This is a genomic window from Peribacillus sp. YIM B13481 (assembly GCF_042787985.1).
Lineage (GTDB): Bacteria > Bacillota > Bacilli > Bacillales > DSM-1321 > Peribacillus > Peribacillus simplex_A.
This window is the reverse complement of sequence record NZ_JBHZPE010000013.1, coordinates 57,672-100,359: the sequence shown is the minus strand read 5'-3', so window position 1 is coordinate 100,359 and position 42,688 is coordinate 57,672. Positions and strand designations below refer to the sequence as shown.

The 42,688-nt window shown below is 37.3% G+C and carries 34 protein-coding genes and 7 pseudogenes (1 of these 41 running past the window's edge); 35 read left to right on the top strand and 6 right to left on the bottom strand.

Annotation, left to right across the window (positions count from 1 at the left end):
- The first annotated feature begins 398 nt into the window (after positions 1-398).
- The 6 genes from ACFX4X_RS10525 to speD all read left to right on the top strand — a co-directional run bounded on the left by ACFX4X_RS10525 (position 399) and on the right by speD (position 6,221).
- On the top strand, positions 399-1,574 hold the full coding sequence (locus ACFX4X_RS10525; RefSeq protein WP_377383287.1) for an acyl-CoA dehydrogenase family protein: 1,176 nt from the start codon (positions 399-401) through the stop codon (positions 1,572-1,574).
- Positions 1,575-1,777: 203 nt separating this feature from the next.
- On the top strand, positions 1,778-2,923 hold the full coding sequence (locus ACFX4X_RS10520) for a betaine/proline/choline family ABC transporter ATP-binding protein (protein ID WP_284470709.1): 1,146 nt from the start codon (positions 1,778-1,780) through the stop codon (positions 2,921-2,923).
- A 12-nt stretch (positions 2,924-2,935) separates the two neighbouring features.
- Positions 2,936-3,589, top strand: a complete 654-nt coding sequence (locus ACFX4X_RS10515) for an ABC transporter permease (protein WP_061463282.1) — start codon at positions 2,936-2,938, stop codon at positions 3,587-3,589.
- 11 nt (positions 3,590-3,600) lie between these two features.
- Complete coding sequence (locus ACFX4X_RS10510) at positions 3,601-4,518, top strand: osmoprotectant ABC transporter substrate-binding protein (RefSeq protein WP_377383284.1); 918 nt, start codon at positions 3,601-3,603, stop codon at positions 4,516-4,518.
- Between the two features lie 17 nt (positions 4,519-4,535).
- Complete coding sequence (locus ACFX4X_RS10505) at positions 4,536-5,198, top strand: ABC transporter permease (RefSeq protein WP_377383282.1); 663 nt, start codon at positions 4,536-4,538, stop codon at positions 5,196-5,198.
- Between the two features lie 186 nt (positions 5,199-5,384).
- Positions 5,385-6,221 (top strand): adenosylmethionine decarboxylase, encoded by an 837-nt coding sequence (gene speD / locus ACFX4X_RS10500; protein WP_061463279.1) that lies wholly within the window; start codon positions 5,385-5,387, stop codon positions 6,219-6,221.
- Positions 6,222-6,244: 23 nt separating this feature from the next.
- Here the strand turns inward: speD and ACFX4X_RS10495 are convergent, their stop codons facing one another.
- A complete protein-coding gene (locus ACFX4X_RS10495; RefSeq protein ID WP_289338327.1) occupies positions 6,245-7,270 on the bottom strand; it encodes a YeiH family protein in 1,026 nt (341 codons plus the stop codon).
- 133 nt (positions 7,271-7,403) lie between these two features.
- Between ACFX4X_RS10495 and ACFX4X_RS10490 the strand changes: the two genes are divergently transcribed.
- The 18 genes and pseudogenes from ACFX4X_RS10490 (at position 7,404) to ACFX4X_RS10405 (ending at position 26,964) form a co-directional block, all read left to right on the top strand.
- Positions 7,404-8,297, top strand: a complete 894-nt coding sequence (locus ACFX4X_RS10490) for a selenium metabolism-associated LysR family transcriptional regulator (RefSeq protein ID WP_089362286.1) — start codon at positions 7,404-7,406, stop codon at positions 8,295-8,297.
- A gap of 244 nt (positions 8,298-8,541) precedes the next feature.
- Positions 8,542-9,456, top strand: coding sequence for a hypothetical protein (locus ACFX4X_RS10485; protein WP_377383279.1), 915 nt, complete (start codon positions 8,542-8,544; stop codon positions 9,454-9,456).
- Positions 9,457-9,957: 501 nt separating this feature from the next.
- Positions 9,958-10,584 (top strand): metal-dependent hydrolase, encoded by a 627-nt coding sequence (locus tag ACFX4X_RS10480; RefSeq protein ID WP_377383277.1) that lies wholly within the window; start codon positions 9,958-9,960, stop codon positions 10,582-10,584.
- Between the two features lie 226 nt (positions 10,585-10,810).
- Entirely contained in the window at positions 10,811-11,254 is a 444-nt protein-coding gene (locus tag ACFX4X_RS10475; RefSeq protein WP_377383275.1) for a C40 family peptidase, read from the top strand.
- Between the two features lie 776 nt (positions 11,255-12,030).
- A complete protein-coding gene (locus ACFX4X_RS10470) occupies positions 12,031-14,160 on the top strand; it encodes an ATP-dependent Clp protease ATP-binding subunit (protein ID WP_377383273.1) in 2,130 nt (709 codons plus the stop codon).
- A 311-nt stretch (positions 14,161-14,471) separates the two neighbouring features.
- Positions 14,472-16,463 (top strand): annotated as a pseudogene (gene pulA / locus ACFX4X_RS10465) (type I pullulanase); the annotation flags it as partial.
- A gap of 299 nt (positions 16,464-16,762) precedes the next feature.
- A pseudogene (locus ACFX4X_RS10460) lies at positions 16,763-16,991 on the top strand (hypothetical protein); the annotation flags it as partial.
- A 125-nt stretch (positions 16,992-17,116) separates the two neighbouring features.
- A pseudogene (locus tag ACFX4X_RS10455) lies at positions 17,117-17,203 on the top strand (DUF1641 domain-containing protein); the annotation flags it as partial.
- A 441-nt stretch (positions 17,204-17,644) separates the two neighbouring features.
- Positions 17,645-18,148 (top strand): PCYCGC motif-containing (lipo)protein, encoded by a 504-nt coding sequence (locus ACFX4X_RS10450; RefSeq protein ID WP_377383271.1) that lies wholly within the window; start codon positions 17,645-17,647, stop codon positions 18,146-18,148.
- Positions 18,149-18,616: 468 nt separating this feature from the next.
- Positions 18,617-19,368 (top strand): annotated as a pseudogene (locus ACFX4X_RS10445) (AAA family ATPase); the annotation flags it as partial.
- Between the two features lie 322 nt (positions 19,369-19,690).
- Positions 19,691-20,035 carry a GntR family transcriptional regulator gene (locus ACFX4X_RS10440; protein ID WP_377383269.1) on the top strand — a complete coding sequence of 115 codons (345 nt, stop codon included), beginning with the start codon at positions 19,691-19,693 and terminating at the stop codon, positions 20,033-20,035.
- Positions 20,032-20,934: an ATP-binding cassette domain-containing protein gene (locus tag ACFX4X_RS10435; protein ID WP_284470718.1), complete on the top strand. Its 903-nt coding sequence runs from the start codon at positions 20,032-20,034 to the stop codon at positions 20,932-20,934. The genes ACFX4X_RS10440 and ACFX4X_RS10435 overlap by 4 nt, the downstream gene beginning before the upstream one ends.
- Entirely contained in the window at positions 20,915-21,655 is a 741-nt protein-coding gene (locus ACFX4X_RS10430; RefSeq protein ID WP_377383266.1) for a hypothetical protein, read from the top strand. The genes ACFX4X_RS10435 and ACFX4X_RS10430 overlap by 20 nt, the downstream gene beginning before the upstream one ends.
- Positions 21,652-22,344, top strand: a complete 693-nt coding sequence (locus ACFX4X_RS10425; RefSeq protein ID WP_377383264.1) for a hypothetical protein — start codon at positions 21,652-21,654, stop codon at positions 22,342-22,344. Before ACFX4X_RS10430 ends, ACFX4X_RS10425 begins: the two co-directional genes overlap by 4 nt.
- Before the next feature lie 944 nt (positions 22,345-23,288).
- Positions 23,289-24,464: pseudogene (locus ACFX4X_RS10420) on the top strand (trans-sulfuration enzyme family protein).
- 199 nt (positions 24,465-24,663) lie between these two features.
- Complete coding sequence (gene uvsE, locus ACFX4X_RS10415) at positions 24,664-25,635, top strand: UV DNA damage repair endonuclease UvsE (RefSeq protein WP_377383262.1); 972 nt, start codon at positions 24,664-24,666, stop codon at positions 25,633-25,635.
- A gap of 489 nt (positions 25,636-26,124) precedes the next feature.
- Positions 26,125-26,697, top strand: a complete 573-nt coding sequence (locus ACFX4X_RS10410; protein WP_250211804.1) for a site-specific integrase — start codon at positions 26,125-26,127, stop codon at positions 26,695-26,697.
- A 75-nt stretch (positions 26,698-26,772) separates the two neighbouring features.
- A complete protein-coding gene (locus ACFX4X_RS10405; protein WP_377383296.1) occupies positions 26,773-26,964 on the top strand; it encodes a DinB family protein in 192 nt (63 codons plus the stop codon).
- A gap of 354 nt (positions 26,965-27,318) precedes the next feature.
- Here the strand turns inward: ACFX4X_RS10405 and ACFX4X_RS10400 are convergent, their stop codons facing one another.
- Both ACFX4X_RS10400 and ACFX4X_RS10395 read right to left on the bottom strand, forming a co-directional pair.
- Positions 27,319-27,903 (bottom strand): TetR/AcrR family transcriptional regulator, encoded by a 585-nt coding sequence (locus ACFX4X_RS10400; protein WP_284470724.1) that lies wholly within the window; start codon positions 27,901-27,903, stop codon positions 27,319-27,321.
- A gap of 7 nt (positions 27,904-27,910) precedes the next feature.
- On the bottom strand, positions 27,911-28,663 hold the full coding sequence (locus ACFX4X_RS10395) for an alpha/beta fold hydrolase (protein ID WP_377383259.1): 753 nt from the start codon (positions 28,661-28,663) through the stop codon (positions 27,911-27,913).
- Positions 28,664-29,732: 1,069 nt separating this feature from the next.
- Between ACFX4X_RS10395 and fmdA the strand changes: the two genes are divergently transcribed.
- The 6 genes from fmdA to glaH all read left to right on the top strand — a co-directional run bounded on the left by fmdA (position 29,733) and on the right by glaH (position 35,304).
- The gene (fmdA, locus tag ACFX4X_RS10390; RefSeq protein ID WP_377383257.1) at positions 29,733-30,911 is read left to right on the top strand and encodes a formamidase; all 1,179 of its coding nucleotides are present in this window, start codon (positions 29,733-29,735) and stop codon (positions 30,909-30,911) included.
- A gap of 28 nt (positions 30,912-30,939) precedes the next feature.
- Entirely contained in the window at positions 30,940-31,212 is a 273-nt protein-coding gene (locus tag ACFX4X_RS10385; protein WP_061463260.1) for a zinc ribbon domain-containing protein, read from the top strand.
- A gap of 548 nt (positions 31,213-31,760) precedes the next feature.
- Positions 31,761-32,435, top strand: a complete 675-nt coding sequence (locus ACFX4X_RS10380; protein WP_061463259.1) for a GntR family transcriptional regulator — start codon at positions 31,761-31,763, stop codon at positions 32,433-32,435.
- A gap of 14 nt (positions 32,436-32,449) precedes the next feature.
- Positions 32,450-33,667 (top strand): L-2-hydroxyglutarate oxidase, encoded by a 1,218-nt coding sequence (gene lhgO, locus ACFX4X_RS10375; protein ID WP_230302683.1) that lies wholly within the window; start codon positions 32,450-32,452, stop codon positions 33,665-33,667.
- Between the two features lie 29 nt (positions 33,668-33,696).
- On the top strand, positions 33,697-34,038 hold the full coding sequence (locus ACFX4X_RS10370; RefSeq protein WP_377383254.1) for a DUF3870 domain-containing protein: 342 nt from the start codon (positions 33,697-33,699) through the stop codon (positions 34,036-34,038).
- A gap of 327 nt (positions 34,039-34,365) precedes the next feature.
- Positions 34,366-35,304 (top strand): glutarate dioxygenase GlaH, encoded by a 939-nt coding sequence (gene glaH, locus ACFX4X_RS10365; protein ID WP_377383252.1) that lies wholly within the window; start codon positions 34,366-34,368, stop codon positions 35,302-35,304.
- Between the two features lie 205 nt (positions 35,305-35,509).
- Here the strand turns inward: glaH and ACFX4X_RS10360 are convergent, their stop codons facing one another.
- Positions 35,510-35,821: a hypothetical protein gene (locus ACFX4X_RS10360; protein WP_377383250.1), complete on the bottom strand. Its 312-nt coding sequence runs from the start codon at positions 35,819-35,821 to the stop codon at positions 35,510-35,512.
- Between the two features lie 815 nt (positions 35,822-36,636).
- On the opposite strand from ACFX4X_RS10360, the gene ACFX4X_RS10355 reads away from it, so the two are divergent.
- Together ACFX4X_RS10355 and ACFX4X_RS10350 are read left to right on the top strand one after the other, a co-directional pair.
- On the top strand, positions 36,637-36,909 hold the full coding sequence (locus tag ACFX4X_RS10355) for a hypothetical protein (protein WP_377383248.1): 273 nt from the start codon (positions 36,637-36,639) through the stop codon (positions 36,907-36,909).
- Between the two features lie 239 nt (positions 36,910-37,148).
- Positions 37,149-37,892, top strand: a complete 744-nt coding sequence (locus ACFX4X_RS10350) for a uracil-DNA glycosylase family protein (protein ID WP_377383246.1) — start codon at positions 37,149-37,151, stop codon at positions 37,890-37,892.
- 276 nt (positions 37,893-38,168) lie between these two features.
- On the opposite strand, the gene ACFX4X_RS10345 is transcribed toward ACFX4X_RS10350, so the two are convergent.
- Positions 38,169-39,287 carry an NAD(P)/FAD-dependent oxidoreductase gene (locus tag ACFX4X_RS10345; RefSeq protein ID WP_377383244.1) on the bottom strand — a complete coding sequence of 373 codons (1,119 nt, stop codon included), beginning with the start codon at positions 39,285-39,287 and terminating at the stop codon, positions 38,169-38,171.
- Positions 39,288-39,458: 171 nt separating this feature from the next.
- Between ACFX4X_RS10345 and ACFX4X_RS10340 the strand changes: the two genes are divergently transcribed.
- The gene (locus ACFX4X_RS10340) at positions 39,459-40,052 is read left to right on the top strand and encodes a branched-chain amino acid aminotransferase (protein ID WP_377383242.1); all 594 of its coding nucleotides are present in this window, start codon (positions 39,459-39,461) and stop codon (positions 40,050-40,052) included.
- Positions 40,053-40,975: 923 nt separating this feature from the next.
- Here the strand turns inward: ACFX4X_RS10340 and ACFX4X_RS10335 are convergent.
- A pseudogene (locus ACFX4X_RS10335) lies at positions 40,976-41,189 on the bottom strand (IS1595 family transposase); the annotation flags it as partial.
- Between the two features lie 118 nt (positions 41,190-41,307).
- Here ACFX4X_RS10335 and ACFX4X_RS10330 point away from each other — a divergent pair.
- Both ACFX4X_RS10330 and ACFX4X_RS10325 read left to right on the top strand, forming a co-directional pair.
- Positions 41,308-42,453: a glycerate kinase gene (locus ACFX4X_RS10330; protein ID WP_377383240.1), complete on the top strand. Its 1,146-nt coding sequence runs from the start codon at positions 41,308-41,310 to the stop codon at positions 42,451-42,453.
- A gap of 6 nt (positions 42,454-42,459) precedes the next feature.
- Positions 42,460-42,688 (top strand): annotated as a pseudogene (locus ACFX4X_RS10325) (GntT/GntP/DsdX family permease) (its annotated part continues 58 nt past the right edge of the window); the annotation flags it as partial.

Here is a 42,688-nt window from a genome sequence, read left to right as displayed (position 1 = left end):
TGATGGTTTTTTTGTCATGCGCATTTTTAGTGTTACCATAGCAAATTAAAGAGAACACACTTTTATATTATCTCTTGCGCGCTTAGCTTGATGGCGATGTGACGCTACCCTTATAAAATCTTAAATTAAGACAAGTGATATTTCAAAAATCACCTCGTTAGAATATAAAATGAATACATAATTTAGCAGTTAAGTATTTATTATCAAAAAATAATTCCACTAGTTAAAAATAGTTTTTAAAAGGGAATTCATTATTTTTGTTGAACATGAATATTGTAGGCAAATTTACCGTTTGATGATTTTTATTGTAACTGATTACATCGAGGTAATTAACATATTTATCTTGTTCATGGTAATGGATTGTATCAAAAAAATAATTAGCGAATGGAGGTTAACACATGGTTAGCTCGATGGCGATCAATATGGATGATTCACGTTCCTTCCTCACTGAAAAACACTTATTATTTAAACAATCAATTCGTGAATTTCTCCACAAGGAGGCTTCCCCCTATTATGATCAGTGGGAAAAAGAGGGGGGGATACCCCGCTTGTTTTGGGAAAAGATTGGGGATAATGGATTTTTATGTCCATGGCTTGATGTAGAGTTCGGTGGGGCGGGAGCAGATTTTGGATATTCAGTTGTACTGGCAGAGGAACTGGAAATGGTTGGATCAGCCTTAGGAGGAATATCAATTCACTCTGATGTTGTGGCCCCTTATATTGCTTCATTCGGCACAATAGATCAAAAACATAGATATTTACCCAAGTTCATTACTGGAGAAATGATTTCTGCCTTTGCAGTGACAGAGCCAGGGCTGGGTTCTGAATTAGCGAATATTCGAACCACAGCCATCAAGAAAGATGGATATTATATTGTCAATGGAGCGAAATCGTTTATTACAAATGGCTTTAACGCTGACTTCTTGATAGTAGCATGCAAAACTGATCTAGATGCTGTTCCTTCTCATGACGGAATCAGTTTGTTGCTCCTTGATAAAGATACACCAGGGTTTTCACGAGGAAGAAAACTTGACAAAGAAGGCCAGGAAAGTTCAGAAACAGCCGAACTATTTTTCGATGATGCCTCTGTTCCTATTGGGAACCTTCTTGGGGAGGAAGGTAAAGGGCTTTCATATATAATGCAAAAACTGCAGCAGGAAAGGCTTTTGTGTGCGATTGGGTCTTTAATGGCAGCTAAGGATATGCTCGACTTAACTGTGAATTTTATTAAAGAACGAAAAGCATTTGGTAAGAAAATTAGTAAATTTAAAAATGCACAGTTTACCATCGTTGAAATAGCGACCGATATTCAGTTGGGAAGAACGTTTGTTGATGGTTTGATCTGTAAACATATGAAAGGGGAGAAGATCATAACGGAAGTATCGATGGCTAAATATTGGATCACGGAGATGTCTAAGCGAATATCTGAAAAGTGCATGCAGTTACATGATGGATACGGAAATATGGGTGACTATAAAATTGCCCGGCGTCATCGGGACATTCCTGTGACAACATTATATACAGGGTCAGATGAAATCCTGAAAATCCTCATTGCTAAAAATATTGGGTTATAATTCATTTTTAATAACTTAAATCTATTAACTACCTTAAAATGAGGTAGTTTTTTTATTCCATTTATTCAATATAATTACAATGAACTAGTTTTTTTTGTTAAAATGGTTTATGTAGTTTTATTCTGGGTATAAGAGACTGTGCATATAAAAAGTAATATATTTGTAAAATTTGTAATTGTATGCGAATGATGGAGGTGCTTGTTATGTTAAAAATTGAAAATGTATCGAAAATCTATAAGGGAGGAAAGAAAGCTGTAAAGAATATATCATTGGATATTAAAAAAGGAGAGTTCATTTGCTTCATTGGTCCGAGTGGATGTGGCAAAACAACGACAATGAAAATGATTAACCGTCTAATCGAACCATCTGAAGGAAAGATACTTATTAATGGGGAAAATATAATGGATAAAGATCCAGTCGAGTTAAGAAGACAGATCGGGTACGTTATCCAGCAAATCGGACTTTTCCCTCACATGACGATTCTTGAAAATATCACCCTCGTTCCAAAACTTCTTAAGTGGAATGACCAGAAGAAAAAAGAACGTGCACTGGAATTGCTTCAGCTTGTCGATATGGGACCCGAGTATTTAGAAAGGTATCCATACGAATTGAGCGGCGGGCAGCAACAAAGGATTGGCGTTCTGAGAGCTCTTGCTTCAAATCCCCCACTTATTTTAATGGATGAACCTTTTGGAGCACTAGATCCAATCACCCGCGATGCCCTTCAGGAGGAATTTAAAAATCTGCAGCGCACACTTGATAAAACAATTGTTTTTGTTACCCATGATATGGATGAAGCCATTAAGCTAGCCGACAGGATCGTCATCTTAAAGGCTGGTGAAGTCGTCCAAGTGGGAACACCGGATGAAATCCTCCGATACCCAGCCAATGAGTTCGTGGAAGAATTCATAGGTAAAGATCGATTGCTACAAACAAGACCTAATGTTGAGTTGGTAGAACAAATCATGAGCCGTAATCCCATATCCATTACTGAGGAAAAATCCCTTACGGATGCTATTACGATAATGCGGGAGAAAAGGGTCGATTCTTTACTTGTGGTCGATGAGCAAAATGTTTTGAAAGGGTTCGTAGATGTTGAAACGATCAGTGAATACCGAAAAAAAGCAAAATTAATCAGCGAAGTCATCAATACTGAAGTCTATTCAGTAAAGCAGGATTCATTAATTCGTGATTCCGTTCAGAAGATATTAAAACGGGGATTCAAATATGTGCCTGTTGTTGACCAGAATAAACATTTGGTCGGAATTGTCACTAGGGCAACATTGGTAGACATCGTATACGACAGTATATGGGGAGAGGTTGAAAATCAAGTGGCAGAAATGTTCTAGGAGGTGTATGAGATGGAAACATTGCTCGATTTTTTACAAACGAACTGGCAAGAATTTATTTATAAGGCATGGGAGCACTTATATATATCCATGATCGCTGTTTTACTTGGAATAATAGTCGCCGTACCATTAGGCATTATGTTGACCCGAATGAAAAGGAGCGCATCCATAATAATCGGAATTGCAAACATTATGCAGACATTGCCGAGCCTGGCAGTCCTAGCCTTTTTCATTCCTTTCCTCGGAGTAGGGAAAACACCCGCAATTATTGCGTTATTTTTCTATTCTGTTTTACCTATACTCAGGAATACTTACACAGGTATTAAAGGCGTAAATGAAAATCTGCTGGAATCCGGTCGCGGTATCGGGATGACAAGCTGGGAGAGGATTCGTCTGGTTGAATTCCCGCTTGCACTTTCCGTCATTATGGCTGGTATCCGTACGGCTTCCGTCTATTTAATTGGTTGGGCAACCTTGGCTTCCTTTATTGGAGGAGGAGGTCTTGGAGATTACATTTTTATCGGATTGAATTTATACCAAACAGAATATATCGTCGCAGGTGCAGTTCCTGTAATTATCATGGCTATCCTGGTGGATTATGTATTCTCGATCATTGAACGAAAAGTCGTACCAAAAGGATTAAAAGGTATGAAGGAAGTTGCATGAGGAGGAATAGCATGTATAAAAAAATGAGAAGTTCAATTTTCATAGCCCTTTTAGTTTGTTCATTATTCATCAGTGGCTGTTCTTTACCTGGTTTGGGGTCATCTTCTGAAACTACAGTAAAGATCGGTGCCCAAAGTATGACCGAATCCGAAATTCTGGCGAACATGATCGCTCAACTCCTAGAGCGGAATACTGATCTTGATACGAAAATCATCAAAAACTTAGGTTCGAATTTCGTTCAGCAAAAAGCGATGGAGAGCGGTGATATAGATATAGCCGCAACTCGATATACAGGGACGGATTTAACGAGTGTCCTGGGACAGGAAATTGAAAAGGACCCAGTAAAGGCAATGGAAGTTGTTCAAAGGGAATTCAAAGAACAATATGGTTTCAAATTTTTTGATTCATACGGTTTCGATAACACCTATGCCTTTACGATTTCAAATGAATTGGCAGAGGAAAAAGGTTATAAGAAAATATCGGATTTGGAAAAGGATGCAGATAATTTAAGGTTAGGTGTCGATAGTGCTTGGCTGAAAAGAAAAGGGGATGGCTATAAAGGGTTCGTAAATACATATGGATTGGAATTCGGGGAAACTTATCCGATGCAGATTGGCCTGGTATACGATGCAGTCAAAAATGGTCAGATGGATATTGTACTTGCATACTCTTCCGATGGACGGATTAAGGTTAATGATTTGATGCTTTTAGAAGATGATAAACAATATTTCCCTCCATATGATTGTTCAACGGTCGTTACCGAAGAATTATTGGAGCGATACCCTGAAATTGAAGATGAACTTAACAAGTTAATTGGCGAAATCAATACTGAAACCATGCAGGAACTGAACTATGAAGTTGATGGGAACTTGAAAGAGCCATCGGTCGTAGCTTCGGAATTCCTTAAAACACATAAATATTTTGAATAAATGGGAGGTGCAAACTAATGGAAGCCTTACAACAGCTGGGAACGTATTATTCTCAAAATTGGATGTATGTACTTACTGAGTTTTATCGCCACTTTTTAATGTCCGCTTATGGAGTTTTATTTGCTGCAATCGCAGCCATCCCGATGGGGGTTTTCATCGCGAAACATAAGAAATTGAGTAATTGGGTATTTTCCATAACTAATGTTATTCAAACCACACCAGCCTTGGCCATGCTTGCTCTTCTTATGCTAGTGATGGGGTTAGGAACAAATACAGTTATCTTATCATTGTTTTTATACTCCTTACTGCCAATCCTTAGGAACACTTATGTCGGAATTACAAGTATAGATCATGCTTATTTAGAATCTGGCAAGGCAATGGGGATGACGAAGCTCCAGTTACTAAGAATGGTCGAACTGCCATTATCCCTCTCTGTCATCATGGCTGGATTACGCACAGCTCTTGTGGTTGCAATTGGAGTCACTGCTGTAGGGACATTCGTAGGGGCAGGAGGGCTGGGGGATATCATTGTCAGGGGAACGAATGCATCTAATGGAACGGCCATTATACTTGCAGGAGCAATCCCGACGGCATTGATGGCCATTCTGTCAGACCTCTTACTAGGATGGTTGGAACGGTTGCTTTCTCCGATAAAAAAGAAAAAATTTCATTCTGCCTAAAACAAACCAGGACATTGAAAGAGCCATTGCATGTTATTGCAATGGCTCATATTCTTAGGTTTTTGGCCAGAAAAATAACCATTGCCGATTAAAAGGTTACAAGCAGGGACTGACCGGCTTAGTTTTTTATTTCAGAAAAAGGGTAACTATAAGGATAGTTGTAAAAAAATATAAGGGGAATCAATCATGAAACTTACACCAGAGCAGCGTATTGAACTTCACGGCTTTAATAATCTTACGAAATCTCTAAGTTTTAATATGTATGATATTTGCTACACAAAAACCAGGGAAGAGAGAGAGGCCTACCTGGATTATATCGATGAACAATATAATGCAGAAAGGCTTTCGAAGATCTTGCACAACGTTTCTGATTTAATAGGTGCACACGTTTTAAATACGGCCAAGCAGGATTATGTCCCTCAAGGCGCCAGTGTAACCATTCTTGTTTCAGAAGGTCCTGTCGTCGAAGTACCTACTGGAACTTATGAGGAATCACCAGGGCCCTTACCTGATAATGTGGTCATGCAACTGGATAAGAGCCATATTACTGTTCATACATACCCTGAATTCCATCCAAATGAAGGCATTAGCACATTCAGGGCCGACATCGATGTCTCTACTTGTGGAGAAATATCACCGCTTAAAGCTCTTAATTATCTGATCCATTCCTTCGATACCGATATTATCACGATTGATTACCGTGTAAGAGGGTTTACGAGAGATAAAGATGGGCGAAAATTGTTCATTGACCACGATATTAATTCCATTCAAAATTATATTCCTGATGAAGTAAAGGGTTTATATGACATGATTGATGTGAATGTATACCAGGAAAATATATTCCATACAAAATGTAAGCTGAAAAGATTTGATATTAATAATTACTTATTCGGTTATACAGAGGAAAAGCTGAAAACAGAAGAAAGGCAGGTAATAATAGAAAGGCTTCAAACGGAGATGGACGAAATTTTTTATGGTGCCAATGTCCCGCATCCAACAGAAAAGAACAAGCATGCCGATTAAGGGATGCTTGTTTAAGTGAAATATTAATTTAACTGGAAAACATGAACCAATACATAACCGAGACACGTTAATAAAATTGAGCCAATCAATCCAGCAATAAAAGGTTTGCCGCCATATTTTTTAAAAGTGACAAGGTCAATATTCAATCCTAGTCCTGCCATGGACATAGCCATGAGGATATAGGAAAGCATAACAAGTTTTTCGGCTATAAGTTCAGGAACTGCCCCTGTAGAGTAGAGGGCACTCATTAATAGAAATCCAAAAATAAACCAAGGTATCTGAATGGACTTCCAGGAAAATCTCTTTCCCTTATCTGTTGATCGCTCTTTCCAACTCATGATGAATCCAATTAAAAGGGCTACGGGAATGAGCAGGGCCACCCTAGTCAATTTGACCATGACTGCCAAGTCGACTGCTTCATTTCCCCCTGGTGCTGCAGCAGCGATGACGTGAGCAATTTCATGTAGTGTCGCACCCGAAAATATGCCGTAACCTGGATCGGATAACCCCAAAAAGGGATAAAGAATCGTGTAACCGAAAGTGAAGGTTGTACCTAAAACAGCAACCGTCGCTACAGCTATTGCTGTATCTTTTTCTTTTGCTTTAATTTGGGAGGAAATTGCGAGGACGGCAGCAGCTCCACAAATTGCTGTACCACAAGCTGTCAGTAAGCCTAGCTTTTTTTCCACTTTAAATAGACGGGTCAATCCATAAACTACCAATATAGCAAATATTAGACTAATAGCTCCAACAGCAAACGTTTTCGGGCCGGCGTTAAAAATATCCTTCAGGTTCAAGCGCATCCCCAATAAGATAATGCCCATTCTCAAAAGGACTTTACTCGAATAATTTGTCCCAGCGACGGCGTAAGCGGGTACGCCGATAATCGATTTCCAAACAACACCAATCAGTATCGCAATGACTAGCTGTCCCAATATATGAAGGAATGGAAGCTCTGCTAAGTATTTAGCTGCAATAGCAATTAGCAAAGTTAAAGCTATTCCTTTTGTAAATCCAAGTTTTCTAGTTTCAACCTCTGTTCGTTCCAGTGTGATCACTCCATCTATGTTGATGCCTTTACTTTAAAGCTTAATTAAGAATAAGTGAAATATATTTTTGCTATTTCAATGATTACTTCTACTTATGATAAAATAGAATGCATAGGTAAATAAGGAGGTAACCATGGATCCTTTAAAAGTATTCGTAACCGTGATAGAACAGAAAAACTTTTCTAAAGCTGGGGATATTCTGAACCTGTCGCAGCCAGGAGTCAGTCTCCATATTAAGAATCTGGAAAATGAGTTAGGAACGAAATTAATTTATCGTTCTCCCAAACAAGTTCAAATAACAGAGCCGGGAAAAATTTTATATAGACATGCAAAGCAAATGCTTGATCATTATGAGACAGCAATAAGAGAAATAAATGAATTTAATAACGTGGTTAGCGGAACGATGAAAATAGGTGCAAGCTTCACGATAGGGGAATACTACCTTCCAAAAGTTTTAGCAGAATTTGCGGCTCAATATCCGATGGTGGACATACAAATCATCATCTCGAATTCTAATGAAGTCATACAAGGAATACGTTCGAATAAGCTTGATATAGGCTTGATAGAAGGGGAAACGGATTATAAAGATATCGATGTCAGACCCTTCATGAATGACGAGATGATTGTCGTCGTCCCCCCGGTTCATCCACTTTCACAGACGGATATCATCGAGGGCACATTGCTCCAAAACCAAACATGGGTACTTAGGGAGCAAGGATCGGGGACCCGTACATATTCGGATAAACTTCTGAGCAGTCTGGAACTAAACATAAAGAAAACCTTTATTTTCACCAGTATCCAAGGAGTAAAAGAAGCGGTGATGGCCGGACTTGGCATTGCCTTGTTATCCCGTTTGACTGTACAAAAAGAATTGAAATCCAATGAATTGAAAACCTTTCATTTGAAAAATGAACCCATTATAAGACCTTTTTCAATCGTGAAAAAGTTAGACTTTGAAGCATCAAAAGCCATGGATCTATTTTTAAGGAAGGTAGAAGACTTTGCGATAAAGGGTCATCCTAAATAAAACCTTACACTTTAAGCCCATCCTTTACATTTCATGAATGAAGGGGATGGGTTTTTATTGAATGACGAATTTTTTTAAATTTTAATGAAAACGTCGAAAGTATTATGGTATATGTCAATCAATAAACAATTTTTACGTATTTTAACATAATTACCAACATATAAATTAAATAGGTAGTCTCCAGGAACTTTTCAGTCCCTGTAGGACTTTTCCGCATTTATTAATCTTAAAAGGAGCAACCACATTGGTTATAGAGCAGAAAGATAAGCGGATTTCTGTTTTCGACAGAATTATAGGGTTCATGCCAAAATTATATGTGATTGGAACTATTTTAATTTTTGTATATACGCTTGTTGCGATGTCTCATTTAGGTATCCAAACTTGGAATAAGCCAGAGGAAGCTGTTGATCCGGTAATTACACAGAATCCCCCTATTTCTGAGGGCTTTGAACATACATTGATTACATTAATCATCGAGCCGATCGTAACTTCAGAATTTTATCAAATTATCTTTAACACGTTATTTCTTTACCTTGTATGGATACTGCTTTTCCTATTAGCACCGATTGCTTTTTACCGTTTAAAGCACTTTAAGTTTTTTAATATAGAAATTGAAATTGAAAAACAAGATGCAGCCGTTTATGAGGTGTTCAGCGTGAGCAGTTCGAAAATGAAATTTGCTGCGTATTTAACATCAGAGGAATATCAATTGGAAATATCAGAGGAAATTGCCAACAGCAAGGACTTTAAAACCCCCTTAATCTATACGTTGGACAGTGCCATGGACTTTTATTCCAATCAATTAGGACTTTCCTTTACCTATGATATCTATACCTTGAACCAATTCAAGAAAGCGAAGCTGCCTAAATCCATCAAAGCGATGCTTGATAAGTCTATCCAAACCGGTGATCCGTGCATAACGAATAAAAGCAACAGTGATAGTGAATTTTACAAAAATTTTCTTCTCCATTATTTTGAAAACATGGACGGAAAATTTGTCACTGTCTTAAATAGCTATCAAACTGAATTCGATACATTTGATAAATCACTGCTTAAGATCCTGCAAAATGTCATATATGATTACTATTTGCAGTATAACTATATTTATGGTGTGAGCGAGAAAATGGAAAAAAATGAAGAGCTTTCCGATAATAAATAAAAAAACCACCCTACAAGTGGTTATTTTTTTTGGAAAGGTGATTGTTAATAATATTTTGTACAATTACATTATTTCCAATGAGCTCAGACGATTTATTTACGTGTTGTTCCCGAAAATCCATGTTCTTTATTTTCTTAGACTTTTTCCCTTTTTTAAAATTATTGAAGGCATTTAAAAAAGCTATCTGAATCACTCCCCTTATAGATTAGTATATTCATATGACGGATAAAATTTCATGAAATACCCCTATTCACAGAAAAATATTTTGCGGTTTTAATTGTTGGAAATTACCTAAGCAAAGGAATTATAGACATTCTAGAAGAATTGATTTTAATTTAGAACGAGGAATTTATAAGCACTAATTATTGATTACTACGGCTTTTTTATAAAATATATAAAGAAATTTCATTAAAAATATTGTATAGTTAGAATGTTGGGATTCGAACAAACATTCGTTTCTTGGTAACAGAGATTACTTCTTAGTAGGACAGGAGAGAGACAGTGAACGGTACAGCACACATGGCATTAGGGGCAACAGTTGGATTCTTAACGGCAAACACACTTCAAACAGATCCAACGACCACTTTATTCTTGGTTGGCATTGGGGGGATTTCAGGCCTTATGCCCGATATGGATATTGGTGGGAAGTTAAGTAATAGGATTACTTTTTCACATAAGTTTATCCGAACGATAGCACAAACGATTGGTATATTAATGATCATTTATAGTCTTTTGGAAGGCACTGATAAGGAAAAGTGGATCGGTGTAGGAGCAGGAATCGGAATCATCATCATTTCATCATTCATGAGACAAAGGCATATGCTGACCTTGACTGGATTAGCGGTTTTAGGCGGCGGTATATCTTTGCAGGAAAGCTGGTTGTGGCTGTTAGGCGCCTATATAATCCTGGCATCCTTTACACCACATAGAAGCTATACCCATTCGATTGCCGGTATCGCTTTCTTTGGCATCATTGCTTTTCAATTCGAAGCCTTTATGGGGATTGACGGAATTTTGACTACTTGTTTATTCGGATACATAAGTCATTTAATTGCAGATTTGAAATGTTTACCTTTTAACAAACGTGGGGTAAAGTTATTTCTACCATTTTTCACAAAAGAATTTTGACAGTGGTTTTCTTACCGCTGTTTTTCCATGAGGAATAGTAAGTTTTAAAATAGGTGCTTTCAAAAAGGCGGAAGTTGGAAGCTTGATTCGACTTATTCTTATGTTTTATATGGTCATTCTTCCTATATCTACTAAATGTAACATATTTGTAAAGATCCTGTGATGCGAGTGATATACCTATTCTAGTATATTAGGTTTAGCAAATCACATCAGGGAGTAAAAAAATTTGTTTAAGAAAATTGTCGTCGGATTGTCATTGGCTATCATGCTTGTAACCGCATCCTTTGCTGGGGACCAAGTGGAAGCTGCTTCATATCATACAAAAGCGATTAAAGTGGCTAAAAGTGAATTAGGTACAAAATATATAATGGGTGGCATTTCTTCTTCAGGTTTTGATTGCTCAGGTTTAGTGAAGTATTCATATCAAAAGGCTGGTAAGAATTTACCAAGAACCGCCGCTGACATATATAAAATAGGAAAGAAAGTCAAAAGCCTGCAAAAAGGTGACTTAATGTTTTTTGCACCAAATAAAGCGAAAAAACCTACACATGTGGCTATTTACATAGGAAACAATGAATTCATACACTCTGCATCATCTAAAGGAGTGTCATATGCTAAAACCAATAATAGTTATTGGAAGCCAAAGTATATTGGTGCGAAACGTATATAATAGAAGAAAATCAACCTTAATATAAAAAACTCTTTCAGTTTGTAGTCAAAAAGGTTTCGGAATGGTATAATTCCGAAACCTTTTTGATTTTTTATTGGAATTGAAGCAGTTATAAGGAAAGCATGGCATGGGTTGGACAACGAGGGGACTTATAAGAAAGTATCTTTATGACCTCAAGTTTTAATACTACTATTTTTAAAAACAAAAAAGACTGTGGGGAAAAGTGTTCTATCTAAAAGTTAAAACAAAGTAGATTGGAACGGGTGTTCGAGATTCCTGCAGGAAAAACGCACCGAGGGAGGACCGCCTACAGAAATAGAGTGCCTGGTGGCAACGATCAAATTTGAAAAGACCCTAAAAAATTGTAGATAATTTTCATCGAGTTTGTCTACAGTCGGTAAGAGACTTAATGAAGTCTCTTTTTTTGTTTTAAAAAATGAGAGTGGCTGAGGCATGAGGACAAGATTATGATTAGTCCTGAAAAAGGGTGAATTGGTGTTTTGTTAATAGTTTAGGCTATGGTTATCCTGAACGAAGTAATCAATCATGACTGAATATACTAAGAGGATACATAGAATCTTTTTATTTGACTGGAAATGGATAGTTTAATATGCTTAGCAAACCAATCCGAGGGCGTTTTTAATTTATTTCAAAAAAATTCCCAGACAAAAATCTTGAAAGTCAAAGAAGGTCAATGTATAATAAAAACAGAAAGTCAAAGAAGGTCAAAGTTTTTTGTGAAATTACCGATATTAATACTAAAGGAGGAGTACTACATGCTTTGTGAAAAATGCCATGTAAACCAAGCTAATATTCAAGTACATCTTAATATGAATGGTCAGGAGCATGAAGTTAAACTGTGCTCCACTTGTTATAAAGAAGAGCGAAGTAAACTTGGAGCAGCGATGGGCGGAATGGATACAGGGCAGTTCCAATATAACGGATCCCTAAATTCATTCAATCCATTTAATTATAATGAAGTTCCTAAACCGGATTCCGTTGAACACAATGATGGCGGAGGATTGCTTGAAGAGTATGGCCGCAATCTGACCGATGTTGCTAGAGCAGGACTGATTGATCCGGTTATCGGAAGAAATGAAGAAATAAAACGTGTCATCGAAGTCCTTAATAGACGTAATAAAAATAATCCAGTTTTAATTGGTGAACCCGGAGTAGGTAAAACAGCCATTGCTGAAGGTCTGGCTTTAGCCATTGTTTCAGGTTCAGTGCCTGGTAAATTACGTAATAAGCTGGTATATATGCTTGATGTCGCGTCACTTGTTTCGAATACTGGAATTAGAGGTCAATTCGAAGAACGAATGAAGCAATTGATCAGTGAATTACAGGAAAGAAAAAATGTCATTTTATTCATCGATGAAATTCACCAACTTGTGGGTGCGGGCTCAGCCGAAGGGTCAATGGATGCAGGAAATATTTTAAAACCGGCACTTGCACGCGGAGAACTTCAGCTTGTCGGAGCCACCACTTTATCTGAATATAGGAAAATTGAAAAAGATGGTGCCCTTGAGAGACGCTTTCAGCCTGTACAGGTTAATGAGCCGACAACAGCTGAGACATTGGTCATCTTACAGGGTTTAAAAGAAAGTTATGAATCTTATCATGGAGTCACATATAGTGAGAAAGCACTAAAAGCGGCTGTTGAACTCTCGAACCGATACATTCAAGATCGATTCTTGCCGGACAAGGCAATCGACTTGATGGATGAAGCAGGTTCCAAGTTGAACTTGACCATTGAAGACGGCCAGGTAGAAAACATGAAAGAGCGCCTGGCGCAAATCTATAAAGAAAAAGAAAAGGCCTTAAAAGAAGAAGCATACGAAAAAGCTGCAGTTCTTCGTGATGAAGAAGAAAAATTGGAAAAATCTTTACAGGCTGGAGAAAATGCAGTTAAACCAACCGTTAACGTTGAAGACATTCAATATATCATCGAACAAAAGACTGGTATTCCTGTAGGTAAGCTGCAAGAAGATGAGCAAGAAAGAATGGTCAATCTTCAAGAGGAACTTATGAAAAAGGTCATCGGGCAGGAAGAGGCTGTCAAAAAGGTTTCTAAGGCCGTCCGAAGAAGTCGTGCCGGGCTAAAATCCAAAAAACGTCCAACCGGATCTTTCCTTTTTGTTGGTCCAACAGGTGTCGGTAAAACCGAATTGGCGAAAACTCTAGCTGAGGAATTATTCGGGGACAAGGAAGCGATGATCCGTCTTGACATGAGTGAATTCATGGAGAAACATAGTGTTTCTAAATTAATCGGTTCTCCTCCAGGATACGTAGGACACGAGGAAGCGGGACAATTGACTGAAAAAGTTCGCCGCAAACCTTACAGTATTATTTTATTGGATGAAATCGAAAAGGCTCATCCAGATGTAATGCATATGTTCCTTCAAATCATGGAAGATGGCCGGTTAACGGACAGTCAAGGCAAGACAGTAGCTTTTAAAGATACAGTGATTATCATGACGAGTAACGCTGGAGTCGGTGAAAAACAAAAAGTAATGGGATTCGGTACAAGTACAGCTGTAGAAGAAGCATCAATCCTCCAAGCATTAGGCAGTTTCTTCAAACCGGAATTCCTGAACCGTTTTGATAGTATCATTGAATTCTCAGCTTTAAAGAAAGAAGATCTTCTTCAAATCGTTGATATCATGATTCAAGAACTTGATGAAACACTTGCAGCAAATGGTTTGTCTTTAGATGTAACTCATGAAGCGAAACAAAGGCTAATTGAACTCGGATATCATCCAACTTTCGGAGCGAGACCGCTCCGCCGTGTTCTTCAAGAACAGCTCGAAGACGGCATCACTGATTTTATCTTTGAGCAGCCTGAAGTTAAGAACTTCACTGCAATTGTGGAAGGGACTTCTGTGAAAATTATTAAAACACCATAAAGAGTACTAGAAATGCCTCCAAGACCGTAAAACTGTTATGGAGGCATTTTTTTATCTTTTTCAGGTTTTACTTTTTATAATGGCCATTCAAAAGGATAGCAAAGGTCCAGTCAGGAACTTGAATCACTTGAGGCATTTGGTAATTTAAACTGTAAAATCCGCTAGTTGATTTCTGAATCTTCAACATAATCTGCAGTGAGGATGTTTTGAAGGGTAATATCTGCGGAATAATAGCATACGGTAAGATTCACCCTTGATTTTAAATAAAAAATTCCTGTTCTAATATGGGAATTTCAATGGAGGAATGACCTATTAAAGATTCGCTTTCTTCTTTTGAAGAGGAAAATACCAATATTCGAAAACCCGTGGATATAAAAACCGAAAACCAGTCAGAATCCCTTCCGATTGCAAATATTAATCCAGTGAACCCGGCAGAACTAGATGAATTTTATTACTATGACGGAAAAGATTTGGGGAACTCCTATCAAAAGGATAAAACGGCATTCCGGTTATGGGCACCTCTTGCATCTGAAGCTAAACTAGTTATTTATAAACATTGGGATGATTCAGGTGGAATGGAGATTCAGATGGATCGTTCGGAAAAGGGAACCTGGACCATTGAACTTACAGGTGATCAGGATGAATTGATTTATACATATAAAGTGAAAGTGGGAGAAGTCTGGAGTGAAGCCGTAGATCCCTATGTTCGTGCAGTCACGGTAAATGGTAATAAGGGAGTCGTAATAGATTTAACGGACACGGACCCTGAAAAGTGGACACGGGATAAACCACCGCTCGACAAAGCTGAGGACATTATCATTTATGAATTGCATACACGGGATTTGTCGATTCATCCTGAAAGTGGAATCCATCATAAAGGTAAATTCTTAGGAGTAATTGAAACCGGAACCAAAGGTCCAGAGGATGTGAAAACGGGTCTTGATCATATAAAAGATTTAGGTGTAACCCATGTGCAATTTATCCCCATATTCGATTTTGCTACTGTCAATGAAATGAAATTGAATGAACCACAATATAACTGGGGATATGATCCGAAAAATTATAACGCTCCCGAGGGCTCTTATTCGACTGACCCGTATCAACCAAAGGTCAGGATCCGGGAGTTAAAGGAAATGATCCAAGGCTTACATGATCACGGATTACGAGTAATCATGGATGTTGTTTATAATCACGTTTATTCCGTGGATGATTCAAATTTCAATAAACTGGTTCCCACCTACTTTTTTCGGTATAACGGTGACGGTACCTTATCAAATGGTACTGGTGTAGGAAATGATACCGCGTCTGAACATAAAATGATGCGGAAATTCATCGTTGAATCCGTAACCTATTGGGCGAAAGAATTTAACCTTGATGGTTTTCGTTTCGATTTAATGGGAATCCATGATGTGGAAACGATGAATGAAGTGAAAAAGGCGCTGGGAGAAATTGATCCGACCCTTATTGTTTTAGGCGAAGGCTGGGATATGAACACCCCCTTGGCCCAAGAGCAGAAAGCCAATCAAAAGAATGCTTTTAAAATGCCTGGCATCGCTCATTTTAATGATGCTATCCGCGATGGTTTAAAAGGATTTGTGATGAATGAACATGATAAAGGGTTCATTAATGGCAAACCAGGTATGGAAGATATTATAAAAAAGGGCATCGCTGGCGGTTTGAAATATGATGAGAATATCGCCACATACAAAAAACCAGATCAAGTGATCAATTATGTTGAAGCACATGATAATTATACTTTATGGGATAAGCTTCTCATCACTAATCCTGATGCGACAGAACAAACACGTAAACAGATGCATAAACTGGCTTCAGCAATTGTCTTACTGGCACAAGGAATTCCAATGATCCATGCTGGACAAGAATTTATGCGTACAAAGGGTGGGGATGAAAATAGCTATCAATCTTCTGATTGGATTAATAGGTTGGATTGGAAAAGAAGAGCGGAGTTAGATCGCGAAGTGGAGTATATGAAAGGGCTGATTTCGCTCAGGAAAAACCATTCTGTATTTAGGTTAAGCACACCGGAAGAAATTGAGGAGCATTTACAATTCATCGATGCTCCACCAAATGCAGTTGCCTTCACTCTAAAACATAAGGATTACAAAATTGCAGTGATTCATAACGCAAATTGGGACGCGATAAGCATTACACTTCCCCATGAAGGAGAATGGTCCGTTTTAGTGAATGGACAGCAGGCAGGCCTGGGGGGTATAGAAAGGATTAAAGGGAGTCAGGCAACCGTTGCAGCTTTAAGTTCGTTTGTATTGAAAATAAACTTGTAATCAATTGAACTAAAGTCGAAGTGAGAGAATGCTGTTTCTCACTTCGTTTTAGATCATTATTTGATATGAAATCTATTGGCGGAATTAAATCCTCCATTATGTACTCTCACGTTTGAGAAAAAAACGTCGGGGTAGAAAATTATAACCTGTATTATATCATTTTTTATAAGGGAGCGATTATTTTTCTCAGATAAAATACATATAAAAATCAAAGGTGCCGAGACCAGGCTGGACGGTAATCGAACGATATTACAAATGCTAACAGTAAGCTTCATGTTATCATCCTAGTTTAGGAACTATTCTATCGATATAATCCGTATCAATGCATCCTTTGCGGCCGTAGTGTTGAAGCAGGCCAAGCTGACAGGCCACTGAAACATTGACTTGATTGAAGCAAAACGCCCACGTGTCATTTTGGATAATAATGTTCCAATCAATGAATCCTCATGTGTATCATGTGGACACTGTTCCACAGTTAGCCCGTGTAATGGAATGATGGGAAAAGGAATGGAAGGTGAAGCAGGATTTTAACAGGCATTGCTATACAGAACTCAAGGATATCGAGAGTACCCTTTTGGAATATGAAGAAGTGATTAAAGAATCGTTTAAAGTGATGAAAGGCATGCAGGCCGTGGGATTTTTTCAATGGTTAGAAGAAAGGGGACAAAGTGCTGAACATTCTTGCCAGGACAGCAGATACTCCCGAAACGGCAAATACGCTTAAAAATCTCTTTCTCATACTTGACATCGTTCCTTGAATGACCAAGAATTAAAACAAGCGATGACTTTCCTTAGGAGAAGATACAAGCAATTTAGAAAGAAACACCCAATTACCAGAGAATCAGCAATTGTATAAAGCAAATGAAACAGTGGACATAGAACGGCCGATTTCCAGAATGTCCTACGATCCAGTAAGGAACGAAAATAAACGAAAGACCAGCTGGGATTTGGATTACAGCCGGAGTTTCGCTCGTAGCCATTCCGCTTACTTTGTCGAAAAGAAATAAACAGAAGCAAATAAATTGAAAACCTTTTTATTATTTTTATGAGTCCTTATCATGATACGAAGACCCTTATCATATCAATTAAAGGAGACTTATGTACCTTTTGTGAATTATCTTGTAGAAAGTGCATCCCATAACATAAAATGGAAGTATCAAAAATATTCAAGGAGTGTATAAATGAAGACTAAATTAATGACCATGACTTTTGGGATCTGTTGTTCTTTATTACTTTCAGGCTGTTCGAGTGAAGGAGAAAGTGTTGTTCAAAAAGAAAGCAGTCATGAAGGACATCCAGCACATACAGTATCCGGTGACCTTCAGGAAGAGACAGGCAGTAAGGACATAGCACCGGATTTCTTATCTGAAAAACCAGAAGAAATGAAGACCATCTATTTATCTGTTGCTCAAAATAAAGATTTACTAGAAAAAATACCTTGTTACTGTGGTTGCGGGGAATCAGCGAACCATAAAAACAATTACGATTGTTTTATCCATGAGAATAAGAAAAATGGGGAAGTGGTTTGGGATGACCACGGGACAAGATGTGGAGTTTGCTTAGAAATAGCTGCACAATCCATTTTAGATTGGAATGAAGGTATGAGCATTAAAGATATCCGGAATAAAGTGGATGAAAAATACAAAAGTGGATATGCCAAACCGACACCAACCCCTGAGGTTTAAGGATTTGAAAGGTAAAAATAAGTGTTTTCTAGTATAGAAGTAGTTCAAGTACCAGACAGACATCTTAACAAAAAATGGTGCAGTTCAGTTCAAAGTCAGGCAAATACGTTGTTCTGGACGGCAACGTGGAAAAAATATACAGTTATAACTTAACAAAAAACAGAAAGTTGTCTACAGTTATCATAACGCTGGCAGTGGATATGTAATACCCGAGGTGTCACTTCAGGAGTGATTTTGTACTATAAGTAAATATAAAAAAGTCCAATTTCTCAGCATTAAAATTGAGAAATTGGACTTTTTATCGTTACTCCGGAAAAGTGCCCGATTACAGAAGATCTTAATTACGAACATTTCTTTTACGATGTTTCAATAAACTGCTTTATGCTTCCCCTATTCCAATGCCAAGTAGAATTATATAAGGGAGCCTATTAATATTATAGAGATTATCAATCATTTTTTGAAACGTAGGAATATAAGCGATTTGCCGAGTTTTGTGATGCCTATATCAAGTATCAATATAGGCAATTGTTATGGTCTGCCAGGTGTCGGGAAAACACTGTCAGCTAGACATTATGCCCAGTGGGAATATCTCGAGAAGCAAATCAATTATGAAAAAGTTGAATGGATAGATGCTCATGCTGATGAAAAAATCTTAGATTGTCATACACTTTTCTATACTGCCCCACCCGTCATTGCAACGAAATTAACCAGTGCCATTCATGTATTGGGGATGCGATTCAATAAAGTGAAAGACGTCTATCGGGTACGTATTAGTGAGCAAGTAATGAACACTTCTAACGCTTTCGAGGATTCACTTAATTATAGTCGATGAAATCGATCGTTTAAAACTGAAACATTAGGAACAACTTCATGATATCTATGTTCAACATGGCGTAGCCATGATTCATCGGGATTCCAGGGATGGAAATAAGGTTAGCGCGTTAACCTCAGCCTTACTTCCGTATCGGTTTTGCACACGAATTTCAGAAGCTTAGTAAAGACTAGATGTACCATATCTTAGAATACTAATGGGATGAAATCGGTATCTCTATTAATAAAGGGGACCTTTCCGATTATGAGGCACTCACTAACATCATGAAAGTCACAACGGCAATTTTAGACTCATTGATCGGCTATTTACTCAAATTGAACGTATTCTTGAAATCAACCAGCTGACTTCCATTACCACAGAAGTCGTAGAAGCTGCACTAGCTAGCTAGTAATTGGACGTAAATAATGACGAAACCCTGCTAATCTTCTCATGTGAAGGTAGCTGGGTTTTAAAGTTGAATGTGAAAAAATAGCATTTAAAATAAGCGCAAATTATCGCCTAAAGTGACAGATATTTTTTAGAGAATCTCTTTTCTATAACCAAAAAACGATCGTTTATGGAATAAAGTACAAACTGGAACCTAACCATGCAAATAAAAACAGGTATTGTAATATATTCCAAGTTAATATATACTACATTACAACAGTAATGCACCACATCTGAAGGAGGCGGAAACAATTCTAAATACGGATAGTACTAAGCCTATTTATGTGCAAATTGCAGATTGGATTGAATCGGAAATTTTAAATGGCCATTTTGAAAGTGACGAAAAGGTGTACTCACAATACCAATTAGCTGAAATGTATACGATCAATCCTGCAACTGCAGCAAAGGGCCTCAATCTTCTGGTGGACGAAAATATCCTGTATAAAAAGCGAGGACTTGGTATGTTTGTCGCTGGTGATGCAAAAGAAATCATCATCTACAAACGAAAAAACCAAACATTGAAACGATTAGTACGGGAGTTGGTTTTAGAAGCTAATCGATTACAAATAAGTGAAATAGAATTAATCAAAATGATAAAAGTGGCAAATAATCAGGAGGCTGAACAATGAGGGTGATTGAATGTACGGATTTAACGAAAACTTATTTAAGGAAAAATATTTTAGATAAGCTCTCTTTTTCAATTGAAGAAAATAAAATAACGGGATTAATTGGTCGAAATGGAGTTGGAAAAACGACCTTACTTAAAATTATTGCTGGGTTCATCAAAGAAACGTCAGGACAGGTCAAGGTTTTTTCTGAAAGACCATATAACAGCCTGAACGTCTCTATAAACTCCATCTTTGTGGACGACCAAATGAGTTTTCCACCAGCCATACCACTTGGTGAAATATTAACAGTGGCGGGGAACTTCTATCCAAATTGGGATGGGAAATTAGCTAAGCGCTTGCTTGACTTTTTTTCTTTTGATCCAAAATCTTATCATAATCGGCTTTCGAAAGGAAAAACAAGTACCTTTAATATGGTTATCGGCTTAGCATCCCGTTGTCCGTTAACAATTTTTGATGAACCAACTACAGGAATGGATGCGGCAGTAAGAAAGGACTTCTATCGAGCATTGCTTAAGGATTATATTGCTTATCCACGTACTATTATTCTATCTAGCCATCACTTGGATGAAATTGAGGATTTACTGGAAGAAGTGCTACTCATTAAAGCTGGGAAGAAACATTTCCAGATGTCAATCTCTGAGTTAAAGGAATGGGCAATCGGATTAAAAGGAACAACGGAAGAAGTACTTAATTTAACGAATGGAAAGGAAATCCTTTTTAAGGAATACTTAGGTGTGAATACGATGTATGCTGTTGTAAAAAATGATTTTTCTGAGTCCTTACTTAATAAAGCTCGAATTGTAGGAGTGGAAATCTTACCCGTTAAATCAAGTGACTTATGTGTTTACTTAACCAGTGAAACGAAAGGAGGAATTGATGATGTCTTTAACAAAAGTTAATTTGAAGAAAACGATAAAAAAACAATACTTTTTTAAGCTAAAAGCAAATATAGATGCTTATAGTTCACTCATTGGAATCCAGTTATTAGCACTTCTCTTTTCAATTGGTGGTGTTAGCTCAGCTGGAATGGGAGGAAGCAACATTAGTGTTAATATAAAATACTATTCTGCAGATTTAGTCATTGGTTTCACACTGATATGGGCTTTCGTTACAGCGATTACAATAACTGCGAAACCATACAGAAATCATGATTTTACTTTCGTAACCAATCGCCTTAGTAGTAGTCTATCGAATATTCTCTTTTTATTAACGTCAAGTATCGTTGGGAGCATCACTGCCATTCTGGCTGGGAATTTGTTGGAAGTCTTAGCTTATGTTTTTCTTGATGAGCGGATTTATGGCGTTCACGCTGGGCTACAAGAACTTGTTATGGGTATAGGTGTAACAATTTTTTATGTTTTCTTCGTTACCTCCATTGGCTACTTTATTGGGACACTAGTCCAAGTAAGTAAATTGTTTATCATTCTTATTTCTGTTTTGTTATTTGGAACACTATTTCTTGAGGCCTCAATGCAAAAAGAGCCTTTTCTCGTAAGCGTATTTACATTTTATACGATGGAATCGACGCTTTCTCTATTTATTATCAAGGTGGTTGTAACGGTTGCTGTATTTTTTACAGCTGCTATAAGCATCTTGAATCGAATGGAGGTAAGACGATGACCGTTATGACAGCAATATTGCCGTTAGTCATTCTAATTCTTATATTTGGTGTTTTCATTTTTATGGTTAGGTTTGCCGGAAAATTTGCAACTCCCAAAGTAACTCACTGGCTTCTCTTCATCTATATTGGCATACTACTTCTCGGCACGGCTTTTGTCCCTTTCATCATTGATGATTCGATGAGTCAGAAAGGAATGGAAAAAGTGGTGGATACAGACCGGGAATTAAGTGATTTATATTCGAATCTTAATAAGGGAGAGATCGACCAGGTTGATGCTGAGTATTTAATGAAAGAAAAGAACTTTAGTAATTACCAAAATAATACAATAAAGGTCGAATCTAGTAACGGTGACGGTTCGCAGATTTTTGTAGAAAGAAAGACAAATAACGATGACACGATTGAAGCTTTCATTTTTGGCAATGGATTAATAATAGACGGTTATGATTTTTCTAGAAAACTGAAGCCTTATCATCTCGAGTTAATGGATGATACCCTTACCATTAATCTTCCTCAACAACAAGATATTAATCTTATAATAACTAAAGCTGATTTTCCAATACGACAATTTACAGGTGAATCGATCTTAAATCCATCTTTCAGTACCGACCAAGTCGTTTATTTACGAATACCCAATAATCTTGAGTTAATAGCTGATGATCATGTCTTTCTTGAATTTATTGATAAGTAAACGAATGGTTGAGAGATTTTCTTCTCTTTGCATAGAATACAACCATGTTATAAAGTTTGTATGAGAGTACAGAAAATCAAAGACTTTTGAAAAAACGAAGAAAATAAAAAAGTGATAAAGGGTAAGGCAGGACCCCTAACCCTAATAGATAAAAACGGAGTTGTTTTGTGAACTATCAATAAGATTCTGGGGATTTCTCTAACAAGTATAATGCATCATCTAATCCATACTTAAATGCAAGTCATCATAATGATGAAGGAACAGATCTATATTATTCTATTGATTATTATAATGCATTATAAAAGGTAGAAAACACTTTACGAACGTTTGTGTAAAAAGCCATTAACAGAAAATGTTAATATGGATCTATAATAGTAAAAAATGCTCTGGGGTTGTGTCACCAGAGCATTTTCTATTTTAAAGATAGTATTTGTGATAGTAGTAAGAAAGAGCAGAGAAACGGCTTAAGGGTCAAGTTTTTAAAGGGGAAAGGAAATGTTCTTTTATTGTGCAAGTAACACATTCAGAACGAGTGGAAGGGTGTATGAAAAAATAGAGTGGTTGTGAATCATGAACCTGTTTTATAAAATTAAGTACGGATAAATTTTATAGAATAGGGACATACTTTAATAGCCCAGATGAGAGTTAATGGATATACGGATATGGAGTAGACAGGAGAGATTTGTTTTATTCTTATTGAAAGTGTAAAACCATTACCGCCAAAAGATGTTCATTTGCAGCCCACACCTACCTACATTCCTATACCCGTTAATATGGACCGCGAAATACAAATATCCATTAAAGTGAACCGGATTACCACTATACAATTAACTTCTTATATTATTGAAACCAAAGAATTGGATAAAGCAGGGGGCTTGATTTGATCCTAAAAGGGTAATCACTTTTAAAACTACTCATAAAAAGGTAAATAGAAGGAGGAAACCATGCAGAATCCTGAGAACTTCTTTAGTGATCAAGAAATTTGTATGCACTTTGATACGGGGTCCGATCTGTTTGGTGGAGCGATCATTCCTCCAATATTCGGGAATTCTTTATTTGTCTACCCCACACATGAAGAGTTTGTCAAAGCAGAAAATGATCAACAAAATCATTATGTATATACACGAGGGACTAACCCAACTGTTGAAATCGCCGAAAAAAAATTAGCCGCATTGGAGCAGGGGGAGCAATGTAAATGTTTTGCTTCAGGAATGGCTGCGATTACTGCAGCAATTTTCAACAGTGTAAAAGCCGGAGACCATGTGTTATGTATAAGTAATATATATAAATCCACAATGGATCTGTTAACTTATTTGCAGAAGTTTGGGATTAACCATTCAGTTGTTTACTCGACTGTGAAGAAAGATATCGAGAGAGCTTTCATGCCAAATACAAAATTAATATACCTGGAAAATCCGACAGATTTGAATCTCAAACTTGTCGATCTTAAGGTTATTGGTGATATGGCAAGGTCTGGTGGTGTTCGTACGATCATTGATAATACATGGGCCACCCCCCTTCTTTCAAAAGCCTTTAACTTATGGGATTGATATTGTGTTCATTCCGCATCTAAATACTTAGGAGGACATAGTGACTTGTTAGGCGGTGCATTAATTACTAGTGGTGAAGTAATGAAGGATCTTTTTAATAAGGAGTATTTATTGTTTGGTGGAACGATGGGGCCGCGCGAAGCCTCACTATTGTTGCGGGGATAGCAAACATTGCCATTACGTATGAAAGTACATCAAGAAAACGCTAAGCAAATCGCAGGTTTCCTTTCTTCCCATCCAGCTGTATCAAGGGTAAATTACCCTGGACTTCACTCGCCGCGTAATACAGAAATAAATAATCAACAGCTAACTGGCTTCTCGGGTTTATTGACTTTCGAACTTAAAAGTGCAAATTATGAACCAGTAAAGGAAGTGATAAACAAAGTAAGGATCTTTAAAATTGGCGTGTCCTGGGGTTCTTTCGAGAGTCTTATTATGTCTCCAAACTTAGGTAACAATGCTGACAATCTAATCAAGGAACATGTAAGCCCTGGGTTAATTCGTCTCTCTGTAGGAATGGAACCAGCAGAAAAATTAGTCGCAGATCTTGAACAAGCACTAGATTTATGAGATCTCTGTTTGCAGGATAACCTGAAATGTATCATCCTTTTGACACTAGAATGGGGAATTACTTAAGTAATAACTGGCATTTGTTTATGCGATCTATTTTTTATAATTGCTGTTAGAGATGGATTTTTTCCCATATGGATTTATTAATGATTTAATGGGATACTTCCAATAAACAAAAAAATGTAAAGGAGATATCCATTTGACATTAATCCGACTAGGTTATGTAGCCATGAGTACTCATGTGCCAAACTGTTCACCATCGCAAACGATGACTTTTACTCAGTTTTCGAAAATTAAGGACAAAGATGCGGCGATAAGGAAACTTGAACGCATTTCGATTTCCAATCTTCATAATTGTTGGCGTTTACTGATTCATAACGAAGCTAATAATATTCAATTCTTTAGACTTTCTTCTAAACTCATACCTTTAGCCAATCATCCAGAAATCCCAGAGTGGGACTACATAGATCCTCTTTTGGAGGAACTTGCCAAATTAAAATCATTTATTACAAATCATCCAAAAATAAGGATAGATTTTCACCCAGATCATTACGTCATCTTGAATAGTTCAAATATAGATATAATGAAGACATCATTAAGAACATTAAGGATGCATTATACTTTATTGGAGAAAATGGGGATTAACCCTGAGCATCGCTGTGTTCTGCATGTTGGCGGCGGTTATGGCGAACATGTACAGGCTTTGGAGCAGTTTATTCATAATTGGGGGTTGATTCCTGAATCGATTCAAAGAATGGTCATTCTCGAGAATGATGATACTACCTTTACTTTGACGGAAACACTTTACTTATGTGAGAAATTGGGGATTCCTATAGTTTTTGATTATCACCATTACCTCGCACATCGGTTACCAAGTGAAAATTGGAAAGATCATTGGGACCGAATATTAAATACCTGGAGTAATTCCAAACTACCTCCTAAAATGCATATTTCAAGTCCAAGGTCCGATAAAGAATTTCGAGCACATGCTGACTTTGTGGATACAGGAATCTTCATGGATTTTTTGCAACAAATTAAGGGGAGTTTACCACAATTGGATTGTATGATTGAAGCAAAACAAAAGGATGGAGCACTTTTCCAGTTGATGGATCAGCTGCAAGTTTACAAAGATATAGAGATCATTGATGGAGCCAGTTTTTATATTCATTAATAAATTGAGGTGATTTGATAAAGAGGGTGCATAAGATTCTCTTTATCAAATGTAATTAATAATAATTGAAGATATTGTTTACATAACATAGTTATGGTCAATCGAATTGATTTTATAAAAATGAACAATATGATTAAATGATAGAAATATTCAAAAGTATACATTAACTTACAAAAATATTAAAAAAGACAAAAAAACGATCTTCATATTTAGTTTTTAAAGCCGTTGTTTTAAATCCATAGAGTCATTAATCAAAACTGTCTTAAAAACGCTATATGGGTCTATACAGACGTTTAAAGGACGTTGATAGATTTTAAGGGCTTATTGGGTGATTTCGCAAGAATATTCCGAATGTAACAAAGGACCTCTATTGATACATTCGAAATCGCGTTAAATCAAGGTTTATAAGGGTATTGAAATTAAAAAAACTTGCCTTTTTTTCGCCTGTTCACGTACAATGAAAGAAGGGGAAAGGGGAATGAGACATTCATGCAAGCGACCTCTCAAAGAATCAAGAATGTCCAGCCGATACGCCGGCTCGATCACATAGAAAAGATGAAAAAGTCACTATTAAAATATTGCAGCTACAGGGATTATATGATGTTTTCAATTGGGATAAATATCGGTTTGCGTATAGGGGATCTTTTACAATTGCGAGTGAAAGATATCCTAGAAGGCACGCATATAGTCATTGTGGAGCAAAAGACAGATAAAATTAAACGGTTCATCGTCAATCCTCAACTTCGTAAGGAAGTAAAGAAGTATGTCCGGAAAATGAACCTGAATAATGAACAATATTTATTTCCAAGTCGAAAAGGGAATGGACCGATCACTAGGGTACAAGCCTACCGGGTCTTGAACAAAGCAGCTGAAATGGCAGACATTCCGGATGTAGGTACACATACCTTAAGAAAAACTTTCGGTTATTTGCATTACCAAAAATTCAAGGATATCGCATTACTGCAGCAAATCCTAAATCACTCCAATCCAAAAGATACGATGATTTACATAGGTCTTACACAAGATTTAATGGACGAAACATTAATGGATTTCTATTATTAACTGACCGGGCCGATTTATAGCCGACAAGTATTACTCAGTTTGTTATTGGTTACCACATTCCTATAATAGGGAGGTATTCCAGCGCAAACATTATTTCGATATAACTGGATGGTTAAAGAAGACTGGTCTTTAATCGGAGAGATGAAAGAGGAAGAGCTTCTCCGTTCCACAACTAGCGGAGTGGGGGACATAATCCAAACACTTTTCCATTTAGTTGATGTAGAAAGGAGTTGGATACGCCTTTTACAAGGGAAAAAACCTCACTGAGAGTTTTGAAAATTACAAGAGTTTGGATCAAGTAATGAAATTGGACGCTGTTTTTCGTACGGAAGTGAAGGGCTTTGTATACAATTGGAATAAGAACTTGGAAAATAAATTATTTTATGACACAGTAACAAATGGGAAAATTGTAACTGATACTTGGGGTGAGCGAAAGTGTCATAGTTTTTATCATTTTGATCGGAGAATAACCAGCCAATATCGGGTCAAGATATTAGCTGGTTATTTGTAATGAACACTTAGCTGTGAAAAGAGCGCAATTTTTCACTCCAGAAAAGCGCCCAGTTGTTGAAGGATCCTTGTTTAAACTTTATTCAAGGTAAGCGGCTTTTAAACGATAGACTAGTTACAAAACTCCCTTATAATCTGCTTCTTTATTTCTTCTATCGGAAACTTCTGTGGATAGGTAGATATCATCAACATAATACCTTGGAGCACAGATGAAAAATATAACGATCGTTTCCTCGGCTCCTTTTCTCCCATTATTTCAAATATTTTGCATTGCAACTCAAACTGTCTAGTGTTTTCCTCGATAAGGAGATGATTGTATTTAATCAACTCTTCATCAGCCTCTGGCTGTGTTTGCAAGTGCAGATAGAACCGGTGGACTTCCGGTTTTTTCTGGATATTATCAATGGCACCATGGACTATATGTTCAAGCTGTTCAAGAGGTGTATTTAAGGTGAACGCTTCTTCCATGACTTCAACCACTTCCTTGATTCTGGCCTCGACCATTTCAGAAAGCAGTTCTTCTTTTCCTTTGTAATAGTTATAGAGTAACCCTTTAGAAATACCCGCCTTCTTGGCTATATCGCTTATAGAAGTAGCGTAATATCCTTGTTTCATAAATAACTCCATGGCTGCAGTACGAATTTTTTCTTTGGATGCTTGGCGAATACGGTCATTCTCTTCGGGTGTACGTGGCATTTTAACTTCAATCCTCCATAAAGGCAGTGAATTCTTGATATAAAACTTCAGAATGGGTGAGGGGCAGCATATGATCGGCATCCTCTAGTTCGATGAAACGGATGTTTGGAACCTTACGGAAACAATCGGCAACTCGAAAATTGTCTGCCAAGTCTTTTTTGCCAATAAAAAATAAAGTTTCGGGGTTCAATTCTTTTAATTGTTCCATTGCTGGCGGCTGAGGCCATTTCATACAGAAATCAGCGGGCCACTTAAGCATGCGCCCGAAATGATGCCTGAGCATTTGAACAGTGAGATCTTTGTGCGGACTATCGATAACAACCTGGTAAGTTGGTGAATGAAGGGCAAGCTCCAACATCTTATCTATATTGGGGGCACTTTCTAATATCTTGGCATGATATTGTTCAAACTCCTTTGAATAGGGAAAACCTGTTAAAGAAGGAGCGATTAATACAAGTTTCGATACTCTTTCAGGGTAATTAAGAGCGAAATCAGTTGCAATCTGTCCGCCCATGGAATGGCCTATAATCGTTGCCTGATCAAGTTCCAGGTAATCCATTAGAGCCAATACATCTTCAACATAGTTTGCATGTTTTATTGGGGATGGTGATTTACCGGCACCACGACCATCAAAAGCAATCACTTTGTAATCCTTAGATAAAAGAGATGCCAAAAATGTCCATTGCCTCAAATCAGCACCACCACTATGAATAAGAACAACCGGAAGACCATTACCAGTAATCTCGAAATATAAATCCAATACAACCCCTCCGATTTTTACTGAATTTTCAGTATTATTTTATTATTGAATGAACATTTAGTCAATAGAAAACGCAATTTAATTTCGCAAAATCGCCCGTTCTCTAAAATAACATAACTGCCATGTTATTATAAACCATTATCAAAAATCAGTATTTTTGTAACGATTGATTACTGAATCGACAGTATAGAACATTCTGTTAAAGAGATAGTCTCAGCAACCGGAATATCTCAAGGTTCTCTATATAAGGCAATAAATCGATGAAAACTGAAAGAAATAAACGAATAAGGAGTATTTTATTAGTCTCCATATTTACTTTGCGGTCCAGAGCAAGAACCATGTCATTAAGTCTTGTTGAACAACTAATGAATTAGCTGATCTCAGAAATGAATAAACAGGCCTCATTAAGTAGTTACCATAATATAATTATGGTAACTACTATTCCTGATTTATTCTACTATTCATAAAAAAACCTATAATTATAGGGTTCCAGACTGTAGACAATCTTCAACTAAAGAAAGGTTTTTCTTTTTTTAATGAACTCTGGCAATCAACGCCAATGTTGAATAATATTTATCAAAGTATAAGAAGGAGAGGATGCTCTGTCTTTTAAAACTAAATTTCGTGTAAAATCCTTATTTTAGAGGAAGAATCTCAGGGGAAATTCAATATTATAAAAAGGCATTCTGTTGAGGAATGCCTTTTTTATAATATTATTCAGGATTTTTCAAGTTATTAGTTAAAAAATTTACCTTTGCTCAACGGGAATAAATAGGGGGATTTTAAAATAAACCTATTTATCTATTGAATCAATAGGTTGTTCTAATCTCATATGAATTAATAACAAAGAACAAAATGGAGCGTGCACCTTTAAAAGCTAAGTAAAAACGATCAATTCAACTAAATTTTAAAAACATTCTTAATATTACTTTACTCACTTCATCAAGATTAAGTTCATTAAACCCAACTGTTATAATATTAATAATTTGACTATATTTGTTAAAAATACTATTATGAAAACGCATACATAGTTTAACCTCATAGATTAATAGATTGAAGGAGGAGTAACATGCCTAAAACTTTGTTTCAACTGGATCTTAGTAAACCGATGGAGCAACAAGCACACCCGGGGCATAATCGTTGGCATCCGGATATTCCCGCTGCTTTTTCAGTAGAGCTGGGCCAATCGTTTCGTATGGAGTGTAAAGATTGGACGGATGGACAAATTAGCAACAATGACGATCCTCGTGACATTAGGGATGTTATTTTGCCGCGAGTTCATGTATTAAGCGGACCGGTTTATGTAAATGGAGTGGAACCGGGTGATTTATTAGTTGTTGATATTTTGGATATCGGTGCGTTTGCTGAGTCTGAATGGGGTTTTAATGGAATTTTCGCCAAAGAAAATGGAGGAAGTTTTTTAACAGAACATTATCCGGAAGCAGCGAAATCTATCTGGGACTTTGAAGGAATTTATACGACTTCAAGGCATGTGCCAGGTGTTAAGTTTGCCGGACTTATCCACCCTGGGTTAATTGGTGTGGCGCCTTCAATGGAGCTTCTGCAAGAGTGGAATAAACGAGAAAATGAATTGAAGATGACAGATCCCGACCGTGTACCTGAACTAGCAACTTCTCCTCAAGCAGAGCATGCAGTGCTAGGCACGTTAAAAGGAGCAGAATTTGATCGGGTGGTCAAAGAGGGAGCCAGAACCGTGCCTCCAAGGGAAAATGGAGGAAACTGTGACATTAAAAATTTATCAAAAGGTTCAAGAATTTTCTTCCCAGTATTTGTGGACGGAGCAAAACTTTCGGTAGGTGACCTCCATTTTTCACAAGGAGATGGCGAAATTACATTCTGCGGCGGGATTGAAATGGCGGGATGGATTGATCTTCGTGTCGACGTGATTAAGGGAGGTATGGAGAAATATAAAATTAAAGACAATCCTGTCTTCAAACCTGGTCCGGTTGAACCAAATTATTCCGATTATTTAGTGTTTGAAGGCATTTCGGTAGATGAGTTTACAGGAAAGCAACATTATTTGGATGCACATATTGCATACCGCCGAGCTTGCCTGAATGCAATCGAATATTTGAAAACACTCGGTTATACAGGAGAGCAGGCATATATGATATTAGGTACAGCGCCTATTGAAGGCCGGATAAATGGTATCGTCGACATCCCTAATGCGTGTTGTACCGTGGCCATTCCGACCCAAATATTTGATAAAGATATTAATCCAAAGTAATAAATAGATGGATGAAGGGGGAATTTCCTTGCCTAGTTACACCTTTAACTGCAGTCAATGCGGTGAGTTCACACTATTCTTTAAGTCAATGGCAGGCAATAAAGGAACAGCGCAATGTCCGGGCTGCCATCAAGGGGCTTCCCGTGTCTACCAACCACCCAATTTATTTTCTAATTCGAAGGAAATACGCACCCGTATTGAACGGGGGATGGAGCCTCGTAGAATGACAAAAGAAGAATTAGGGCCAAAACAAAGTAAAAGGAAACCACAAGTCAGTCGTCCATGGCAAGTTGGGCAGTAGGCAAAGACGATTTCTCCTATAAACACTTAAAAAAGCACAAAAAGGAAGATCAAATTCCTTTTTGTGCTTTTGGTTTTTATTTAAAGGGATAAAAGGTAACATCTAAGATTTCACCGCGATTTTTTGTATCACATTGCGATGAAAATACGATTCATGCTTACTTAATTCTGCTTCGGTGGTCATTACTTAAAATAGTTACTAGCATCTACTAATTCAAGCTGTTCCAGTACTTCTGGTTGAATTTCTTTAATAGAGGAACAAGAAACTAATCCTTCTGAAACGTAACCAATTAAATAATCCTTTAAAATCACGAACATAATTAAAGAGGGTGAGGGATGCTCTGATATCCAGTTTGGCATCTTGTTTAAATAGTTAAATATAAACAGGTGACACAAATTATAATCAGATGTGAATTAGATGTTTACTTAATATATTGTATCCAGAGTTTTTTTTATTGGATACAATATATTTAATTTTTTAGTGTTGTAATCGCTTTATATAGTTGATATAGTTAAAATTGTATCCAATATTGAAAGGTGGACGCTTAATTGGATAATGTTAATTCCGATCGAGATAAATCAACCATCGTTAAAAATGTAACCAAAAGCCTTAGGAATGCGATTTTGAATGGGACGTTGAAAAAGGGGGAGCGACTCATCCAAGAGGAGTGGGCAGATCGCCTGGAAGTTAGCAGAATGCCCATTCGTGAAGCCCTTACACAGCTTCAAATGGAAGGCTTGGTGGAAATGGTTCCTCATAAAGGAGCAGTCGTCACACCTATTACCCGGGATGATATTGAAGAAATTTATCATACCAGGTCCCTGCTTGAAGGGCTTGCCGTGGAAAAATCGCTTCCTTATTTAACAAAGGAGGATAAGGAAAAATTAAAAGGTATTTTGATTGAAATGGAAGGAATTCAGTTATCTGATGAAACCAATGAGCATTATATCCTTTTAAATGCGGCTTTCCATGAAACCCTCCGCAAAGGGTGTCCATGGCCAAGGGTTCAAAAAATGGTAGAGACACTCGGTATCTCACCCATTGCGCCGAATTTGCTGATTGATTATTATCCAGAAACGCAAAGGGAACACCGGATGATATATGAAGCGGCACTAAGAGGGGATCCTGCAGAACTAAGGGCAGCAGTAGAGTTTCACATTTTACGAACTAAGAATAATTTAATTACGTATATGGAGTTGCTGAATACTAAAAATCATCAATAAAAGGAGTGTTAATTGTGTATGATTTTGCAATTGTTGGTGGGGGAATAGTAGGTTTATCGACGGGAATGGCACTTTATCAGCGTTTTCCTAATGCTAAAGTGGTAGTCATTGAAAAAGAGGCCGTTGTTGCAGATCATCAAACGGGGCATAACAGCGGCGTCATCCATTCAGGAATTTATTATAAACCAGGCAGTTTCAAGGCACGGTTTGCCCGTCAAGGAAGCAAATCAATGACGGAATTCTGCCGGATGCATGGAATTGAACATGATATTTGCGGAAAGGTCATTGTTGCAACAAAGCCAGAAGAGTTGCCCCTTTTGGATGATTTATATTCACGCGGTTTGCAAAATGAGCTAGCTATACAACGAATCGGTGTGGACGAGTTAAAGGAAATCGAACCACATGTCAATGGACTTGGTGCGATACGCGTCCCGCAAGCAGGCATCGTCAATTATCGTCAGGTAAGTGAAAAGATGGCGGATATCATTCGGGGCAACGGCGGTGAAATCAAGCTGAATACAAAGGTGGAGAAGATTGACGAGAATTTTGATGATGTCATCATCGAAACGAACAATGGTACCATTAAGTCAAGGATAGTCATTAATTGCGCAGGGTTGCACAGTGACCGTATCGCAGCTGCTGCGGGGTATAAAACTGATATGAAAATTGTCCCGTTTCGCGGTGAGTATTTTAAACTGAAGCCCGAAAAGCGCTTCCTTGTCAACCATTTAATTTATCCGGTACCTAACCCGAAATTCCCATTTTTAGGGGTTCATTTCACACGGATGATTAGCGGGGAAGTAGATGCTGGACCAAATGCTGTACTAAGTTTCAAGCGGGAAGGTTATAAAAAAACCGACTTCAATGCGAAAGATTTAACTGAAGTTTTAAGCTATAAAGGTTTTTGGAAGCTGGCTAGTAAATTCATGAAGGAAGGGATGGATGAGTATGTCCGCTCTTTTAGTAAAAAGCAATTTACGAAAAGCCTGCAGGAATTAATTCCGGAAATTCAAGAAGATGATTTAATCCCTGCACCTTCTGGAGTGCGGGCCCAGGCGTTACAGGATGATGGTAATATGGTGGATGATTTTCATATTATAATGGGGAAACGGACCATTCATGTATGTAATGCACCGTCACCTGCTGCAACAGCCTCAATTGAAATTGGAAAAGAGGTTGTTAACCGGATTCCGGAACAATCACACTTATTGGAAGCTGTATTGACAAAATAAAATTCGTTAAAGAGAGAGGAAGAAGCCTCATGTTCAATGGTAAAACAATTTTCATTGCAGGTCATGCACGTTTACCTCAAGGAATGGCAGCGAAAAGTGTCTTTGAAACATTGACCATCACTGCAGAAATCGATGCTAAATATGGGGTTGTCCTGGAAGCCTCTTGTACATTGGCAACAGAGCATGGCCGGGAATTCATTGGGCGTTTGTTAAAAGGGACCAGTCTAAATGATGGTGTTAATGACGCGATAGAATCGATTCAAACTTATTATCGGGGGAAAGCGGCTAATGCATTGATTGCTGCCTTAAAGGACCTGGATCTCCATTTTCAGCAAATTAAAGCAGGAGAAAAAACGAAACTACCAAGTTAGTAATATAATTTATCAGAATAATTTGTAAAAACCATTGACAATTTTACTGAAAAACGTTTAAATGGAATTAAGCCAATATTATGACATTAACACCTTTTGGAAAATACCATTTCAGAATCGTGTAAAGATCTTAATGATTGGAAACAGGAAAAATAAATCATACATAACTGCATATTCGCTGTGACTCTATTTGCATAGAGCAGTGAAGTGAATATAAGCCAGTTGTACAGTTGGACTCCTATTTTATTTGGGGATCATGTGCGACTGGCTTTTTATATTTCCTGTTAATTTTTTCATCCATATAACAAATAACAGGAGGAATTATTCATGAGCATTGCAGAAAAAAAGAGAGTTAAATTTGAAAGGAAAACAGAAAAATATGAGGTGAAAGTCCACCCTCAAACCAGCCGATTGTATCATATTGAAATTTCTAAAGAAGCAATTGCCGCATTTTTAGAAACGGCATTGAAGGATTCTCAGTCTGTTCAACATCTGGAATATACACCATACGCAAGACTCATCGTTGCATCATATCTATTGGATCAAGTAGGAGAAGACTTTGGTGAAGTGCTTAGGAACATCGTTCATGATCGGGATTCCGGCGGGTTCACCCTCGGCTTGGAAGGTGTCACTGAAAATACAGATGAATATGTCATTTTTGCAACGGCCATTTCATACTTGCTTGGAACACCTAACCATGATGCGATGTCAGGAAAATATTATGCACGTTTTAGTGTTCAAGACACGGATAGCAGCGATTCATATTTACGTCAAGCCTATCGTTTATTTACACTTCATACAGACGGAACTTTTGTAGATGAACCAACGGACTGGTTACTAATGATGAAGATGATCGAACAAAATGCCAGCGGTGGCGAATCTCGCTTATTGCACCTAGACGATTGGAAAGAGCTTGATATGTACGTTAATCATCCATTATCAAGTCAAAAATTCACGTATAAGGCTCCAAAAAGCAAGAACATTGATCAGGAGATTGAAAGATTGACTTTCTTCAATCATAATAACAAGCCTGGTGTATGTTTTATCGATCAATTTGTTTATCCTGAATCAATTGAACAAGCAAAATACTTACGGGATTTTTCAAATTCATTAGAAAACGATGAAAGTGTAGTTGAACTGGAACTGCCTGTTGGAGATTTAGTTGTCGTCAACAATATTTTTTGGCTTCACGGCCGCGCTGCATTTGAAAAAGATCCGAACCTGAACCGTGAATTACTACGTCAGCGCGGAAGATTTAATCAATAGTTTCATTTTGTAAACCCAAATGTTTTTCTCCATCCCCAAATACCATTTAAAGATAAATTCTTTTCCACTCTTTGATTGGAAAGCAATTTATCTTTTTTTTGCAAGGTTCTATTAAAGATTAATGTTTTTAATTTGAAGTGAAAAAAGAGGACCTTAAACAATTGTTTCTCTAGTTATTCATCTTGAACTCAAAGTTTAATCTATTCTATATTTTCATTAATCTTCCTGCTTCATCATTCAAACCTAATTTAACCATTTCATTAATGATCCATTCTTTTAACTCTATCTTGTCTGAAATTAAGTAAGTAAATTGAGCATCTCTTATGAAAGCCAGTTTGCTTTCCATTGTTGCTGAATTAAAAAAAGATTTCACGTCTTCCAAGGTAATCTCCATATCTTTTTCAAGTTTGTATTTGATATGTTTCCTATTCATACGGCCTAAAGATACTATGCCTATACCATCAAGAGTCGATAACATTGTTTGTTGCTCTCTTGCTGTCATTACTTCTTTTTCCACATAATGATATACATTCTCTATTATTTTGCATCCAATTGTGGATCTTATCTTTTCTACTACATAGTTTGCTTGTTCTTCATTTTCCTCATCTACTTATTTTTTTAGTTCTTTGAACAAACTAATATACTGTTCCTCTTCTTTAATTAAATTAATGTTAGGAATTGTAGTGGCATCTTTCATGTACAAACTAAGCTAACAAACTACCTTATATTCCTTGCTACAATTTTTATAGGTGTATCAAAATCCATTGGACTGATACATACAATAAACGCATTCTCCAAATTAGATACCATTCCAAAATCGGTTAGGAAGCCATAATGAATGCCGCCACAACCTATATTTGCAAACGGAATGACATCGTAGGGAGTCATTTCATAAGGTGAGAAGTCTACTTGTAAACAAAGGCTTAAATCACCTAATGAGTATCCTTCTTATTCAATAACCTCCTCTAAATTCTGGAGCATTTCAAAGGTTGGCGGCATTTTCAAGTACTTTCCAAGATAACTCATACTTTTCTCCTCTAATTTTGCGCCTTGAGATAATTTAAGGATAGCTCACACACTAAAATTTTACAATTATTTGCTATCAGATGGTATAGTTCTCCTAAAAAGCAACAAAAATTATTGAACAATTCTAAAATAAAAAATGACTTCCACCATAGCAAGTTGCTCTTTTATCGTAAAATTCTTTTACGGTGGCTGTTATTAACATTATTAAACTCACAATGGTTTCACTTGAATTTTTAGGAAAGGTAGTTCAAGATTGGAAGGTGGTTAAATTAATGAACTTTTAAACTATTTTTATGGGGAGAAAAAATGGATAAATTTAGAAATCATTTGTATTTAAATATGTTTTTTGGAACTATTGGTATAGTTCTAATCGGTGTAGGTGCTTTGAAGTATCAAGTTGTAATGGATGATTTTGAAGGATACATCATTGCCTATACTGGTTTTTTATTTACTGTCGGTTACATAAATTACTTAGAAAAAAAAGCTGGAATAAGCAATAAAATAATTTGGGTTAAAGCGGGCATCTCTATTGCTCTATTTTTAATTATTTCTTTTACTTTACATATCTTATCCTTTTAACAGGGTCCATAACGACTATTAAGGTTGTAGAGGAACGTAAGAAGTAGCATTTGTCAGTTGAAAGTATTTCCTATAAATGGATATCTGAGAAAAATCATCCGTAAAGAAAAACAACAATAATTGAACATCATCAAAAATATGCTTTTAAAAATACTCTGCTAAAGGGTGTTGTTAGGTATGTTAGTTAAACAAAGAGAGATATAATATGAATTAAAATTCATGAAAAAAGGAGATAGTTTATGGGGATCGCTAATTTTTCTAATTTTACGCACTTTAAGGACTTAATTAATGCTTTACCTGCTGCCTATACAGATGAAATGATACAAAGCGAGCAATTTTTGCTTGAAAGAGATGAAAAGAAAAAACTCGAAATTTATTACGCACCTTTCGAATATGTAAATGAACTGGCCAAAGTGGTAATTGTCGGAATCACTCCTGGTTTACATCAAATGAAAAAATCGTATTCTACCGTAATTAACTTAGAGGACATACATAGCGATGAAGAGATCCTACACGAAGTAAAAAAGAATTCCAGCTTTGAAGGATCGATGAGAAAAAATTTGATTCAAATGTTAGATGAGCTTGGGTTACACATATACTTAGGCATATCGTCCACTCTGGACCTTTTTAAAGAAGCTAGTCACATCGTTCATACCACCTCTGTTTTAACCTATCCTGTCTTTTATAACGGGAAAAATTACAACGGAACAACTCCGAACATATTAAAGACCGAGTTGCTTAAAAAAAATATAATGGAAGGCTTTGCTACCGAAATAGGTGCCATCGATCGCCCGCTCATTATTCCTTTAGGCGTTAATGTTTCCAAGGTATTAAACTATTTAGCGGGTCAAGATTATTTAGATTCAAACAACATACTTCTAGGGTTTCCTCATCCATCTGGAGGAAATGGTCATCGACATAAGCAATTTGCAGAAAATAAAGAGCAAATGCAAATGATGTTACATCATTATTTTTCGAAATAAATGAGATAAAAAGGTAATGCACTCTGTCCTATCTTGATACAGAAAAGTTCAATGGATATATAACTGTATTGAATACAATTAAAGTAACTACCACCTTTTACAGTAAATACTCGGTAAAAATGTATGTATTGGTGATGATGGTTATTTGTGGCTTCAACAATTTCCTTTAGAGAAAAACCATACGGTAACAACGATTTTTATTGCAAATGAAAGGAACTGTTTTTAAAAAAACTGACCTAGGCAAGTTCCAGGGTCAGTTGAGTGTAGGCATAAAATTTATATTAAAATCGCACCTCTTACATCATAATTTTCTAAATCGATATCCATTTTTCTGTCAAGTGCGAGGTTTGCCAATTGGGAGCCAATATAGGGGCCCATTGTTAAACCAGATGCTCCAAGACCATTGGCAACGATTATTCCTTCCCAATCTGGCAAAGGACCAATAACCGGAAGGAATCCAGGTGTGAATGGACGAAAGCCCACCCTCGCTTCAACAAAAGTACTGTCTGTCAAGCCAGGAGCGGTATTTAATGCTTTATTGAAAACTTCCTGTAATCCTCCTGCGGTCATTCGGTTATCGAAAACTTCCGTATTTTCATGAGTCGCCCCAGCGACGATTTTATTATTATCGAAAGCCAAAAGATATTGATCACTTGGAGGCATGACGACAGGCCAGTTATTCGTATTTGCATTTGGTATTTTCAGATGAATGATTTGGGCCTTTTGGAAGCTGACTTGAAAATTCACACCCAAAGGTTTCAGTAATTCTGGTGCCCATGCTCCAGCACAAACAATCGTTTTATCTGCAGGTATGAATTCATCTTCAACCATTACACCTGTCACTTGTGCACCATTATATTTAAGTATAGCCTCACCGTACATTAGTTTCGCACCGTTTTTTTGTGATGCCCGCAATAAGGAATCACGTAGCGCACGACCATCGACCCGAGCGGCACCACTCACGTGCACTGCTGCATATTCACTGGAAAGTGGCGGGAATAAGGCACTTGTTTCCTCTGGAGTAAGGAATGTGATCTTCCCGATCTCTGGTGCATCTTCTTTCCGTTTTGCTGCTCGGTTCTTCATGGCAATCAGTTTTTCTTTATCTGTATGTAAACTTATGGCCCCAACTTGGGCATAACCAGTCTCAGTTTCCCCATCCCGTTCAAGTTCTTCAATTAACCCGGGATAAAAAGCCGCTCCATTTTTAGCAAGGAGATACCAAGCTTGATTGCGCCTTTGGGATATCCATGGGCATACGATTCCTGCAGCTGCAGATGTTGCCTGTCCTTCATCTTGGCGGTCGATAATGATCACTTCAGCCCCGTTTTTAGCCAGCTGATAGGCAGTGGAAGCTCCTAAAATCCCCGCTCCAACTACAATGATTTTTTGCATATTTAACATCCCATTTCTCTCGTATGTATAACACCTACCATTACTATATCGAAGACACGAAACGATTACCACAACCGATATTGTAATTTCTTTCACAAAGTTATTTTATCTGCAGTGAATATGCTATGATTGAAATTGCGAAAGCTTGAAAAGATACTAGGAGGACATAACATGTTAAAAAAACAAATGGAATCATACATATCAAAATCCATAATCGAAAACAAAGTTGAGTTGTTTAAAGAAGAAAGGGATTATGTTGAAAAGCATAAATTAATCGCTGATGATATCACTATAGTGGAAAAAGAAAATACATCCAGATTTACAGATGCATATATCGAGCGCAGTAATAAAGAGAGTGAAGAATTGATTTCTGAAGAGAACTCTGCATTTTTAACACAATCGATCGAGTATTTGAAAAATAATAAAGAAGAATTCCTTTACTTTGAATCCAAATGGTTCGGATTAATCGGTGTTGAGGCACTTTCATTGGAAATGGATGATGTTTTCGGTACTTATAACGCGATGTTCGGATTGAAATTCCAGAAAAAAATGGGAGAATCTTTAAAAACGTATTTAACAAAGGAACTTCAAGAAGGCATTGGATCATTCAGCTTGATGTTTAACCAGGGCGATGGTCTATGGGATGTGAATTTTGCCTTGGATAATGTAAATGGGTTTCGAGAAGACCTATCATTAGAAGAAACTTTTAATTTAATCTATCATTTTCTTTTTATCCTTGTTGAAACGATCGAGGAAGATATGTAAAAAAACGAGGTACCGCCATCAATTTGATGGCGGTTTTTTTAAGTTTAGAGCTTTATTTCCATACCTCTAGACATGGTTTAAGGCCCTTTAGATTAGGTGAACTTTAAAGAATTCAGCAAATTAATTTTAATGATATAACTTAACACTTTATTTCACAGTGGAAAAAACAGGGTCTGCACTCGATGTGGAACGCAGCCAATTTATGTTTTGAGTTCATTTGCTTCGGTTAGAATCTCAACTTATTATGAATTTGAGAAACAGCGAAAAGAGCCTCTTTGTCTCGAAGGACGGCCTCATGTTTGTTTCCTTTTCGAATAATATATCCCTCAAAGTCCATTCCAATAAAATTAAAGATATAGTTAAACTGCTGAATCATGGGCAGTCACCAGTTTAAACAATATGCTGAAAAGATGATCAGACTAAGTCCAAAAGCAATTATGGCGGCAAATGGAGAAGAAGAACTAACTGGTACACTTACAATAGGAGCACAGGAGAGCCAGTGTACCTATCGATTACTACCAAATTCATAAAGAGTTCAAGGCTGAATTTCCTAATGTTTAGCTTGTCTTTAAGCCTGCACATTCTGACGAAAAGGTGAGAAAACAGATAATTGAAGGATTATTAGATGTCGCTTTTATTATGGACGAAGTAAGTCAGAGGATTCATAAAGTATAGAGCAACTTATCAAGGAAGAGTTAAAAATGGTTACCTCACCAAACAAACCAAAATCAGAGTTTTCACCATTTGATCTTAAGCATGAAACACTTTTGCTTACAGAGAAGTGCTGTCATCTAGTAATTCAAATGTAATTTCTTTACCAACAGCTTGTAGCCAATACCTGTGACCTTCACTAGATAAAAGATTTGGATGAATTCGAGCGAAATCATCTTTTTCATATTGAGCTCCCTAATATTAATGTTGCATCAATCCTCTATCAACCATTTGGAGAATTGTAGTAATTTAAGTTTGTCATAGGTTGCTTCTGCTGAGAACAGGCAGCTATCAACAATCATTTTGCTTACCGACGCATATATCATTTCAATGCCTGATGCAATCATGGAATTGAAACCAACTCAAATAATGGTCTAGGAATTTTGTCGCCACGCCATTGAACCGATTTATCCAGCAGCCCTTTAGCAGAATAGCTAAAAAAATATAAATATGTCATACTAATTTTCGTTATTGAATGATGATTAAAATATTTTCGAAGATTATAATTAACCTAATATAAAAAAAATTCAAAGGGGACCTGATCATGAAAATTGTTATTGCACCAGATTCCTATAAAGGGAGTTTGTCAGCATTAGAAGCTTCGGAAGCAATCGAGCGAGGGGTCAGGAAGGCGCTGCCGGATGCCGAGACTGAATTGGTTCCTGCAGCGGATGGCGGTGAAGGTACGATGGATAGTCTTGTGGCAGCTACAAATGGGCGAAAAGTTGAAGTAACCGTTAAAGGGCCTTTACTTGAAGACGTACAGGCAGCATATGGAATTTTGGGTGATCAGGAAACATGTGTGATTGAAATGGCCAGTGCATCCGGTTTATGTCTAATCGATCCAGATGAGTTGAACCCATTGATAACAACTACATACGGGACAGGGGAGCTCATTCAAAAAGCATTGAATGATGGATGTCGAAAGTTCATTTTAGCGATTGGCGGAAGCGCTACCAATGATGCCGGAGTTGGAATGCTTCAGGCTTTGGGAATGAAGGTGTTTGATGATGAGGGGAGTCCTTTGGGATTAGGGGGTGCCGAATTATCGCGTGTATCTGAAATAAATACGGAGGCTTTTGATCCAAGAATTGCAGATTCCGAGTTTTTGATTGCTTCGGATGTTCAAAATCCGTTAGTCGGACCGGATGGGGCATCAAGTGTATTCGGACCCCAAAAAGGGGCCACCCCTGCCATGATTGAAATGCTTGATAAAGCTTTATCAACATGGGCTGATTTGGTGGAAATCAAGACAGGCATTCACTTGCATGATAAAGCTGGAGCTGGTGCTGCTGGTGGAATTGGAAGTGCATTTCAGGCCTTTTTCCATGCGGAAACAAAAAGGGGCGTCGATATTGTTATGGAATATACGAAACTGGGTGAAAAACTTTACGATGCTGATTGTGTCTTTACCGGTGAGGGCCAAATCGATTACCAAACAGCTTCAGGTAAAACACCAATGGGAATTGCTCAAGAAGCGAAAAAGTATGATATTCCCGTATTTGTCTTGGCTGGATCAATCGGAACAGGTATTGAAGCTTTATATGACCATGGAATAACTAGTGTCCATAGTCTGGTGAACGCTCCTATGCCTTTAAAGGAAGCTATGGAAAGAGGGGCTGAATTTTTGGAACTAGCAGCTGAACAAGTAATGCGGACTTTTTTGGCAGCGAGTAAAAATAGGCGGTAATCATATGTGTTATTTATTGTTTTGGCCATTTGCGTGTTCTTAATTGTTTTTGCGACAACTAAATTCAAGTTGCATCCGTTCTTATCGCTACTATTAGTAGGCACTTATTTGTGGGTTTTGCTTCTGGAATGCCTCTGGATCAGATACTTGAGAATATTAACAGCGGTTTTGGCGGACTGATGACGAGCATTGGACTTGTAATCGTTTTCGGTTCAATAATCGGAACCATTTTGGA

Bases quoted from the DNA above. Each gene is read 5' to 3' on its own strand.
- ACFX4X_RS10525 (WP_377383287.1), top strand. From the start codon at position 399: ATGGTTAGCTCGATGGCGATCAATATGGATGATTCACGTTCCTTCCTC.
- ACFX4X_RS10520 (WP_284470709.1), top strand. From the start codon at position 1,778: ATGTTAAAAATTGAAAATGTATCGAAAATCTATAAGGGAGGAAAGAAA.
- ACFX4X_RS10515 (WP_061463282.1), top strand. From the start codon at position 2,936: ATGGAAACATTGCTCGATTTTTTACAAACGAACTGGCAAGAATTTATT.
- ACFX4X_RS10510 (WP_377383284.1), top strand. From the start codon at position 3,601: ATGTATAAAAAAATGAGAAGTTCAATTTTCATAGCCCTTTTAGTTTGT.
- ACFX4X_RS10505 (WP_377383282.1), top strand. From the start codon at position 4,536: ATGGAAGCCTTACAACAGCTGGGAACGTATTATTCTCAAAATTGGATG.
- speD (WP_061463279.1), top strand. From the start codon at position 5,385: ATGAAACTTACACCAGAGCAGCGTATTGAACTTCACGGCTTTAATAAT.
- ACFX4X_RS10490 (WP_089362286.1), top strand. From the start codon at position 7,404: ATGGATCCTTTAAAAGTATTCGTAACCGTGATAGAACAGAAAAACTTT.
- ACFX4X_RS10470 (WP_377383273.1), top strand. From the start codon at position 12,031: ATGCTTTGTGAAAAATGCCATGTAAACCAAGCTAATATTCAAGTACAT.
- ACFX4X_RS10450 (WP_377383271.1), top strand. From the start codon at position 17,645: ATGAAGACTAAATTAATGACCATGACTTTTGGGATCTGTTGTTCTTTA.
- ACFX4X_RS10435 (WP_284470718.1), top strand. From the start codon at position 20,032: ATGAGGGTGATTGAATGTACGGATTTAACGAAAACTTATTTAAGGAAA.
- ACFX4X_RS10430 (WP_377383266.1), top strand. From the start codon at position 20,915: ATGTCTTTAACAAAAGTTAATTTGAAGAAAACGATAAAAAAACAATAC.
- ACFX4X_RS10425 (WP_377383264.1), top strand. From the start codon at position 21,652: ATGACCGTTATGACAGCAATATTGCCGTTAGTCATTCTAATTCTTATA.
- ACFX4X_RS10410 (WP_250211804.1), top strand. From the start codon at position 26,125: ATGCAAGCGACCTCTCAAAGAATCAAGAATGTCCAGCCGATACGCCGG.
- ACFX4X_RS10400 (WP_284470724.1), bottom strand. From the start codon at position 27,903: ATGCCACGTACACCCGAAGAGAATGACCGTATTCGCCAAGCATCCAAA.
- fmdA (WP_377383257.1), top strand. From the start codon at position 29,733: ATGCCTAAAACTTTGTTTCAACTGGATCTTAGTAAACCGATGGAGCAA.
- ACFX4X_RS10370 (WP_377383254.1), top strand. From the start codon at position 33,697: ATGTTCAATGGTAAAACAATTTTCATTGCAGGTCATGCACGTTTACCT.
- glaH (WP_377383252.1), top strand. From the start codon at position 34,366: ATGAGCATTGCAGAAAAAAAGAGAGTTAAATTTGAAAGGAAAACAGAA.
- ACFX4X_RS10355 (WP_377383248.1), top strand. From the start codon at position 36,637: ATGGATAAATTTAGAAATCATTTGTATTTAAATATGTTTTTTGGAACT.
- ACFX4X_RS10350 (WP_377383246.1), top strand. From the start codon at position 37,149: ATGGGGATCGCTAATTTTTCTAATTTTACGCACTTTAAGGACTTAATT.
- ACFX4X_RS10345 (WP_377383244.1), bottom strand. From the start codon at position 39,287: ATGCAAAAAATCATTGTAGTTGGAGCGGGGATTTTAGGAGCTTCCACT.
- ACFX4X_RS10340 (WP_377383242.1), top strand. From the start codon at position 39,459: ATGTTAAAAAAACAAATGGAATCATACATATCAAAATCCATAATCGAA.
- ACFX4X_RS10330 (WP_377383240.1), top strand. From the start codon at position 41,308: ATGAAAATTGTTATTGCACCAGATTCCTATAAAGGGAGTTTGTCAGCA.